Below are 54933 nucleotides of genomic sequence, written 5' to 3'. Positions count from 1 at the left end.
GGCCTACGGGGGATTGGGGAGGTTTGCAATTGGCAATAGCCGAAGATCACGCAGAGTATATCATCGCGCCTGCGCCGCAGAACGCGCGGCTGACCCGCGCGGTGATGGGCGTCGATCACACCGGCGCCCAAAGCGAGATTTCCGTGGTCGAGGAACGTCCGCTGACCATCTATCTCAACCGGCAGGAGATCGTCACCGCAATGACCATCGGGGATTATCCCGAGTACCTGGCGCTTGGCTTTTTGCGCAATCAGGGCATGCTGCGCGACGATGATGTGATCACCGGCGTCGACTACGACGAAGAGCTGGAAACCGCTGTGGTGCGCACCGAGGTCGAGACTTCGTACGAAGAAAAGCTGCAAAAAAAGACCCGCACCTCGGGCTGCGCCGTGGGCACCGTCTTTGGCGACATGATGGAGGGGCTGGAGGATGTCCGCCTGCCCGCAACGCCGGTGCGCACCTCCTGGCTCTATGCGCTGGCGCATAAGATCAACCGCACGCCGTCCCTATACCTTGAGGCGGGCGCGATCCACGGCACGGTGCTGTGCCACCGGGACCGTCCGCTGGTCTATATGGAGGATGTCGGTCGCCACAACGCGGTGGACAAGATCGCGGGCTGGATGCTGTCCACGGGCAGCGATCCGGCGGACAAGATCCTTTACACCACCGGGCGGCTGACCTCTGAGATGGTGATCAAGACGGCGATGATGGGTATCCCGGTGCTGGTCTCCCGCTCGGGCTTTACGGCTTGGGGGGTAGAGATCGCCCGCGAGGTTGGCCTGACCCTGATTGGCCGTATGCGCGGGCAGCGGTTCATTTGCCTATCAGGCGAGGACCGGCTGGAGCGCGATGTGGACCCTGCATCTATGCCGCAGGAAGACAAGAAACATCGCAGGAAGAGCGCGGGATGACGACAACGATAGGGCAGGAACCGTCCGAGGGCGGAAGCGAAGCGCCCGCCCATGGGGGGCGGACGGGCGCTGCCCGGCCTTTCGGCCGAGCAAGATGGAAGAGAACACTGGCATGAGCAAACCCTTGGGCGTGATCTTGGCGGGCGGTCTGGCCACCCGCATGGGCGGTGGCGACAAGGGGCTGCTGAACATCGGCGGGCAAAGCCTTCTGTCCCGCGTGATCGATCGGCTGTCGCCGCAGGTGGTAGGTCTCGCGCTTAATGCCAATGGGGATGCTGCGCGCTTTGCCGACCTCGGCCTGCCGGTGGTGGCCGACAGTATCGAAGGTTTTGCCGGGCCACTGGCGGGTGTGCTGGCGGGGCTCGACTGGGCCGCCGAGCAAGGCGCAGAAGCAATCGTGACGGCGGCTGCCGACACGCCCTTTTTCCCGACCGATCTGGCGGCGCGGCTGATGGCAGCCTCCGAAGGGCAGTCCCATCCCCTGGTACTCGCCACAACCCCGCGCACCGGGGAGGAGCTGAAATCCGGCGGGCGCAGCAAGGTGAACCGCCACCCCACATTCGGCCTCTGGCCCGTGGCCCTGCGCGATGATCTGCGCGCGGCCCTTAATGATGGCCTGCGCAAGGTGGTCCTGTGGACCGACGCCCATGGCGGGCGTGAAGCGCTGTTTGAGGCCGACCCCTTTGATCCATTTTTTAACGTCAACACGCCCGAAGATCTGGCGCGTGCGGAGAGATTACTGGTATGAAAATTTACGGAGTGACCGGCTGGAAAAACGCCGGCAAGACAGGCCTGATGGAGCGGCTGGTGGCTGAGTTCTGTGCTCGTGGCCTGAGCGTTTCGACCCTGAAACACGCCCATCACAGCACCGATGTCGATCAACCCGGCACCGACAGCCACCGCCATCGCAGCGCGGGCGCCTCAGAGGTTCTTCTGGCCTCGCCCAACCGGGTGGCGATCATGCAGGAATTGCGCGATGCAGAAGAGCCGTCCTTTGTCGATCTGCTGTCGCGGCTCAATCCGGTAGATCTGGTTCTGGTCGAGGGCTTCAAACGCGAGCCGCATCCCAAGATTGAGGCCTATCGCACCGATGCGGGCAATCCGCTGATCGCGCCGGGGGATCAATCGATCCGGGCCGTGGCCAGCGATATTTCCCTCAATCTGGATCGGCCCGTGTTCGATCTGGACGATACCGTGGCGATTGCCGATTTCATCGCGGGTGAACTGGGCTTGTGAGGCCGTTTGACACCTTCGTGATGGTGGATTGGTCCGGCGGCAACGATGCCGGACCGCGTCCACGCCGCGATGCGATTTGGGCCTGCCTGGCGGGCCGGGACGGCGCAGAAGACCCGCTTTATTTCCGCAACCGGCAACTAGTCGAAGGCTGGCTCTGCGATCAGGTGGAATTGGCGCTGAGCCGGGATCAACTGCTTTGCATCGGATTTGATTTTCCCTTTGGCTATCCCGCAGGCTTTGGCCCGGCGCTGACCGGGCAGAGCGATCCTCTGGCGCTCTGGGATTGGTTCGAGGCGCGGATCGAAGACAGCCCCAGGGCAAACAACCGTTTTGATCTGGCGGGCGAGATCAACCGCCGCTTTGGCGGGCAGGGGCCTTTCTGGGCCAATGCGCTGAAGCGCAATATCGACGGGCTGCCGCGCACCAAGCGTAGCTATCAGAACCCTTTTCCGGATCGGCGCGCGGTCGAACATCTGGCGCCGGGCGCCTTCACCTGCTGGCAGATGGCTGGCGCAGGATCCGTGGGCGGTCAGGTGATGATGGGATTGCCGGTGCTGTCCCGGTTGCGCCGCCGCTTTGCGCCGCATGTGGCCGCGTGGCCGTTTGAGGCGCTGGACAGGCCGGTGGCACTGGTCGAGATCTGGCCCTCTCTCACCGTTCCTACGCCGCCTGCTGGTATGATCAAGGATGCCTGGCAGGTGCAGCAGGTGGCTCTGGAACTTGCCCGCCGCCCTGTGGCAGAACTGGAGAAGATGCTGGATATCACCGCCCCCGAAGAGGGCTGGATCCTTGGAGTGGAGCCCAAATGACCCTGAAGCCGCCGCCCCTGCGCGATGATTGCTTTGCCTTGCCGGCGGGCGTGAACTGGACCCCGGTCGAGGATGCGCTGGCGCTGCTGCGGCAGCGGCTGGGGCCGGTGACTGGCGTGGAGAGCCTGCCGCTGGATCAGGCCGTGGGGCGGGTGCTGGCCGCAGATGTGGTGGCGCAACGATCGAACCCGCCGCAGCCCAATACCGCGGTGGATGGCTATGGCTTTGCCGGTCCCATAGCCGAAGGGGCACAGGTCATGGATCTGGTCGCCGGGCGTGCGGCGGCGGGGGTGCCTTTTGACGGCGTGGTGCCTGCGGGGCAGGCCATTCGTATCCTCACCGGGGCCGCTCTGCCCGAAGGCGTTGATACGGTGATCCTGGAAGAAGACGTGACCACGGATGGCAGTCAGATCGCCTTTCACGGGCCGCTGAAACAGGGCGCCAATACCCGCCGCGCCGGTGAGGATGTGGCAGCCGGAGATGTGATTCTGAGTGCGGGGCGCGTGGTGACACCTGCCGATCTGGCGCTCGCCGCGGCGACGGGAAACGACACATTGCCACTTCGGCAGCCCCTGCGCGTTGGAGTGCTTTCCACCGGCGATGAACTGCGCGATCCGGGTGCGCCTGCCGGGCCGGGGCAGATCTATGATGCCAACCGGCCGATGCTGCTGGCGTTGCTGCGGCAGTTGGGCGTGATTGCCGTGGATCTGGGGCGCGTCGGTGATGATCGCGCTGCGCTGCGGGCGCGGCTGGACGGCGCGGCGTCGCAGGCGGATGTGATCCTGACCAGCGGCGGTGCTTCGGCGGGGGATGAAGATCATGTCTCGGCCCTCTTGCGGGAGGCAGGCGCCATGCAGGAATGGCGCATTGCCCTGAAACCCGGCCGTCCGCTAGCGCTGGGGATGTGGCAGGGAATGCCGGTCTTTGGCCTGCCGGGCAATCCGGTGGCGGCGCTGGTCTGTACGCTGATCTTTGCGCGCCCTGCCATCGGGGTGATGGCGGGGGCCGGGTGGCAGGAACCGCAGGGGTTCGATGTGCCTGCCGGGTTTGAGAAGCGCAAGAAACCGGGACGGCGAGAATACCTGCGCGCCCGTATCCGGCAGGGGCGCGCCGAGGTGTTCAAATCCGAAGGCTCTGGCCGGATCAGTGGGTTGAGCTGGGCCGAGGGTCTGGTCGAGATTGGCGAGGATGCGGCGCATATTCAGCCGGGTGATCCGGTGCGTTTCCTGCCCTTTGGCAGTTTTTCCCTTTAGGCAGGTGTCTGTGGGGCGGGGAGCTCCCGCCCATTCAGTATCATTGCAGGCAATGACTATCGCGGTTGGGCCGGGCGCCCTGCGGTGCAGGGCGCTGGATGGTGGCAACCGCGCCGCGCCTAGCGTGGCGCCGGACCCAACGGGAGAGCGGTGATCTGTGATCGCCGGAATCCGGACGGGAGCGCTCTGGCGGGCGAAACGGGGGGTGTTGGCTCAGGATCAGTCGAAGGTGCCCGCGACGCGGCCCACCAGCATGAAGGCGCGCGCGGTGCGGGTGTCGCCAAGAGCGGAGATTTCGCTGTCGTTGGCTTCGGTCTCAAATTCGGTGAACATCTGGTCGAACCGGCGCAGGAAGTGATGCGCGGCATCGCGGAAGATCGGATCCTGTTTCATCCGCGCGGCGGTCAGGGCCAGCGATGTCCGGTCCCGCACCCCGCCAAGCGCCGCCACGGCGCGGCCACGGGCGCCCTGGGCGAACTGGCGCCAGATTTCGGGGCGCGCCATGTCCGGGCGCAGATCGTCCATATAGATGCCGTCTTGGCTGAGCAGGGTCAGAACGTCCTGCGCCGCCTGGATCACCTGCGAGGCCTTGCGGTCCTTGAGCGCGGCGCGCAGGGCCGAGAAGCCTTCTTCGTCCTCTGCGGTTTCCGGGAAATTGAGCGCGCGGATGAACTGGTCCACCGGCAGCGGCGGCGACATGTCTTCCGAGGAGGTGCCAAGGGCCAGCGTACCCTGATCCGCTGCGGCCATCTGGGCGGCTTCGGCGGGGATCGCCGGGCGGGGCGGGTTGCGGCGGCTGCTCTGGAAAGTGGCCAATGCGCTTTCGGTCTTGCGCGTCGCCTCGGCGATTTCCTCGAGCTTCTTGGTGACCGAAGGCTCCGCCACCGCCGTGGCCTGCTGGGCGTGGGTCAGGTAGCTGTGCCGCAGCCCGTCGATGGCCGATTGCAGGCGCAGGGTTTCCTCGCGCATGATCCGGATCGACCGCAGCACCATGGCGCCGCCCCAGAGCAGGATCACCGGCAGGCAGACGGCCAGCGCCGTCTGCACCCAGCCGGTCCAGCCATTGGCACCGTCCGTTTCAGCAGGAGCCAGAAGGTAGGCCGCCAGAACCGCCAAAAGCCAGATGCAGCCCAGCACGATCGCCCCCATCTCGGCGCCGCCCAATCCCGTGGCCGAGGGGCGCTCGAACGTGCCGAGCGGCTGGTTATGGGCGGTCTTTGAGGCGGGATCCGGTGCGGTCATGGCGGATGGGTTCTGTCTTGTCAGGAATAAACGATTTGCAAAATCTCATAGGCGCGCTCCCCGCCGGGGGTGCGTACCTCCACACTGTCGCCTTCTTCCTTGCCGATCAAGGCCCGGGCAATCGGTGATTTGATGTTCAGCAGGCCCGCTTCGATATTGGCCTCGTGTTCGCCGACGATCTGCCAGGTCTTTTCCTCGTCGGTGTCTTCATCCACCACGGTAACCTTGGCGCCGAATTTCACAGACCCCGAAAGTTTCGCCGGATCGATCACATCGGCGAGGCTCAGAATGCCTTCGAGTTCCTTGATGCGGCCTTCGATGAAGGACTGTTTTTCGCGCGCCGAATGGTATTCGGCATTCTCCGACAAATCGCCAAGCTCGCGGGCTTCGGCGATGGCCTGGATGATGGCCGGGCGCTCGACGGATTTCAGGTTTTTGAGTTCCGCTTCGAGGGCCTGAAAGCCCGTCGGCGTCATCGGGATCTTTTCCATGGTCTGCTCCGCTTTCGTCTGGTCGTGCCGTGCATGTGCTACGGGTCTTTTGAACGTGACAGCCCCGCCGCAGGTGCGACGGGGCATTTATTCGTGTTGGCATTTACCTGACCCAATCGCGGGGCCAAATGCAAGGGGGACCTGCGGCCACGGGCAGAGTTTTGCTGCAGGGACCGGGACTTGCTGCGGGATTTATCGCCGCTTGATATGTCGCGGTGGCAGCGGGTCCGGCACCGGCAGATGCGCTTCGATGCGCCAGAACTGTGCCTCGGCCTGATCGCCGTGGAACCGCGTGGTGTGCCTGCCCCGGGGCCGCCTGTGTGCGTCGATCCCCAACAGCTCAATCATATTGAACAAGCTCATATTCCACCCCCTCTCCATCCAAGAAATAGAACCGTCGTCCGGGTTCGTAATCGGCGTGGTTCATCGGCGTAAAGCCGACCTCCCGAACCGCCTCCTCGGTGCGGTCCAGATCCTCGACGATCAGCGCCAGATGGTTGAGCGTTCCCTTGTTGGCATAGCGGGGCAGCGGATCACCCAGGTCTTCCGGTGGCGTATAAAGCGCAAGATAGCTGTCCTTGCTGCCGACGTGGACCGAAAGGCCGCCGTGAATTGCCGGACCCTGCCAGCGGATGCGCCAGCCAAAGACCTTTTCCATCCAGGCGGCGGTGGCATGGGGATCGCTGACGCAGAGGTTCGCGTGTTCAAGAATGGCGGTCATTTCGAATCTCCTTTGATAATCTCTGCATCCTGTGTAATTTCTAAACCTAACTTTAGATCAAGGTATTTTTCATCACGTCAGGGAAGGGATCCGACATGGCAAAATCCGCAGGTGTTTCGATTGGCTATCTGGCAGAGCGCACCGGGCTGGCCGTCTCTGCCATCCGGTATTACGAGGCGCAGGGTCTGGTAGAGCCCTGGCGCAATGCGGGCGGGCAGCGGCGGTTCCTGCGCTCGGATCTCAGGCGGCTCAGCTTCATCATGATCGCGCAGCAGTTCGGGTTTTCCCTGCCGGAGATCCGTGAGTACCTGAAAAAACTGCCGGGCGGGCGCACCCCGACGCAAGAGGATTGGGCGGCGATTTCCTCGGACTTCCGCGATCATCTGGATCAGCGAATCGAGACGCTTATGAAGCTGCGTGATAACCTTGATGGCTGTATCGGATGCGGCTGCCTGTCCTTGCCGAGATGCGCGCTATATAATCCGCAGGACAAGGCGGGAGAGAAGGGCACCGGCCCGCGCTATCTGATGGGGGACAGCCCAGAGGTTGAAAATGACGGATGAGCGTCGGAAATGAGTATGTTTTATACGGAAAAGCCCGTTCTGCTGGAACGTAACGCAGAGTATGGATTGACCTTTGTAATCCCCAAACGCTAAGCAACCGCGAAAGAAAATTGCGCCCAGGACCATCTGTCCGATGGGGACAGAAACGAACGATAGCCAAGGAGCACATCATCTATGGCCGAGATTGAACGCGAAGCGATGGAATATGACGTTGTGATCGTCGGGGCCGGCCCTGCGGGTCTGTCGGCGGCGATCCGTCTGAAGCAGCTGGACAGCGACCTTGAGGTCGTGGTGCTGGAAAAAGGCTCCGAAGTGGGCGCGCATATCCTGTCGGGCGCGGTTCTGGATCCCTGCGGTCTTGATGCGCTGATCCCCGACTGGAAGGAAAAGGGCGCGCCGCTCAACACGCCGGTCAAGGAAGACAACTTCTACATGATGGGCGAGTCGGGCGAGGTGCGGATCCCCAACTTCCCGATGCCGCCGCTGATGAACAACCACGGCAACTACATCGTCTCCATGGGCAATGTCTGCCGCTGGATGGCTGAACAGGCCGAGGAACTGGGCGTCGAGATTTTCCCGGGCATGGCCTGCTCCGAGCTGATCTACGGCGACAACGGCGAAGTCAAAGGCGTGGTCGCAGGTGTCTTCGGTCTGGAGGCCGACGGCTCTTACGGTCCCAACACTGAGCCGGGCATGGAGCTGCACGGCAAATATGTCTTCCTCGGCGAAGGCGTACGTGGCTCGCTGTCCAAGGAAGTGATCGCCAAATACGGCCTGTCCGATGGCAAGGAGCCGCAGAAATACGGCGTCGGCATGAAAGAGATCTGGGAGATCGACCCGGCCAAGCACAAGGAAGGCACCGTCACCCACACCATGGGCTGGCCGCTGAATTCCAACGCTGGCGGTGGCTCCTTTATCTATCACCTGGAAAACAACCAGGTTTACGTGGGCTTCGTGGTGCACCTGAACTACAAGAACCCCTACCTGTTCCCCTACATGGAATTCCAGCGGTTCAAGCACCACCCGATGGTCGCCGAGCTGCTGGAAGGCGGCAAGCGCGTTGCCTATGGCGCCCGCGCCATCACCGAAGGCGGCTGGCAGTCGATGCCGAAGCTTGTGGCACCCGGTGTGGCGCTGCTGGGTTGCGCCGCAGGCATGGTCAACGTGCCGCGCATCAAGGGCAACCACAACGCCATGCTGTCGGGCAAGGCCGCAGCCGAAGCCGCATATGACGCCATCAAGGCCGAGCGTTCCGGTGACGAGCTGTCCGCCTATGAGACAGACGTGCGCGAAGGCGCTATCGGCAAGGACCTCAAGATGGTCCGCAACGTCAAACCGATGTGGTCGAAGTGGGGTCTCACTGCCTCGCTGATGCTGGGTGGTCTGGATATGTGGACCAACAACATCCTTGGCCTGTCCTTCTTTGGCACCCTTGGTCACGGCAAGAACGACGCCGAAGCCACCGAAGAAGCCAGCAAGCACAAGCCGATTGATTACCCGAAACCCGATGGCACCCTGTCCTTTGACCGGCTGACCAACGTCTCCTTCGCGATGACCAATCACGAGGAAAGCCAGCCTTGCCACCTGCACCTTGGCAATGCGGATACGCCGATCTCGGTCAACCTGCCGAAATACGACGAACCGGCGCAGCGCTATTGCCCGGCGGGCGTCTACGAGGTGGTCGAAAAGGACGGCAAGCCGGAGTTCGTGGTGAACTTCCAGAACTGCGTCCACTGCAAGACCTGCGACATCAAGGACCCGAGCCAGAACATCACCTGGACCACGCCGCAGGGCGGTGACGGGCCGAACTATCCCAATATGTGATCCGGTTTGGGCAGATCTGCCCGCAGCCGGGCGGATTTCCTCCGGTTTTGCCGGAAATAACGCAAAAGTGGGGCGCCTTCCGAGGCGCCCCATTGCGTGTTGTCAGCGCCCGGATTACCCTTTTTCACAATCACGAATACATACCCTTGGGGGAGGTCCCGGTGCCGGTTCAAAATCTTCGCAACCTGTCATCCGCGGCGCTGGTTGCGCTGTCTGTTTCGGTCACATCCACGCTGGGCCTTGCGGCGCCAGCTGCAGCCAACGGATTGGCGGGGGCTTACCTCGCTGGTCGGGCCGCCACCTATGAGAGTGATTTCTCGGCAGCTGCCGAATATTACACCCGCGCTCTGGTCCGCGATCCGAAGAACCCCGTGTTGATGGAAAATGTGGTCTTTGCCCAGCTGGCGCAGGGCGATCTGGATCGCGCACTGCCGGTCGCACAGCGCCTGTGGGAGATGGAGCTGCGCAGCCAGGCGACGAATATGGTCATGGTAGGCGATTTCGCCCGCCGCGGCGCCTTTGTCGACATTCTGGCGCGGGATCTGGCGATCCGCGATATTCACCCGCTGGTGGATGGGTTGCTGACAGCCTGGGCGCATATGGGCGAAGGGGCTGTCTCCGCCGCGATGCAGAGTTTCGAAGCCCTTGCCGAAGACCAGAACCTGCGCCCCTACGCGCAGTTTCATCAGGCGTTGGCGCTGGCCTCGGTCGGGGACTACGAGGGCGCAGAGGCGATGTTCGCGGCCGAGGATGGCAAGCTGACCCGCCTGTCGCGCCAATCGGTGTTGGCGCGGATGCAGATCCTGTCGCAGCTGGGGCAGAACGAAAAGGCGCTTGAGGTGCTGAGCGGGGCCTTCAGCAGCGGCTTTGATCCGGCGCTTGCGGATTTGCGGGGCCGACTTGAGGCAGGCGAGGCGCTTGGCTTTACCATGGCGCCCGGCCCGGTCGAAGGGATCGCCGAAGTCTTTTTCACCATGGGATCGGCGCTGAATGGGCAGCAGGCGGATGACTATGTGCTGATGTATGCCCGCATGGCCTCGGTCCTGAACCCGGATCACGTCGATGCGGTTCTGCTAAGCGCGGAGCTCTTGGACAAGCTGGGCCGCTTCCCGCTGTCGATCGCCACCTATAAACAGGTGCCGCGCAGCCATCCCGATTATTATGCCGCTGAAATGGGCCGCGCCGAGGCGCTGCGCCGCTCGGCCAAACCGGACGCCGCAGCCGAGGTATTGGCGCAACTGGCAGAGATCTATCCTGAATTGCCGCAGGTTCAGGTCAGCCTGGGCGACCTGCTGCGACAGCAGGAAGACTACACTGGCGCCGTGACCGCCTATGACAAGGCGCTGACCTACACGCCCGAGCAATCGCCGAGCCGCTGGTTCCTCTATTATGCCCGCGGCATCTGCCACGAACGACTGGATAACTGGGCCGAGGCCGAGGCCGATTTCCGCGCCTCTCTGGCGCTGGAGCCGAACCGCCCGCAGGTGCTGAACTACCTTGGCTACTCGCTGGTGGAAAAGCAGAAGAACCTGGATGAGGCGCTCGACATGATCGAGCGCGCCGTCGCAGCACGTCCCGAGTCGGGCTATATCGTCGATTCGCTGGGCTGGGTGCTGTATCGTCTTGGCCGCTATAGCGAGGCGGTGGGCCACATGGAGCGCGCGGTGGAATTGATGCCGGTGGATCCGGTGGTGAATGACCATCTTGGCGATGTTTTCTGGGCAGTAGGCCGCCAACGCGAGGCGGAATTCCAGTGGAAACGAGCGCTGTCCTTCATCCACTCTGGCGAAGGCGATGGTGAAGCCGATCCCGAACGGATCCGCCGTAAGATCGAGGTCGGTCTGGATGTGGTGCTGGAAGAAGAAGGCGCGGATCCCCTGAAGGTTGCCAATGGCGGTTGAGGCTTTCGCCCCGGCCAAGATCAACCTGACCCTGCATGTGACCGGCCAGCGCGCCGATGGTTATCACCTGCTGGATTCGCTGGTGGCGTTTTGCGATGTCGGGGATCAGGTGCGGGTGCGCCCGGCAAAGGATCTGTTCCTGCATGTGACTGGGCCACGGGCCGCTGGCGTGCCGACGGACGGCTCCAATCTTGTGCTGCGGGCGGCAGAGATTTTGAAACCTGCCGGGCCGGGTGCCGAGATCACTCTTGAGAAACACCTGCCTGCAGCGGCTGGCATTGGTGGCGGCTCTTCGGATGCTGCGGCAACGCTGCGGGCGTTGTCGCAGCTTTGGGATGTGGAGCTACCCGGCGAAGCGGATTTGCTAAGCCTCGGCGCAGATGTGCCTGTCTGCATGGCGCCGGGAGCCTGGCGCATGGCCGGGATTGGCGAGGACCTGACGCCGCTGCCGCCCTTGCCGTCCTGCGATATCCTGCTGGTGAATCCGGGAGTGGCGGTCTCGACCCCGGTGGTGTTTCGCGGGTTGGCCTCGCGCGAGAACCCGGCCATGCCGCAGGACCTGCCGGTCTGGGGCGATGCGGTGGAGCTGTCGGCATGGCTGGCGGGTCAGCGTAACGATCTGCAGGCCCCGGCCGTGGCCGCTGCGCCAGTGATCGGAGAGGTTCTGGACGCGCTGCGAGGCTCGGGGGCGCTGTTTTCGGCCATGTCCGGCTCTGGCGCCACCTGTTTTGCGCTGTTCGAACCTGACGAGGAGCAGGCGCAACGCGCGGCAGAGGATATTCGTGCGAAACACCCTGACTGGTGGGTGGCTTCGGGGCGCTTGCTCTAGGCGCGGGGGGGGGGCTCCCGCGCCTGTATCGCCGCATCAAAGATGCAACGAACCGCCTTGGGCCCGGCAGCGCGCCTGCGGCGCGCTGTTTTCCAGATCTGCTGAGAGGCGCCTGAAGCGCAGGTCTGCGCTGCAGGCGCCACATCGAGTGTGGAGTTCCAAAACCCGCCTCAAGGGCAAGCCGCGCGAGGCGCGGAGGCTAACGCCTCCCTTGACGCGGACTTTGGAAGAAAGGAGCTGATATGCCGACTTTGGCGGGTTGCTCCGGCGGTTAGTGCAGCCGTGCCACCACGTAATCGGCGAGATCATGCAGCATCTGGCGGATCGGGTGCTCCGGCAGGCTTTGCAGCGCGGTCTTGGCCTTTTCGGCCCAGGCCATGGCGTCGTCGCGGGTGGCCTCCAGCGTCTTGTACTTGCCCATCAGCGCCAGAGCGTGGTCGAGATCGCCCTCTTCCTGGCGGCCCTTTTCGATGGTGCGGGTCCAGAAGGCGCGTTCCTCATCGGTGGCCTGCGCCACTGCCTTGATCACCGGCAGGGTCAGCTTGCGTTCGCGGAAATCGTCGCCGACGTTCTTGCCAGTTGCCTTGCTATCGCCCTGATAATCCAGAAGGTCATCGGCGATTTGGAAAGCGATGCCCAGGGCATCACCGTAGTCGAACAGCGCCTTGATCTGCGCTTCCTCCACCCCGGCGATGACGCCACCGACCTCGGTTGCGGCGGAGAACAGCGCTGCCGTCTTGCCGCGCACCACCTGCAGGTAGATCGCTTCGTCGGTTTTGAGGTTGGTTGCCGCGGTCATCTGCAGCACCTCGCCCTCGGCGATGGTGGCGGCAGCATTGGCGAGGATGTCCAGCACCCGCAAAGAGCCGGTTTCCACCATCAGCTGGAAGCTGCGGGCAAAGAGGTAATCGCCGACCAGAACCGAGCTTTTGTTGTCCCACAAGAGGTTGGCGGTGGGACGGCCGCGGCGCTGGCCGCTTTCGTCGACCACATCGTCATGCAGCAGGGTAGCGGTGTGGATGAACTCCACAGTGGCCGCCAGTTTGACGTGATTGTCGCCCTCGTAGCCACACATGCGCGCCGCCGCCAGGGTTAGCATCGGGCGCAGGCGCTTGCCGCCGGCCTCGACCAGATGGGCGGTTACCTCGGGGATCCGGGGCGCGTGCTCGGAGGCCATCCGCGTGCGGATCAGCGTGTTTACCGCCGCCATCTCGTCGCTGAGGGTGGCTGCCAGCATTTCATGCGGCTTTTGCGTCATGACTTGGTCCATTGCTTTCCCGGCTTTCAGGCTCGACAAGGTATTGCCCTTGCTCTTAGATCCATCCCCATGAAGGAACTTCTGCGCAGCACCGATCCAACCGTCCTGGCCTTTGCCTCAGCCCTTCTTGAGGGAGAGGATATAGACTGCTTTCAGTTGGACGTAAATATGAGCATCCTCGAGGGCGGCATCGGAATTTTTCCGCGCCGCCTTATGGTGCATCCGGATGATTATGACCCGGCTTTGCGGGTGATGCGCGACAATGACATCCCGCTGGGCCAATGAGCATTTTTGCCGACGCGGATCTGACCTGTAACGATTTCCTGGGCGGCCGGGTTCGGCTGTATCAGCCCGTCAAAGGCTACCGGGCCGGGGTTGATCCGGTGCTGCTGGCGGCCGCTGTTCCGGCGCGGGCGGGGGAGCATGTGCTGGAGCTTGGCTGTGGTGCGGGGCAGGCGCTGCTGTGCCTTGCGGCAAGGGTGTCGGGGCTGCGCCTTACGGGCGTGGAGTTGCAGGCCGCCTATGCCGACCTGGCGCGGCGCAATGGCGCGCTGAACGGGCAGGATGTCGATGTGATCGAGGCGGATCTGGCGCAGCTGCCGGTGTCTTTGCGCCAGACGCAGTTCGCCCATGTGATTGCCAACCCGCCTTACTACCGGGCAGGGGGGCACAGCCCGGCGCAGGATGCCGGGCGGCGGGTTGCCCTCGGAGAAGAGACACCGCTGCAGGACTGGATCGCCGTTGCCGCCAAACGGCTGGCGCCGCGTGGATACCTGCACATGATCCAGCGCGCGGACCGGTTGCCGGATATGCTGGTGGCCTGTGCCGGGAGGCTGGGGTCGCTGGAGGTGCTGCCGCTGGCGCCGCGACAGGGGCGGGCGGCAGAGCTGGTGATCCTGCGCGCGCGCAAGGAGGGGCGGGCGGAGTTCCGGCTGCACGCGCCGCTGATCCTGCACAAGGGCGCGCGGCACGAGCGGGACGGCGAAAGCTATCAGGAAGAGGTGGCCGATGTGCTGCGGCAGGGTGCGGCCCTGCCCTGGCCCGGGGAAAAGCGGCCCGCCTGAGCAGCCAATCCTCTATCGCGGCGAGTCGATCGTCAAGGCGGTGACGTGGTATCGGGGACTGCCATCAGAGCGTCGCCGGCGCCTGTCTGACCGGATGCCCATATGGGTAGGACCCTTGCGTCTTTCAAGCGTTACATAGTCGTTTTACCGTGGCTTTGCGCCTTTATTGCAAGGCCGAGCGGCGGTTTTTGGCAGTCTTCAGCCGATGCAACAAATTGATGACAAAACTGTGCGCCTGCAGCGTGACAGAAGCATTTTCTTATGCTCCACTTGAGGTGTCCTGCTGACGCAGGGCGTATTTTGCTCAAAAAGGAGGAACGGCATGAGCCTCAGCTCGCATCTCACGGAACTGAAGAAGAAGCACGAGCACCTCAGCATGGAAGTCGAACAGGCCCAACGTGCACCCAGTACCGACGGTCTGGAAGTCGCTGCCATGAAAAAGCAGAAACTGAAGCTCAAGGAAGAGATTGAGCGATTGTCCGCAAGCGAACTGGCGCACTGACGCGCGAGCAACTCGGGCGCAGCCGCAAACCGGAGCAAAACCGGCACGGGCGGCGCGCCCACGATATGTCTGATGAAATTGGGCTGCCAGATCTGGTGGCCCTTTTGCTTTTGAAAGGGGCTGTCCGGGCGAACCGCGTGCGAGTGGTCAGGAATGCTGCATTCAGGGCTGGGCGATATCGGTGACCGGGATGATATCGAAACGCTCAGACACATAGGATGTCTTGTCGATCTCACCCATGAACCAGTCGCGGAACGCCTTGATCTGGGGGCGATCCTCGGTGCCCTTGGCGCAGACAAAGCGAAACCGGCCTTCGGTTTCAATCGCAGTCGCGAAAGGGGCCACCAGACGCCCGGCGTGCAGATCGGTCACCACCATGGCGCGGCGGCCAAGCACGACGCCCGCCCCGGTCAGGGCGGCATCCACCGCATGGTCGGCCTGCGAGAAATGCGCGCCATGCGTGGGGGCAAAATCGATTCCGACAGCCGCGAACCATGCTGGCCAGTCGCAGGGCGGCTGCAGGAAGTTCAGGGATTCGTCGAACAGAAGCGGCGCCTCGGTCAGGCTTTCGGGGGTTTTGTATTTCTCTGCCAGTTCCGGCGTCATCACCGGTGTCATCCATTCCTTGCGCAGGGGCAGGGACCAAAGGCCCTCGTCCGGGCCGACGCCAAACCGGATTGCCACATCGACCTCGTCGCGCTGGAAATCCATCTGTCTGAGCGTCGCGGAAAACCGCAGGTCGATTTCGGGATGGGCGCGCGCAAATTCATAAAGACGCGGCGCCAGCCATTTCGCGGTAAAGCCTGGGCCAGCGGTCACCGTCAGTGTGCTGTTGTCCTGCAGCCGCCGGGTGGCGCGCCAGGCATCGCCCAGAACCTCGAACCCCTCGGCGGCGCCTGGGGCCAGCGTGCGTCCGGCCTCGGTCAGCTCCACCGCACGGTTGAGGCGGCGGAACAGCTGCGCGCCGAGGTGCTCCTCAAGCGATTTGATCTGAAAGGACAGAGCCGCCGGGGTCACGTTCAGCTCCTCTGCCGCCTTGGCAAAGGACATGTGGCGGGCGGCGGCATCAAAGGCGCGCAGGGCGGTCAGGGGGGGCAGGCGTTCTGGCATAGTCACATAAGTAATACTTAACTGAATGACTGAAAAGTCTCGTTTGTAAGTTTTTTCACCCGCAATCATATTGGTGTCAGATTAATGATTCTGATCCGAAACGGAGGTTTGCGAGATGGAATATACAGTCAATGCCGATATCAAACTGGCCATGCAGCGTGCACATGAAGAACGCAGCCAGGTGCTGAAATCCTTCTGGGCGCGCCTGTTCCGCCGTGGCAAGCCTTCGCTGGTCAGCACAAGAGTTTCCCGCTGGGCATAGTGCACATGTCCTTACGGGATTGAAAAAGGGCCGGTCCATCAGGACCGGCCCTTGTTGTTTTTACCATTGCGCACTCGGATCAGACGAAGAACTGACCGCCGTTGGCGGAAATGGTCGACCCGTTGATGAAGCCTGCGTCATCAGAGGCCAGGAAGGTCACGCAGCGGGCGATTTCCTCGGGCTCGCCCAGGCGGCCGGTCGGGATCTGTGCGATGATCGAATCACGCACCTTTTCCGGCACGGCCATCACCATTTCAGTGGCGATATAGCCGGGGCAGATCGCGTTGGCGGTGATGCCTGCGCGGGCGCCTTCCTGCGCCAGGGATTTGACGATGCCCAGATCGCCTGCCTTGGTGGCAGCATAGTTTACCTGAGCGAACTGACCTTTCTGACCGTTGATCGAGGAGATCACGATGATACGGCCGAACTTGCGCTCGCGCATGCCGGGCCAGATCGGGTGAATGGTGTTGAAGACGCCGGTCAGGTTGGTGTCGATCACCTGATGCCACTGCTCGGGCGTCATCTTGTGGAAGGGGGCATCGCGGGTGATCCCAGCATTTGCCACCACGACGTCAATGGGACCCAGATCGGCTTCGACCTTTTCGATACCGGCCTTGCTTTCCTCGTAGTCGCCCACGTTCCACTTGTAGGTCTTGATGCCGGTTTCCTCGGTGAATTTGGCCGCGGCTTCGTCATTGCCGGCATAGGTGGCTGCGACGTCATAGCCTTCGGCCTTCAGAGCCTTGGAAATTGCTGCGCCGATGCCGCGGGAGCCGCCTGTGACGAGTGCAGTTCGTGCCATTGAGTTGTCCTCCAGTGATTCATTTACTTGGCAATCTTGCTACATGCAGAGGTTAGTTTGAGCAACAATATTGCGCAACGGATTTTGCTGCGCCGCCGCATAAATTGTCGCACCCCTGACAAACCTTTGAAGCCTAAAAGAAAAGGGCGCCAACATGGCGCCCTTAGATATGTCCGGTTACGAGGCCACGTTACGGGCGCTCCACGCACATGGCGACGCCCATACCGCCACCGATGCAAAGCGTGGCGAGGCCTTTCTTGGCACCGCGCCGCTTCATTTCAAACAGCAGCGTGTTCAGAACCCGGCAGCCCGAGGCGCCGATGGGGTGGCCGATGGCGATGGCGCCACCGTTGACGTTGACGATGCTGGGATCCCAGCCCATTTCCTTGTTCACGGCGCAGGCCTGCGCGGCAAAGGCTTCGTTGGCCTCAACCAGATCCAGATCCGAGGCGCTCCAGCCTGCCTTCTCCAGCGCCTTGCGGGAGGCGTGGATCGGGCCGACGCCCATGATCGAGGGATCGACGCCAGCGGTGGCATAAGAGGCGATGCGGGCCAGCGGCTCGATACCGCGTTTCTCGGCTTCATCGGCGCTCATCAGCAGGGTGGCCGCAGCACCGTCGTTCAGCCCGGAGGCGTTGGCAGCGGTGACCGATCCGTCCTTGGTGAAGGCGGGGCGCAGTTTCTGCATGGCTTCGATGGTGGCGCCGTGACGGATGTATTCGTCGCTGTCCACCACGATGTCGCCCTTGCGGGTTTTCACGGTGAAGGGGGTGATTTCATCAACGAACTTGCCCGCCTTCTGGGCGGCTTCGGCCTTGTTCTGGCTGCCGACGGCGAATTCGTCCTGCTGATCGCGGGAGATCTGCCACTGTTCGGCGACGTTTTCAGCGGTCTGGCCCATGTGGTAGCCGTTGAAGGCATCCCACAGACCGTCACGGATCATGGTGTCGATATACTTCATGTCGCCCATCTTGTGACCGGCGCGCAGATTTGCGGCGTGGGGCGACAGGGTCATGCTTTCCTGGCCACCGGCGCAAACGATGGCGGCATCGCCCAGCTGGATGTGCTGTGCGCCGAGGGCCACGGCGCGCAGACCGGAGCCGCAGACCTGGTTGATGCCCCAGGCGGCGCTTTCGATGGGCAGGCCGGCATTGATATGTGCCTGACGGGCCGGGTTCTGGCCCTGAGCGGCGGTCAGAACCTGACCGAGAATGGTTTCAGAGATCTCGCTTTTGTCGACGCCGGCGCGGGCAACAACGGCCTCCAGAACAGCGGCACCCAGATCATGGGCGGGCGTATTGGCGAACGAGCCGCCAAAACTGCCGACGGCGGTCCGTGCGGCGGATGCGATTACAACATTGGTCATTGATATGGGTCCTCTGCCATCAATTAACTCCGGAGATGTTGCACCCGCGCGGTCGGTGGTGAAATCAAAACCCCGCGATGGCAAACACGTCCTCCCGTACTCCGGGGCAGGCATAGCGTATTGCTGCACCTGCAGCAATCGACAGGGTGTCCCAGCGGCTGACGGGAAGTCAACCGGCATAAGCGCAAAAAACCACCGGTGACGGTGGCTCTTTTTTTGGGGTCATGCGGTCAGATGCACAGAAGACCCTGAAACAAGGAGGCTATTCCCGAACGCTGCAGTGCAGCGGATTAGGCGCGGCTGCGTTCCTTCAGTTCCTCCAGCCAGGGCGGGCTGACCGTCGGGGCGCCGAACAGGAAGCCCTGCATGCAGTCGACGCCGATGGAAACAAGGTATTGCGCATCGGCTTCGGATTCCACCGACTCGGCCACCACCAGCATGTCGAACTGCTTGGCAATGCCGACCAGAGCGCAGGTCACGGCCTGATTGTCCGGATTGCCGCTGATGCCGCGGATGAACTGACCGTCGATCTTGACCGCGTCAAAGAAGAATTCGCGAAAGTGAGCGATGGCCGTGGTACCGGCCCCGAAGTTATCCAGCGCAAAGGCGATGCCGTGTTTCTGCAGCCGCTCCATGAAGTCGATGACCAGCTCTGGCGCGGCCATGGCCGAGGCTTCGGTGATTTCCAGAACCAGACGTTCGCCAATGGTGGAGTCTTTCTTCAGGAAGCGGTTCAGCACGTCCATCCAGCGGCCGTAGCCGATGGAGCGCGCCGACATGTTCACGGACAGGCGGATCTGGGGCGATTTCATCAGCGCCCGCAGCCCGTGCTGCAGCGCCAGACAGTCCAGTGCGCGGCCGATTTCCTTTTCCTCGACCACATGCATGAAGTCACGGGCAGGAATCACCCGGCCGGTGGCATCCAGAACCCGGATGTAACCCTCATAAAAGGCGGTCTGATGCGGGGGCATGGCCTGCATGACCGGCTGGAAGGCCAGCATCGTCTGGTCATGCTTCACCGCCTCGGCAACCATATCCAATGTGGACCGGTCGCGGGATACTACCGCTGCGTTCAATGGGTTTTCTGAGCCTTCTGGCAGGTCCGCTTTTTTCCAGCGACTGTGTTTCACTGTTTTGCCCCCTGGCTATACCTGTGCCTGATCATGTGCATGGAAACTATGCGTTGCTTTGCACTCTCGGACAAAAGGGTGAACCATGGATTAAAGTTAAAACTTTAGGAAAAGTCGCATCTGATGTCGCGGCCCGGTCTGTCAGGTCGGGTCGGCTGGTTGTTCAAATCCCGGCGTGCCGCGGTCCTGCGGGTTGCGGGCCAGGTATTTCGCCTTGATGGTTTCGCTGGTGTCGCGGCTACCATCGTGGCTGTAGCCGGGCGGCGCCAGCGCATAAAGCAGCCGTTGTTTCAGGGTCAGGCCAGGCTGGGTCATGTCGCGGAAGATGCCGACCCATTCGTGAAAGGCAACGCGCAGCGGGTTGAAGGTGCCAATGTTGTGGACAAGGCCGTAATCGACCCGGTCGTTCTCCTGTTCAGGGACGAAGGTGCCGAATATCCGGTCCCAGATGATGAAGACGCCGGCATAATTACAGTCCAGATAGCGCGGGTTGCGGCCATGGTGGGCGCGGTGGTGGCTGGGGGTGTTCATCACCGCCTCGAACCAGCGGGGCATCTTGCCAATCGCTTCGGTGTGAATCCAGAACTGGTAGATCAGGTTGAGGCCACCGACGAACAGCACCAGCGCCGGGTGGAATCCCAGCAGCACCAGCGGCGCGCGGACAACCATCATGAAGGTGAAGGTGCCGGTCCAGGTCTGCCGTAGCGCGGTGGTTAGGTTGTAATGCTGGCTGGAGTGATGGTTCACATGGCTGGCCCAGACCCAGCGCACCCGGTGGCCGAAGCGGTGCACCCAGTAATAGCGCAGATCGTCCAGCACGAAACAGACCAGAACCGCCCAGATCGACGTCCCCATATCAAGCGGCGTGAGCTGCCACAGAACCATGAAGAACGCCCAGGCGATGAAACCCAGCAGGATCCCTGCTGCGACGCTGCCCGCCCCCATGATCAGCGAGGTCAGCGCATCGCGGGTTTCATACCGCCCGCCGCGCCCTTTGATCGCGATCCACAGGAACTCGGCCAGGATCGCCGCGATGAAAAACGGCACCGCATATTGAGTCACATCGGGGTAAGAGATTGGATCGCTCATCGGCGGGGTTCCTTCAGGACGGGATCATCATCTGTTGCCAGTCTGCGCGTTCATGCGGCGCAAGGGAGAGCGAAACGCCCGGCGTGCCAAAATCGTGGAACTCCAGCCTGAGGCCGGTTCCGGTTTCAAAGACATCAAAATCAATAAGATGGCGCGCCACGGTGTCGGCGCCAAAGGCCCAGAGAAGGCCGGTTCCGCCTTCGGTCTGAACCAGCGCGGCGTGGCCGTTTTCGGCGATCAGCACTTGGAGGATCACATCATCGGGGAAATGGCGATGCCACTCGGCGCGGGCGTCCTCTACCGACAGCACCGTCTGCTCCGAGCGGCCCGACAGATGCAGGATCGCGGCGACCGCGCTGACGCCGCCGATAACCATGATCAGCAGGATCTCTAGTGGCATATGCTCCTCCCTGATCCCTACATTGGCGGACCGGGAAGGAGCCTGTCAAAGGTCGCGTAAGGTCAAGCCGTGATCGGGGCGCGGCCGGACCCGTTGCGGGATGCGCAGATCAATGCGTTGCAATCATCTCTTTGATGATCGCCTTGGCGCTGTCGCTGTTCCATTCCGCATCGCCCAGAAGGCGGGCCACCTCTTCGCCTTCGCGGTTGATCAGAACGGTAATGGGCAGGCCGATTACTGCCATGTTGCGGGCCAGCGCCTGTTTCGGATCGGTGTGGCGGGGCAGGCCGGTGATGCCGTTTTCCTCGAAGAACTTGACGATCCCGGCGGGGGAATTGCGCCCGGTGGCGATGGTCAGGACCTCGAAGTCCTCACCGCCGAATTCTTCCTGCAACTCGGCGATTTGCGGCATTTCCTTGCGGCAGGGCGCGCACCAGGTCGCCCAGAAGTTCAGCAGCACGATCTTGCCCTGATAATCGGTCAGCGTGGCGGTGCCGCCATCGTTTTCCAGAAAGAACTCCGCGTCAGAGACGGGGCGCGGCTCGGAATGGACGACCAGCCGTTTCAGACTGTCGGCGCGCAGCGCCTCCAGTGGCGCGACATCTGCGGCGAAGGCGGCATTTGCACCCAAGGCAAGGGCCATATAAAGGGTGAGGTGACGAAACAGACGCATGTTATCTCCGGGGTTCAGCCATGACAGATCAATCCTCAAACCAGATGTGGGGCGGCCGCTTTGCCGCTGGCCCTGACGCGATCATGGAGGCAATTAATGCCTCGATCGGGTTTGACAAGCGTATGGCAGCCCAGGACATCGCAGGCTCAAGAGCCCATGCCGCCATGCTGGCCGCGACAGGCGTCATTACGGATAACGACGCCGAGGCCATTCGGGAAGGGCTACTCACGGTCTTGTCAGAGATCGAAAGCGGCAGCTTCCAGTTCTCTACCGCGCTGGAAGACATCCATATGAACGTCGAAGCGCGCCTGAAAGAGGTGATCGGAGAGCCCGCCGGGCGTCTGCACACCGGCCGGTCGCGCAATGATCAGGTGGCGACCGATTTCAAACTCTGGGTGCGCGATCAGTTCGACGCTGCCGAAAAAGGCCTGCTGGCGCTGATCAAGGCGCTGGTAGATCAGGCCGAGGCAGGCGCCGACTGGGTGATGCCCGGCTTTACCCACCTGCAGACCGCGCAGCCGGTGACCTGGGGCCATCACATGATGGCCTATGTGGAAATGTTCGGCCGCGATCTGTCCCGCGTGCGTGATGCCCGCGCCCGGATGAACGAATCGCCCCTGGGTGCGGCGGCGCTGGCTGGCACCTCCTTCCCCATCGACCGTGACATGACCGCATCGGCGCTGGGCTTTGACCGGCCTGCAGCAAACTCGCTTGATGCCGTGTCGGATCGTGACTTTGCCTTGGAGTTCCTGAGCACCGCATCGATCTGCGCCGTGCACCTCAGCCGTTTTGCCGAAGAGCTGGTGATCTGGTCCTCGGCTCAGTTCCGCTTCGTGACCCTTTCGGATCGCTTCTCCACCGGCTCCTCGATCATGCCGCAGAAGAAGAACCCGGATGCGGCCGAACTGATCCGCGCCAAGGTGGGCCGGATCTTTGGCGCCAACACCGCACTGATGATGGTGATGAAGGGGCTGCCGCTCGCCTATTCCAAGGACATGCAGGAAGACAAGGAACAGGTCTTTGATGCAGCCGACAACTGGATGCTGGCGCTGGCTGCGATGGAAGGCATGGTCAAGGATATGACTGGCAACCGCGAGTCGCTGGCTGCCGCCGCAGGTTCGGGTTTCTCCACCGCCACCGATCTGGCCGACTGGATGGTGCGGGTGCTGAAGGTGCCCTTCCGCGATGCCCACCACGTGACTGGCGCCTTGGTCGCGATGGCCGAGGGCCGTGGTTGCGATCTGCCTGACCTCAGCCTTGAGGACATGCAGGGCGTGCACGAAGGCATCACCGAGGATATCTTCAACGTTCTGGGAGTCGAAAACTCGGTCAACTCGCGCATGTCCTATGGTGGCACCGCGCCCGCGCAGGTGCGCGCGCAGGTGCAACGCTGGAAAGAGATCCTGGCGGGCTAAGCAGGCCTTTGCCGAGATCCTGCGGTGGGGGCGCTTGTGATTGGCCAGCGCCCCGCCCATATTGAATGAATACCCACCCGAGCCGAGGGCTTCTCTCCGATGCGCGTTCTTGTTTTTCTTTTCGTTGCAGCCACAACACTCGCGGCCTGTGGCGTGGATGGAGAACCGGTGCGCCCCACACTCAATGCCGGGGTCGGGGTCTCTACCAGCGGTGTCCATGCCGGGGGCAGTGTGGGTGTGCAGCAGGGACCGTTCAGCCTTCTTCTGGGCTTCTGATGCTCTCGCGTCCTGCGTGCGCCGTCTTCTGGCTGCCGGTCGTGATCGCTTTGGCGGGATGTGAGCCGCCCGCCTCTGAACGCACTGCGGGTCCCGCAAGCGGTAGCTCTGCGTCTCAGACACCCGGGTCGGGTGTGACAGTTTCGGGGTACGCCCGGGTTGGCGTTTCTATCGGGAACTGAACGCCGAAACCTTTGTCCCGGCACGATTTGAACAAATCCCAGCATAGTGATCGCCCAGCGACCGGCTGCCATATTGCGGTCCGATTGCGTCCTGCTGGCAGGAGGTCAGGAAAAACTCGAACGGCCCCCAGACATGACGCGGGGTGCAACGTTTCATCACTGATAGGGCCGCATGGCCCAGCCACAGTGGCAGGTGGGTGATCCGGGCGGGTTTACCGAGGGCGTCAAAGGCCAGTTCTGCGATCTGATCGAGGCTCAGCACTTCGGGGCCGCCGATCTCCACATCCGCCTCCCCGGCTTCGATGGCATCAAGAATGGCACAGGACAGATCGCGGGCATGAATCGGATTGATCCGCACCGATCCGTCACCGATCAGCCAGACCCGGCCCTTTTTCGCCATCGACAGGATCTCTTCCATATCGGCAAAGAACCCGTTGGGGCGGATAACGCACGCCTGCAGCGGGGCGGTTTGCAGCACGCCGACGAACCGCGATTTGGCCGCCACCAGATCAGAGGTGGAGGTGCCCCGGGTCAGCACATGCACATAGGCAAACTGACCGACCCCGGCGTTCACCGCCTCTTTCAGCAGGTTGAGGTTGGCCTGATAATCCACATCCAGATAGGTCACACGGTCGGTCTGCCGGGTCAGCCCCAAGGCCGAGACAACGAGTTCCACCCCATCCATAAGTCCGCTGAGGCTGGCCGGGTCGGTGGCCTCTGCGGTGACGATTTCAACACCTCGGGGAAACCCGGACGTATCCGAGCCGGACCGGACCAGTGCCCGCACGGAGTAGCCCCGGGCCGACAGTTGCGCCACCAGATGGCGCCCCAGATGGCCAGTTGCACCGGCGACAAATGCAATCTTCTGATTTTCACTCATTGACACTAATCCATTTGTGACCAATTGGTCAGATATAGCGCGCTATCTAGGGGCCGCATGACTGACCCGCAAGTCATTTATATGCCGGGACAGGTCAACCCCGCTATGCATTCCGTGCAATCAGGCCCAAAAGGAACGGCAATGCCGAAGATCGTCGACAAGGATAAAATGAGGGCTGAGATCCTCGAGGCGGCGATGATGTGTTTTGCGCGCACGGGCTATCAGGCCACCAAAATGACCGATATTGCCAGGGCCGCGGGCGTGGCCAAGGGCACGCTCTATCTTTATTGCGACGGCAAGGATGACCTCATCCTGAGCTTGATCGGGCAATATTTCGACGGGCTGAGGGGCCAGATCACCCTGCTGCCCGCCCCGCAGACGCTTGAGCTTTATCTGGATGGCCTGCGCCAGACGGTGATCCTGGCGCAGCGTGATATGACATCGCTGATCTTTGAAGTGTTGGGACCGGGGTTCAAGGATCCTCGGGCAGTAGAGATCATTGACGGGTTTTTCGATTGGCTGGCCCGGCACTGGGCAGAACATTTCGCAGATCTTGCCGAAGCGCAGGAAATCCGCGCTGACTGCGATCCGATGGCGCTGGCGCGGGCGGTGATCGCGATGCTGGACGGGGTTTTCCTGCATCTGAGCCTGTTCGATGCGGGGTCCAAGATCGCCACCCTGCGGCGTGAGACCGCCTTTACCATGATCGCATCGGGGCTGCGGGGATAAACGCGCAGTGGAGAGCGCTGTAGCAGGACAAATTCCATTGATCCGGCGGCCTCTTTTGGTCTAATCGCCAAGACATGGATCATTTTCTTTACCGCGATGGCGCGCTCTGCGCCGAGGACGTTCCGGTGGCTGAAATCGCCGCCGCCGTAGGCACGCCGTTCTATGTCTATTCCACCGCGACGCTGCTCAGGCATTTCCGCCTGTTCGACGAGGCGCTGGAAGGCACCGAGCATCTGGTCTGTTTTGCGATGAAGGCGGCCAGCAATCAGGCCATCCTGCAGACGCTGGCGCAGGCGGGCGCGGGCATGGATGTGGTCAGTCAGGGCGAATACCTGCGGGCCAAGGCGGCTGGTGTGCCGGGCGACAAGATCGTCTTTTCCGGCGTTGGCAAAACGGCCGAGGAAATCCGCTGCGCCCTGTCCGGTGGCATCCGCCAGTTCAACGTGGAATCCGAGCCCGAGATGGAGGTGATCAACGCGGTCGCTCTGGAACTGGGCAGCCGGGCGCCGATCACCATCCGCATCAACCCGGATGTCGATGCGAAGACCCACGCCAAGATCGCCACCGGAAAATCCGAGAACAAATTCGGCATCCCGATTTCCCGCGCCAGCGAGGTCTATGCCCATGCCGCCAGCCTGCCGGGGCTGGAGGTGATCGGGATCGACGTGCATATCGGCTCGCAACTGACCGAGCTGGCCCCGTTCGAGGCCGCCTATCAGAAGGTTGCGGAGCTGACCGAGACCCTGCGCGCCGAAGGTCATGACATCCGCCGCCTCGATATGGGGGGTGGGCTTGGCATTCCCTATACCCGCTCGAACGAGGCGCCGCCGCTGCCGGTGGAGTATGGCGCCCTGATCAAGCGTACGCTGGGCCACCTCGGCTGCGAGATCGAGATCGAACCGGGTCGCCTGATCGCGGGCAATGCAGGGCTGATGGTCAGCAAGGTAATTTATGTGAAATCCGGCGAGGGCCGTGATTTCCTGATCATCGATGGGGCCATGAACGATCTGATCCGCCCCGCCATGTACGAGGCGCATCACGATATCGTGCCGGTGATCGAACCGGAGCCGGGCGTCGAAAGCCAGCCTTATGATATCGTCGGGCCGGTCTGCGAATCCGGCGATACCTTTGCCAAGCAGCGCGATATGCCGCCGCTGGCTGCCGGGGATCTGATCGCCTTCCGCAGCGCCGGAGCCTATGGCGCGGTGATGTCGAGCGAATACAACTCGCGCCCCCTGATCCCCGAGGTACTGGTGCATGGGGATCAATTCGCGGTTATTCGCCGACGTCCGACCTTTGACGAAATGATAAACCGCGATACCATTCCGGAATGGCTCTGATCGCGGCTGCGGATTTTTCGCGGTCGCGGCACCCCCGCAACCGCGCCCGCACCCGCGCAGAGAGGCATCGCCGAAATGGCCGCATCCGACGCTGCATTCCCCAAGGCTGACCCGCGTCTGAAACCGCTGCGCTGGCCCCTGCGCCTAACGCGGGCGGGCATGATCGCGGAGCAGCTGCTGCGCGCCCTTTGGCCTGCGGCATCGGTGCTGATGCTGGCGCTGGCGGCGGTGATGCTGGGGCTGCACGATGAATTACCGGTCGAACTGGTCTGGTCTGGTGCCGTGCTCAGCGCGCTAGCGCTGGGGCTGGCGCTCTTCTGGGGCATCAAACGGTTTTCCTGGCCAAGCCATGCGTCGGCGCTGGCGCGGCTGGACGCAACCCTGCCGGGGCGACCAGTCAGCGCGCTTCTGGATAGTCAGGCGATTGGCGCCACAGACCCGGCCTCGGCGGCCCTATGGCAGGCGCATCAGCGGCGCATGGCGACAGCGGCGCGGCAGGCCCGCGCGCCCTCTCCAAATCTGAAAATCGCAGCGGCGGATCCCTTTGCCCTCCGGTATATGGCGCTGCTGGCGCTGGTCGTGGCGCTGGTCTTCGGCTCGTTCTGGCGGGTCAGCAGCCTCAGTGGCATGACACCGGGCGCGGCCTCAGCGATGAACGGGCCGACCTGGGAAGGCTGGATCGCACCGCCGCGTTACACGGGCCTGCCGGTTCTTTACCTCAACGATCAGCCTGCCGGGGAGCTGACCCTGCCCGAGGGCAGCCAGATCACCCTGCGGTTCTATGGTGAGATCGGCGCGTTGACGCTGGATGAAACCGTTTCCGCCCGCACTGGCGAACTACCCCCGGCGACCGATCCGCAGCAGGAATTCGAGGTCCGTCAGGAAGGTCAGCTGGCCATCGCCGGGCAGGGTGGGCGCGATTGGCTGGTCTCGGTGACGCCGGATGCACCGCCTGCAGTTGCGGTGGCGGGCGCGCCGGATCTAGGCCCTGAAGGCGCGCTGAACCTACCCTTCGCGGCGCAGGATGATTACGGCGTCGTCGGCGGAACCGTGCGGATTTCTCTGGACCTTGCGGCCCTGGATCGGCGGCACGGGCTGCAGATCGCCCCGGACCCGCGCGAGGATATCGTACTGGACCTGCCGCTGCCTCTCACCGGCGGGCGCAGCGATTTTACCGAACGCCTGATCGAGGACTTCTCGCAGCATCCCTGGGCCAATTTGCCGGTCACTTATACCTTCACCGCGCAGGACGCGGCGGGGCAGAGCGGCACAGCGGCTCCATTTGGCGCGCCGCTGACAGCGCGGCGCTTTTTTGATCCGCTGGCCGCCTCGGTAGCCGAGCAGCGCCGTGATATCCTTTGGGCGCGTGCCAATGCGCCCCGGGTGGCGCAGATCCTGCGGGCGGTGTCGCATCGCCCCGATGGGATTTTCCGCGATGCGGGCAGCTATCTGCGCCTGCGCGGCATTCTGCGGCGGCTGGAAAGCCATCTGGCCGAGGGTGCGCTCACGGCTCCTGCGCAGGAAGACATCGCGGCGGCGCTGTGGGATCTGGCCATTGCGCTCGAGGAAGGCGATGTGGGCGACGCGCTGGAGCGGATGAAACGCGCTCAGGAGCGGCTGAGCCAGGCCATGCGCGAAGGCGCCAGCGATCAGGAGATCGCCCGCTTGATGCAGGAGCTGCGCGAAGCAACCGATGATTACCTGCGCCAGCTGCAACGGCAGGCCGAACAGAACGGCGAGATGATGGAACCGGGTGAGATGCCCGAGGACATGATGCAGCTCAGCCAGGACGACCTGCAGGCGATGATGGACCGCATTCAGGAACTGATGGAGCAGGGTCGCATGGCCGAGGCAGAGCAGGCCCTGCGCGAATTCCAGCAGATGATGGAAAACATGCGCATGACCCGCGGCCAGCAAGGCCAGCAGGGCGGTGATCAGGGACGGCAGGCCATGGAGGGTCTGGCCGAGACCCTGCGCGAACAGCAGGGCCTCTCCGATCAGGCCTTCCGCGATTTGCAGGAACAATTCAACAGCGACGCGCAGCGCGGTCAAAGCCAGGGCAACGAGGGCCGCAACGGCGGTCAGGGCCGTGGACAGAGCCACGATGGAACCGGCGGTACCGGTGAGGGTGGCGAACAATCCGGCCAGCAGCAGGGTGGCGGCGGCGATCCGGGACAAAGCCAGCCGGGGCAGGGTGGCTCTGGCGCGGATGGCAATCCCAGCGCGGGGGATCTGGCTCAGCGTCAGCAGGCCCTGCGGAACGAGCTGGAACGTCAGCGTGACGGCCTGCCCTTTGGGGGCGAGGAAGGGCGCAATGCCCGCGATGCGCTGGATCGGGCAGGCCGCGCCATGGAGGGTGCCGAAGAGTCGTTGCGGAACGGCGATCTGGCCGAGGCCATCGACCAGCAATCCGATGCGATGGAGGCCCTTCGCGAGGGCATGCGCTCGCTTGGCGAAGCCATGGCACAGCGCCAGCAGCCGGGACAGAACCAGGGACAGCAGGGACAGGCCCAGCCCAATGGCTCGGCCGAGGGGCTGGATCCGCTGGGACGCGCCAGCGGCATGGACAATGGCGACAGAGGTGCGGTTCCGGACCAGGGTTCGGCGCATGGCCGGGCCTGGGATCTGTTGGAGGAAATCCGTCGCCGGTCGCAGGATCGCAGCCGTAGCGAGGAAGAGCGCAACTATCTGCAGCGGCTGTTCGACCGGTTCTGAAGCGGCTAGGGCTGAATTGAGACCCTATGCACGGCATTCTCTAAGGAAATGATGCTCTCAAAGGCAATCGATCAATGCGCCTGCCGGACCGGCAGCGGTGATCAGGGCTGCGGTGTTTGCAGCGCCTTGACCTGCGCATCCAGCCACAGCCGCGCCTGATCGACCCAGGTGACATAGCTGCTGAGGTAAGGATCGGCCTGCGGTACCGCCTCGGCGATCTTGGCGGCGTTGGTGTAGATCATCATCAGGATCAGCGCGAGCAGGATGGTCAGCGCAAAACCGCGTGCAAAGCCGCTTTTGCGTGGCACTAGCGTGTCCTCGGCAGCGGCCTGAACGGCGGCGGCATCCCCGGCGCGCAGGGTCGAGTTGATCTCTTCGATATCCGGCAGCACGCCCCGGCGTTGTCCGCTGGCTTCGGCTGCCAGTTGACGCGGGTCCTGCCCCTTGATCCGGGCCATCCGGTCCTTGGCCTGACGGGCGCGCAGGGCCTGTTCGTTTTCGGGCAGATCATCCAGACCCAGATTGGGCTGGCTCTCCAGCCCCTGTGCAGGCGCAGAGGCCGCGCGCAGGGAGGCTTCGCGCTCCGCTTCCTCGCGCAGGATGTCCGACAGTGCCGGGTCAAGGCCACGCTGCCGCCGAGCGACTGTCTCCTCGTCGTCCATGTCAGGGGCGGGGGCAGGCTCTTCCGGCTCGTCCTCTTCCTCGGCTGGCAGCTCCTCGGAGGTTGTCAGATCCTCTGCCGCCTCGGGTATCTGCTCTTCTTCAACATGGGGAGCGTGTTCTGGGGGAGGTGTTTCCTCGGCTGCGGCCTCTGATGTGATGGCTTCTTCTTTGACGACCTGTTCGGATACCTCTGGTGTGCCCTCAGGCTCTGGGGCTGTGTCCTCGGCCACAGGGGGCTCTGCGCTGGCACCTGCAGCGGGCTGGAACCAGGTGGTGCCGCAGCTGGAGCACTGGACATCGCGTCCTTCTTCCGGGATAACGTCATCCGGCACTTCGTACTGGGCAGCGCAATTCGGGCATGTCAGGCGCATTCTCGGTCTCCTTGGACCCGGAGTCTTCCGGGTGCAATTCAGCGGTATTTTCAAATGACCATAGGGAGTTCGGGGCCATCAAGGAAGGGGCAATTGCGCGGGGCGCCGCGCACGCGGGCGTGACCGGCGGCGCCCGCACGGCTGCGGGCCATTGAAACTGGCGGTGCTCTGGGGCAAAACGAGCAAGCAGCACCAGGGGGACGCCGTGATCGAGCTGGACAACGTAGGCTACAATTATGGCGGCGGAGAGCTGCTGAGCAATCTGTCGATGCAGCTGGCGCCGGGATCCTTCCATTTCCTGACTGGTCCTTCGGGCACCGGCAAGACGACCCTGCTGAAGCTTTGCTATGGCGCGCTGACCCCGACCTCGGGGCGGGTGCGCGTCTTCAACATGGATGTCAAAGGGCTGGACCGCGACCAGATGGCCTTTCTGCGCCGCAGGGTTGGTGTCGTGCATCAGGATTGCCGGTTTCTGGACCACTTGCCGGTAATCGAGAATATCGCCCTGCCGCTGACCGTCTCGGGGCGGGATCTGGGGCAGGAGCAGGCGAACCTGCGCGAATTGCTGAACTGGGTCGGGCTTGCGGAGCGCTCGGATGCGCTGCCGCCGGAACTGTCCGGCGGCGAACGCCAGCGTGCGGCGTTGGCGCGGTCGGTGATCCTGTCGCCGGATGTGATCATCGCGGATGAACCCACCGGCAACGTCGATTGGGAAATGTCGCAGCGGCTGCTGCAATTGCTGGTCGAGCTGAACCGCATGGGCAAGACCATTCTGGTGGCGACCCACGATCTGTCGCTGATCCGGGCGGCCAAGAACCAGGTTCAGGCCCGGGTGCTGAGGATTTACGACAAACAGCTGCATCTTGCGGGAGCGGATCTATGAGCAGGGACGGCTTTGGCGGGCGCCTGCGGGCGCTGATCAGCGGCGATGCACAGGCCGACCGGGTGGTGCCCCCCAGTGGCTTCACGGCGCAGCTGACCCTGTTTGCTGCCGGGGCGATGGCGTTCCTGGCGGTCTTTGCGCTGGCGCTGTCGCTGGCCTCGGGGCGGCTGGCGGACCGTTGGGCGGATGAATTGGCCCGCGCCGCGACCCTGCGCATCAATGCTCCCGCCGAACAGCGTGCCGCCCAGACCGAGGCGGCCCTGACCATTTTGCGGCAGACGCCGGGCGTGGCCTCGGCACGCGCCTTTACCCCCGAGGAACAGGCGGCGCTGTTGGCGCCCTGGTTCGGCGCCTCGGTGCCGATTGATGCGCTACCGGTGCCGCAGCTGATCGAGGTGATCGAGGATGATCCCGGCTATGATGCCACCGGCCTGCGCCTGCGCCTGCAGGCCGAGGTGCCCGGTGCGGTGCTGGACGATCATACCCGCTGGCGGGCGCCGCTGGTGGATGCGGCGCAATCGCTGCGGCGTCTGGCGGTGGTGTCGATCCTGTTGATCGGTGGCGCCATGGGGGCGATGATCTCGCTTGCGGCCAATGCGGCGCTTGCGGCCAATGCCCAGGTGATCGAAGTGCTGCGCCTTGTCGGCGCGCAGGACAGCTATATCGCGCAGGCCTTTATCCGCCGCTTTACCCTGCGGGCCTTCAGCGGCGCGGTTGTGGGGATGGGATTTGGCATGTTGGGTGTCTGGCTGATGCCTGCCGCCTCGGACGAGGGCGGCTTTCTGACCGGGCTTGGCTTTCAGGGCTGGGGCTGGCTGCTGCCGCTGGTCATTCCGGTGCTGGGGGCGCTGGTGGCCTATGTGGCGACGACCCGCGCGGCCAACAAACGTCTGGGAGAATTGACGTGAAGGATGCAATTCAATGGCTGCGCTCGCTGCTGTTCGTGGGCCAGATCTATCTGATGATGCCGGTGATTGGCCTTGCCTTTGCGCCCTGGGCCATCTTCAGCAAGCGCGGTGCGCGCGTCTGCTGCAAGACCTATTCGCGCTGGGTGTTCTGGAGCGCCCGCTGGATGGTCGGTATCCGCTGCGAGGTGCGCGGCACCCCGCCCTCGGGTGAAGCGCTGATCGCGGCCAAGCATCAGTCGTTCCTTGATATCATGATGATCTTCACGGCGCTGCCGACGGCCAAGTTCATCATGAAAAAGGAAATCCTGCGCACCCCTGTGATCGGCCAGTATGCCAAGCTGTTGGACTGTGTGGCGGTGGATCGGGGCAAGCGCGGCGCCGCCATCCAGAAGATGGTTGCCGACGTGCATGCCGGGCGGCAGGAGGCGGGCCAGCTGGTGATCTACTCGCAAGGCACCCGCGTGGCCCCGGGCGTGAAGGCCGAGTATAAGGTCGGCACCGGCGTGCTCTACGAACAGCTGCAGCAAACCTGCGTGCCGGTGGCCACCAACGTTGGTGTGCTATGGCCGCGCAAGGGTATCATGCGCCGCCCCGGCGTTGCAGTGGTGGAGTTCCTGGACCCGATCGAACCGGGGCTGGAGCGGCAGGAATTCATGAAGATATTGGAAGAACGGGTCGAAGAGCGATCCGATGCATTGATGCGCGAAGCGGGGTTTGAACCGGATGGATTACATCGAAACACTTGAAGATCTTGAGGCGCTTTACGGGGAACCGGGAGCGCCTTCTTTACGTAAGGTGGCGCGTCGGATGACGCCGCTCTATCGCAAATGGATCATGGCCTCGCGGCTGTGCGTTCTCTCGACGGTCGGTCCCGAAGGCACCGATGCCAGCCCGCGCGGCGACGATGGCCCCTGCGTGCTGGAGCTGGACCCCGGCACCCTGGCGCTGCCCGATTGGCGCGGCAACAACCGGATCGACTCGCTTCGTAATATCGTGCGCGATCCGCGGGTATCGCTGATGTTCTTCGTGCCCGGTTCAAACAACGTGGTGCGTCTCAATGGTCAGGCACGGATCACCGCGGATGCGGACCTGCGCGCCCGGTTCGAACGGCAGGGTAAACAGCCCGCCACCGTGCTGGTGATCGCCATCGACGAAATCTACAGCCAATGCGCCCGCGCCCTGATGCGGGCGGGCACATGGACCGCAGGCGACGAGAGTGAGGGCCTGCCTAGCTTGGGAGAGATCCTCGCCGAGCAGACGAATGGCGAGGAAGGCGGCAAACCCTATGACGACGCCTGGGGTGCCCGCGCCGCAAAGACCATGTGGTGAGAGGGCAGGAGCCAGCGCGGCCTGCGTATTCTGCACCGGCCTGCTAAATGAAAACGCCCCCGCAGCATGTTGCGGGGGCGTTTGTTTTTGGTCAAAGGGCAGGCTGCCCTTATATGCCTGATGTCAGGCGTGGATAGCACCGTCGCCGCAGGCCAGGGCAGCTTCGCGCACGGCCTCGGAGTAGGTCGGGTGCGCGTGGCAGGTCAGGGCCAGGTCCTCGGCAGAGGCGCCGAATTCCATGGCAACGCAGATCTCGTGAATCAGATCACCGGCGCCGGGGCCGATGATGGCTGCGCCCAGAATGCGGTCGGTTTCCTTGTCCGCGATCAGTTTGACGAAGCCTTCGCCCTGGTGCACGGCCTTGGCGCGGCCATTGCCCATGAAGTTGAACTTGCCGATCTTCAGCTTGCGGCCCTCGGCCTTGAGCGCGTCTTCGGTGGCGCCGACGGTGGCAACCTCGGGGGTGGTGTAGACGACACCGGGGATCACGCCGTAGTTCACGTGGCCATGCTTGCCCGCGATCACCTCGGCGACGGCCATGCCTTCGTCCTCGGCCTTGTGCGCCAGCATCGGACCTTCGATCACGTCGCCGATGGCGTAGATGCCTTTGACGTTGGTGGCCCAGTGGGCATCCGTTGCGATCTGGCCGCGTTCGGTCAGCTTCACCCCCAGCGCATCAAGGCCCAGCCCCTCGGCATAGGGTTTGCGGCCGGTTGCGACCAGCACCACATCGGCGTCCAGCACCTCGGCATCGCCGCCTTTCTTGGGCTGGTAGGTCACCTTGCCCTTGGTCTTGGTGGTCTCGACACCTTGCACGGCGGCGCCCATGATGAAGTTGAGGCCCTGCTTTTCAAGGATCCGCTTGAAGGTGCGCTGCACGTCCTTGTCCATGCCGGGGCAGACCGCGTCCATGTACTCGACGACGGTCACCTCCGAGCCAAGGCGGGCATAGACCGAGCCAAGCTCCAGCCCGATGACGCCCGCACCGATGACGACCATCTTTTTCGGCACCTTCGGAAGCTCCAGCGCGCCGGTGCTGTCCACCACGATGCCCTTGTCGTTGTCGACCTCGACGCCGGGGAGGGAGGAGGGAACCGAGCCTGAGGCGATCACGATGTTCTTGGCCTCGTGCACATCGTCGCCTACCTTGACCTGACCGGCAGCGGGGATCGACGCCCAGCCTTTCAGCCAGTCGATCTTGTTCTTCTTCATCAGGAATTCGACACCGCCGGTGTTCTGGCCGATGACATCGTCCTTGTAGGCCTTCATCTGGTTCCAGTCGACGGAGGGGCTTTTGCCCTTCAGACCCATCTTGGCAAAGTTGTGCTCCGCCTCGTGCAGGGAGTGGGTCGCGTGCAGCAGCGCCTTGGACGGGATACAGCCCACGTTGAGGCAGGTGCCGCCAAGGGTTTCACGCCCTTCGACGATAGCGGTCTTCAGACCCAGCTGGGCGCAGCGGATGGCGCTGACATAGCCGCCGGGGCCGGCGCCGATGATGATCACGTCATAGGAAGCCATGGGAGGTCCTTTCGTTGGAACTAAGGAGAGGGCAGGGGCAATGGTCACGCATCGCCAGCGGCCCGTATTCGGGAATATGAGGAGGAGCGCCGCGCATCAGATCAGCGCCGCGATCAGCATGAGGGTGGTGGCCAGGAAGCCGACCGACCAGACGACCGACCGCCAGGGCGTGAGGCCGAATGCATAGGCGGGCACGTACAGAACCCGGCTCAGCACATAGACCCAGCCGCAGGCGGCAGTGAATTCGGTGGACTGGCCGCCAAGGGTCACCACCACACATGCGATGGTGAAGAGGATCAGCCCTTCGAAGTGATTGTTCAGCGCCCGTTGTAGGCGGCCTGCCGTGCCGGTCAGTTGCACCGGCGTGTCACGCGGCCCCATTGCTACCTTAGGGCCGACCTGCCGGTTGGCGGTGATGGAATAGGCGAAGAACTGCAGAACCTGCAGCAGGGCGGCAAGTGTGAGGGCGGTGAGTTCAGCGGTCATTCCTAGCCTCTTCGTTTGCCCGGCAGTGCCGGGCAGCGCCCGACCCTCCCAACGGGAGGGCGCTTTCGCACCCACCCAGGGTCAGGCGCTGCCCTATGTTCTTTACAGATCCATCAGCAGGCGGCGGGGATCTTCCAGGGCTTCCTTGACGCGCACCAGGAAGGTCACGGCGCCTTTGCCGTCGACGATGCGGTGGTCATAGGACAGCGCCAGATACATCATCGGGCGGATCACCACCTCACCATTGATGGCCATCGGACGGTCCTGGATCTTGTGCATGCCAAGGATACCCGACTGCGGCGGGTTCAGGATCGGCGAGGACATCAAGGAGCCATAGACACCACCGTTGGACAGGGTGAAGGTGCCGCCCTGCATTTCCGCCATCGACAGCTTGCCGTCACGGGCGCGCTTGCCTTTCTCGGCGATTGCCTTTTCGATCTCGGCAAAGGACATGCTGTCCGCATCGCGAATGACCGGAACCACGAGGCCGGTGGGGGTGCCGGCAGCAACGCCCATGTGCACGAAGTTCTTGTAGACGATGTCGGTTCCGTCGATTTCGGCGTTGACCTCGGGAACTTCCTTCAGCGCGTGGCAGCAGGCCTTGGTGAAGAAGGACATGAAGCCGAGACGCACGCCGTGCTTCTTCTCGAACTGGTCCTTGTACTGATTGCGCAGGGCCATCACCTCGGTCATGTCCACCTCGTTATAGGTGGTCAGCATGGCGGCGGTGTTCTGGCTGTCCTTCAGACGCTTGGCGATGGTCTGGCGCAGGCGGGTCATCTTCACCCGCTCTTCGCGTGCGGCATCATCGGCAGCAACCGGCGCGCGCGGTGCGGCCGGGGCAGCAGCAGGCGCGGGGGCCGAGGCTGCGGCGGCGACGGCGCGGGCAACGTCATCCTTCATGATGCGGCCATCGCGGCCGGTGCCTTCGACATTGGCGGCGGAGATCCCGGCTTCGGCCATGGCCTTTTCCGCCGAGGGCGCATTGGCGACGTCCTTGGCCGCGGCGGCAGGTGCCGCAGCTGCAGCGGGCGCAGCAGCCGGGGCCGCCGCCACCGCAGCACCGGAGCCCGAGATCACGCCGAGTTTCGCCGAGGCATCCACGGTGGTGCCTTCGGGCGCGGTGATTTCGGCCAGAACACCAGCGGCGGGCGCGGGCACTTCGACAGAGACCTTGTCGGTTTCCAGCTCACACAGCATTTCATCCTGCGCGACAGTGTCGCCGACCTTCTTGAACCAGGTGGAGACGGTTGCCTCGGTCACGGATTCGCCAAGGGTCGGCACCATCACGTCGGTGGAGGCACCGTCGGCCGCGGCGGTGTCATCCCCGCCTGCGGGGGCCGCTTCGGCCTGGGCTGCGGCCTTGGGCTGCGGCGTCTCGGAGCCGGCGCTGCCTGCTTCGGAGATATTCGCCAGCAGCGCATCAACGCCCACTGTGTCGCCTTCGGCGGCAACGATCTCGGCCAGCACCCCAGCGGCGGGGGCGGGCACTTCGACGGTGACCTTGTCGGTCTCCAGCTCGCAGAGCATTTCATCGGCAGCAACCGCATCACCGGGTTTCTTGAACCAGGTGGCCACGGTTGCCTCGGTCACGGATTCACCCAGGGTGGGTACGCGCACTTCGGTGGTCATATCTCTTTTCCTCAGATGCTCAGCGCTTCATTCACAAGCGCGGCTTGTTGGGCTTTGTGTTGGCTGGCCAGGCCCGTCGCGGGCGAAGCCGATGTGGCGCGGCCGACGTATTGGGGCCGGGTGTGCTTGGAGCCGATGCGGGTCAACACCCATTCGATGTTGGGCTCGATAAAGGTCCAGGCGCCCTGGTTCTTGGGCTCTTCCTGGCACCAGACCACTTCGGCATCCTTGAACCGCTCCAGCTCCTTCACCAAGCTGATCGCCGGGAAGGGGTAATACTGTTCGATCCGCATCAGGTAGATGTCGTCGATGCCGCGGGCGTCGCGCTCTTCCAAAAGGTCGTAATAGACCTTGCCCGAGCACAGCACGACGCGCTTGATCTTGTCGTCGGCAGCCAGTTTGGTTTCCGAATTGCCGTGCTGGGCGTCATCCCACAGCACCCGGTGGAAGCTGGAACCGGTGGTGAATGCCTCGGTCTTGCTGACCGCCAGCTTATGGCGCAGCAGCGACTTCGGTGTCATCAGCACCAGCGGCTTGCGGAAGGTGCGGTGCAACTGACGGCGCAGGATGTGGAAGTAGTTCGCCGGTGTGGTGCAGTTGGCGACGATCCAGTTGTCCTGTCCGCACATCTGCAGGAAGCGTTCCAGACGCGCCGAGGAGTGCTCGGGGCCCTGACCTTCGAAACCATGCGGCAGAAGGCAGACAAGGCCGGACATCCGCAGCCATTTGCTTTCACCGGAGGAGATGAACTGGTCGAACATGATCTGGGCGCCGTTGGCGAAATCGCCGAACTGGGCTTCCCACAGGGTCAGCGCGTTGGGCTCGGCCAGCGAATAGCCGTACTCAAAGCCCAGAACCGCGTATTCCGACAGGGCGGAATCGATCACCTCGTATTGCGACTGGCCCGCCCGGATGTTGTTGACCGGGTAGTAGCGTTCTTCGGTGTCCTGGTTCACGATGCCGGAATGGCGCTGCGAGAAGGTGCCACGGGTGGAGTCCTGCCCGGCCAGACGTACCGGGTAGCCTTCGGTCAGGAGCGAGCCAAAGGCCAGTGCCTCGCCGGTGGCCCAGTCGATGCCAGCACCGTTTTCGAACATCTTGGCGCGTGCATCGAGGAAGCGACCGATGGTCTTGTGCACCGGGAAACCGTCGGGCAGGCGGGTCAGGGCACCGGCAACCTCGTTGAAGGTCTCTTCGCTGATCGAGGTCTGACCGCGCTGATAGTCGTCCTTCTGCTTGTCCAGATGCGACCAGCGGCCATCCAGCCAGTCGGCCTTGTTGGGCTTGAAGTCCTTACCGGCTTCGAATTCCTCGTTCAGCTTGGCTTGGAAGGCGGCCTTCATGTCCTCGATTTCGCCCTCGGGGATCAGACCGTCCTTGACCAGACGCTCGGTATAGAGGCTGAGCGTGGTCTTATGGCTCTTGATGTTCTTGTACATCAGCGGGTTGGTGAACATGGGCTCGTCGCCCTCGTTGTGACCGAACCGGCGGTAGCAGAACATGTCGATGACCACGTCTTTGCCGAACTTCTGACGGAACTCGGTCGCGACCTTGGCGGCGTGCACCACGGCTTCGGGATCGTCGCCGTTGACATGGAAGATCGGCGCCTCGACCACCAGCGCGTTGTCGGTGGGGTAGGGCGAGGAGCGCGAGAAATGCGGCGCGGTGGTGAAACCGATCTGGTTGTTCACCACGATATGGATGGTGCCGCCGGTCTTGTGTCCGCGCAGGCCCGACAGGGCAAAACATTCCGCCACAACGCCTTGACCGGCAAAGGCCGCATCGCCGTGCAGCAGGATCGGCAGAACCTTGGTGCGGGTGGCGTCACTCTTCTGGTCCTGCTTCGCGCGGACCTTGCCCAGAACCACCGGATTCACCGCCTCAAGGTGCGAGGGGTTGGCGGTCAGGGACAGGTGAACGGTGTTGTTGTCGAACTCGCGGTCCGAGGAGGCGCCGAGGTGATATTTCACGTCGCCCGAGCCATCCACGTCTTCGGGCTTGAAGCTGCCGCCCTGGAATTCGTTGAAGATGGCGCGATAGGGTTTCTGCATCACGTTGGCCAGAACCGACAGGCGGCCACGGTGCGGCATGCCGATGACGATTTCCTCGATGCCAAGGTTACCGCCACGCTTGATGATCTGCTCCATCGCCGGGATCAGGCTCTCGCCGCCATCCAGGCCAAAGCGCTTGGTGCCCATGTATTTGACGTGCAGGAACTTCTCGAAACCTTCGGCCTCGACCATCTTGTTGAGGATCGCCTTGCGGCCCTCGCGGGTGAACTGGATTTCCTTGCCGAAACCTTCGATCCGCTCTTTCAGCCAGGAGGACTGCTCGGGATCGGAGATATGCATGTATTGCAGCGCAAAGGTGCCGCAATAGGTGCGCTTCACGATGTCGATGATCTGCCGCATCGAGGCGACCTGAAGCCCCAGCACGTTGTCGATGAAGATTGGCCGGTCCATGTCCGCATCGGTGAAGCCATAGGTCTTGGGGTCCAGCTCCGGGTGCGGGGTCTGGCCGCGCATGCCCAGCGGGTCCAGATCGGCGGCCAGGTGGCCCCGGATCCGGTAGGCGCGGATCAGCATCAGGGCGCGGATCGAATCCAGCACCGCGCGTTGGATCTGTTCGTCCGAGACCTCAACCCCGGCCTTTGCGGCCTTCTCTGCGATCTTCTTGCCTGCGGCCTTGGCCTCCACCGGAGCGGGCCATTCGCCGGTCAGCGCACCGGTCAGATCGTCATTGGGCGCGGGCGGCCAGTCGCTGCGGGCCCAGGACGGGCCTGCGGCCTCGGCTTTCACGTCAAGCTCGGCATCGCCCATCTGGCGGAAGAACTCGGCCCAGGCGGCATCTACCGCACTCGGGTCATTGGCATACTGGGCATAAAGCTGCTCCAGATATTCCGCATTGTGTCCTTGCATGAACGAGGACGCATGGAAAATGTCATTTGGGCTTTGGTCGGTCATCTATAACTCCCGAAGAGTCGGTATGCGGTTGTGGGGTCAGATCAGGGTTCGCACTGGAACGTGACTTGTTCCTTGGTCGGGTCAAGCGCCGGTTCCGGGCCGGAGGTAATTGTTATGGAACTGGCGCCTTTGCAGATTTCGTTTGCGAGGCGGGCTTTGATGTCCTCGATGGGGGTGCCGGGTTCGAAATTCAGAACACCCTGCATCGGGGCGGTGATGGCCGCAGCGGAGGTTGCGGTCAGCACGGAAAGACACAGCGCGCCTGCAGTGGTGTGCAGCCGCGTGCGGAATGAGGACGCAGGGAAGACATCATCTGGGTTGTGTTCAGTCATTTGGGCGCCTCTTGCAGGGTGGAACCGTGTGCGACTTGGCCTGTGGTCATTCGGAGCAGACTGGCCGACCCGGGTTTCCGAAAGGTGAAGCCGCAACGGGACGCTGCTGCAAAAGATGCCGGGATGGCCTCTTCAGCAACAGGGTCCGGGTGAATGTGATTTGTCAAAACTGAAGACACCGCCCGGCAGCAACGCCGGGCAGCGCCCAACCCACTCCATGGGAGGGCGCTTTCGCACCCCCCCAGGGTCGGGCGCTGCCCGTGGCTGATATGGTCAGCCGCAGACACGTCAGCCCAGCTCGATCGCTTTCAGCACCGCTTCGCCCAGGCCCGCGGGGCTGTCGGCGACCACGATACCGGCCGATTTCATGGCTTCGATCTTGTCTTCGGCGCCGCCCTTGCCGCCGGCGACAATCGCGCCCGCGTGGCCCATGCGGCGGCCCGGAGGGGCGGTACGGCCGGCGATGAAGCCAGCAACCGGCTTCCAGCGGCCTTTCTTCTTCTGCTCGGCGAGGAAGGCTGCGGCTTCCTCTTCGGCGGAGCCGCCGATTTCACCGATCATGATGATCGACTGGGTTTCGTCGTCATCGAGGAACATGTCCAGCACGTCGATGTGTTCGGTGCCCTTGATGGGGTCACCGCCGATGCCAACCGCAGAGGACTGGCCGAGGCCGATATCAGACGTCTGTTTCACGGCTTCGTAAGTTAGGGTGCCGGAACGGCTCACAACACCCACGCTCCCGCGTTTGTGAATGTGACCGGGCATGATGCCGATCTTGCAGGCGTCGGGCGTGATGACACCGGGGCAGTTCGGGCCGATGAGGCGCGATTTGGAGCCCTCCAGCGCGCGCTGCACCTTCATCATGTCCAGAACCGGGATGCCTTCGGTGATGCAGACGATCAGCTCCATCTCGGCGTCGATGGCTTCGAGGATGGAATCCGCCGCGAAGGGGGGCGGCACGTAGATGACGGATGCATTGGCTTCGGTCACGTGCTTGGCCTCGTGGACCGAGTTGAAGACCGGCAGGTCAAGGTGGGTCTGACCACCTTTGCCGGGGGTCACGCCGCCGACCATCTTGGTGCCATAGGCGATGGCCTGTTCAGAGTGGAAGGTGCCCTGCGAGCCGGTGAAGCCCTGACAGATGACCTTGGTGTTTTCGTCGATGAGGACTGCCATTTTTAGGAGTCTCCTATTGGAATATGTTGCGCGCTTTTTTGAGAAAAAACGCAGGCTTATTGACGAAGAATTGCGACACTCGAAGAGGCGCCATACGAAGACTCCGTCACGGTTCCGGTCAATTTTACTTTTTTGCTGCCAGCCGCCCATGTGTCTGAGCTGGATTTAGAATAACCCAACTCCATCAATGCTGCTGTCGCCCCCTGGAAGAACTCCCTCCCAGAGATGCTGTTAAATCTGAAGACGCAAGGCGAGGTGTGCTTCATCACGATAGGCGAGTAGATGAACGAAGGAGCTTTCATTTTCAGCCCTGGGCCCATCATTGTGTCGCCGTCAGTGTAGCCCAGCTTTAGAAGTTCGCTTTTGACGGCGCTATTTGTGCCCTCGTACTGTGCGCAAACTTTGGCTGCTTTGCGGCCTTGGGATCGATAAAACGACGCAGTTTCGTACACATTTTCAGGGTTGCTGTCAGAAACCTGGACAGATCCGTCAGCTGATTTAACGAAGCTTGCCTCGTTGGACATGCATGCGCCCAATGAAGCAACCAACCCCGAAAGTGCGATCACCTTGAACATGGTGTGCGGCTTCATGGCAGCTCAGCCCTTCACCGCTTTCACGATCTTCTCGGCGCCGTCGGACAGGTTGTCTGCCGCGATCACATCGAGGCCGGAGGTGTTGATGATCTCCTTGCCCGCTTCGACGTTGGTGCCTTCGAGACGCACGACCAGCGGAACCTTGAGACCGACTTCCTTCACCGCGGCGACCACGCCCTCGGCGATGACGTCGCAGCGCATGATGCCGCCGAAGATGTTGACCAGGATGCCTTTGACGTTGGGGTCAGAGGTGATGATCTTGAACGCCTCGGTCACTTTCTCCTTGGTGGCGCCGCCGCCCACGTCGAGGAAGTTCGCAGGCTCAGCGCCGTAGAGTTTGATGATGTCCATTGTGGCCATCGCCAGACCCGCACCGTTCACCATGCAGCCGATCTCACCGTCCAGCGCGATGTAGTTCAGGTCATACTTGGAGGCTTCGAGTTCCTTGGGGTCTTCTTCGGTCTCGTCGCGCAGGGCGGCCACATCGGGGTGGCGGTAAACGGCGTTGCCGTCAAAGCCCAGCTTGGCGTCAAGCACCTTCAGATCGCCGCCATCGGTCACGATCAGCGGGTTGATCTCCAGCATCTCCATGTCTTTTTCGACGAAGGCCTTGTAGAGCTGACCCATCAGCTGCACGCACTGCTTGACCTGCGCGCCCTGGAGACCGAGCGAGAAGGCGATGCGGCGGCCGTGGAACGGCTGGTAACCGGTGGCCGGATCGACCGAGAAGGAGAGGATTTTTTCCGGGGTCTCTGCCGCGACTTCCTCGATGTCCATGCCGCCTTCGGTGGAGCAGACAAAGGAGATGCGCGAGGTCTGGCGGTCTACCAGCAGCGCCAGGTACAGTTCGGTCTCGATGCCGGAGCCGGCTTCGATGTAGATGCGGTTGACCTGTTTGCCCGCCGGGCCGGTCTGGTGGGTCACAAGGGTGCGTCCCAGCATCTTCTTGGCTTCTTCGGCGGCTTCCTCGACCGACTTGGTCAGGCGCACGCCGCCTTTTTCACCGGCATCGGCTTCCTTGAAGGAGCCCTTGCCGCGGCCGCCTGCGTGGATCTGCGCTTTGACAACCCAGAGCGGGCCGTCCAGCTCGCCGGCTGCGGTTTTTGCTTCATCGGCTTTCAGCACCACGCGCCCGTCGGACACCGGAGCGCCGTAGCTGCGGAGAAGGGCCTTGGCCTGATATTCGTGGATGTTCATAGAAAACTGTCCCGTCTGGCTAAATTGGTCGTCACTATAACGCCGTCATAGAGCAAAGGTTTAAAGGGTTTTCTGACGGCAGTCCGAGAAATGATGAAGTTTTTTCGCATTTGTGATCACACGTTTGAGGGCTGTGATCACAAATTTGACGACGCGGCGCTTGATTCGTCTGGCGCTGAAAATTTATTCAAAATGCCGAATGTCGTCACCCTCGCACGGGCAGCTCTGGCAAAGCCTGTCGCCATGATCCCCTCCGGATCAACGCATCGGTCAGATCGTCAGCGCAATCCCGGACCGCAAAACGGGTCTCATCCACCTTATAAATTATGATGGGATGAGACCCGCAAGACCCGGTTCTGGAGGTGGGTGGGTTAGTGCGCAGCCATTGGCTGGGCAGTGTCGGCGGATTGTCGGCGCCGCAGCAGAATCAGCGCGCCAAGGACAAACGCCCATTCGGTCACCGTCACGATGATCAGTGCGGCATCTGGGGTACCGTCAAATCCGATGCTGACGATGCGGCCCAGCCCGTAGCCTGCATAGATCAGCAGGGACAGCAGCAGGGCAGGTTGCATATCCCGTCCGCGCAGCGCCGCGCCCAGCACGAAAAGGCCGGAAATCAGTACCACCACCCCGCCTGCGCGCAGGTCCGATCGGATCATGGTGCTGTCCGGCAGGATATGGGCAGAGCTGGCATAAAGCGCTTCGGGCGCAAAGCTGAGCATCACCCCGACGAAGAGCAGGACTGCAGCGGACAGAAACAGATAGGGTTTCACGAATTTCGACATGAGAGTGCCTCCTTTGACATGGTGTAAGATTTGTGATCTTGTGGCGCATAATATTACATCGTGTCAAGCTGGAATCTTACATCGTGTCAAATAAACGCGTGCAAACCCGCAATCTACTCCTTGAAACCGTCCTGTCGTTGCTGCTGGCTTCCGGGGGATCACCCCTGCGGATGGTGGATGTGGCCAAGGCTGCCGGGGTGACCCGGCAAACGGTCTATGCCCATTTTTCTAACCGTTCGGAGATGCTGATCTCGGCGATCCTGCATTTCGGCGATCAGCTCGATATAGAGGCGCGGCTGGCGCCCAGCCGCACGGCGCCGGACGGGCGCAGCCGCCTGGAGGCTTACACTCGGGCGATGCTGGAGTTCTTTCCGGAGATCTACCCGCTGAAACAGTCGTTGATGCGGATGGGCGCGAGTGATGAAGAGGCGAAATCCGCTTGGCAGGACAGGATCCGCGCCATGAAGGAAGGCTGCGCCGAGGCGGTGAAGGCGCTGAAATCCGATGGCGACCTGCTGGATCATCTAAGCGAAGCACAGGCGACGGATCTCTATTTCACTCTGCTCAGCATGGATGGCTGGGCGCATTGCGTGCTGGAAAACGGCTGGTCCGATGCGGATTACCTAGCCGAGATGCAGCGGGTGATCACCCTGGCGCTGGTCAAGCAGTGAGCCGCTGATCCGCAACGAAAAAGGGCCCGGAAAACCGGACCCTTTTCCAAATCGCTTGATGCTGGTCTTAGGCCAGCGAGGCGTCGATGCCTTTGCAGGCGTCGACCAGACCTTTGACTGCGTTGACCGAGTTGTCGAACATGGCTTGCTCGTCTTTGGTCATCTTGATGTCGATGACGCGCTCGACGCCGCCGGCGCCGATCACGGTGGGCACGCCCACGTACATGCCGTTAAGGCCCAAGGCACCGTCCACATAGGCGGCGCAGGGCAGAACGCGCTTCTGGTCTTTCAGGTAGGCTTCGGCCATTTCGATTGCCGAGGTCGCCGGTGCGTAGAAGGCGGAGCCAGTTTTCAGCAGGCCAACGATTTCGGCGCCGCCATCACGGGTACGCTGCACGATGGCGTCCATCTTCTCTTGTGTGGTCCAGCCCATCTGCACCAGGTCGGGCAGCGGGATACCGGCAACGGTGGAGTAGCGGGTCAGCGGAACCATGGTGTCGCCGTGGCCGCCCAGAACGAAGGCGGTGACGTCTTTCATGGAGACCTTGAATTCTTCGGCCAGGAAGTGGCGGAAGCGGGCGGAGTCCAGAACGCCGGCCATGCCGCAGACTTTCTCGTGGGGCAGGCCCGAGAATTCGCGCAGAGCCCAGACCATTGCGTCCAGCGGGTTGGTGATGCAGATCACGAAAGCGTCGGGCGCGTTGTCGCGGATGCCTTCGCCAACGGATTTCATGACTTTCAGGTTGATGCCCAGCAGGTCATCGCGGCTCATGCCCGGCTTGCGCGGCACGCCGGCGGTGACGATGCAGACGTCTGCGCCCGCGATATCGGCATAGCTCTGGGTGCCCTTCAGCGAGGCGTCAAAGCCTTCGGAGGGACCGGATTCTGCGATATCCAGCGCTTTGCCTTCCGGGGTGCCTTCGGCAATATCGAAAAGAACGACGTCGCCGAGTTCTTTCAGAGCTGCGAGATGGGCAAGGGTGCCACCGATCTGACCTGCGCCGATAAGGGCGATTTTGGGTCGTGCCATGGGGATGTCTCTCCGGTCCGGTTGAATTTGCAGCGATGCCTAAGCCCTAACGCGCCGCCACGCAAGCCTTCTGCGCTGCGGCGTGGGGTTTGCGCGGCTTGCGGGCCAGTGGATAGGCGGGCTAAATGATTTTGAAATAAAGGAGTTCTGCTGCGTGCCGATGGTGGATGTCAGCCCGATGTTTTTCGCCGTTGCGGTGCCTGCCGTGGTCTTTGCCGGGGTGTCCAAGGGCGGCTTTGGCTCGGGCGCGGCCTTTGCCGGAGCTTCGATTCTTGCACTGATTGTCGAGCCGGGTCAGGCGCTTGCGCTGATGCTGCCGCTGTTGATGCTGATCGATGTGGCGTCTCTCAGACCCTATTGGCGGCGCTGGAATGGGCGCGATGTTCTGTTGCTGATCGCGGGCGGGTTGCCGGGGGTGGCGCTGGGGGCCTGGCTGTTCTCCGCAATCGAGGCCGATACCATGCGGCTGTTGATCGGGGGGCTGTCGATTGCCTTTGTGATCTGGCAATTGCGCGGCCGCATCGGGTTGGCCATGCGGGCGCAGCGCGATCTGCCGGGCTGGAGCGGGGTTCTGGCCGGGGGCGTTGCGGGCTTCACCAGCTTCGTCAGCCACGCGGGCGGGCCGCCCGCCGCGGTCTATCTGCTGAGCCGCCGCCCTACGAAAACCGAATATCAGGCAACCACTGTGCTGGTCTTCTGGGTGCTGAACATCGCCAAGGCCGTGCCCTATGCCGGGCTGGGCCTGTTCAGCGCCGAGACGCTGAAACTGGATCTGATGCTGGCGCCCTTTGCCCTATTCGGGACATGGGCGGGGGTGCGGCTGCACCACAGCATTCCCGAAAGGGTATTCTTTGCCTTGGCCTATGTCCTGCTGACGGTGACGGGCGTCAAACTGATCTGGGACGGGCTGACCTGAGGGCTAGGCCCTGCGCATCCCGGCCCGTGTCAGCAGGCCGTATCAGGCGTCGTTGTCTGCGTTGGGCAGGGCTTCGGCCAGCGCCTCGTAGGATTGGCCCGAGGCCATCAGGCAGGTCATGCCATTGGGCATCGTCACGGTGATGGTCCAGGTGCCGGATTCGGTCGAGGCAAAGGTCTCCATCACCACGCCCTGACCGCCAATGCCGATGCTTTGGCGGCTTTCGCCGTATTTTTCGGCCAGTCGTCCGACGACGACCTCGCGCGGGGCGCAGTTGCGGCCCTGGGCGAAGGATTGCGTTGCGGTCAGCACCAGGATGGCCAGACCTGCGGTTGTTTTGAACATCGTCTTCTTCATGGGTTTTACCCTTTCCCGAACGGCCTGACAGGGAAAGAGACAGCAACCTGCGCTCTTCCGAAGTCCCATGTGTGGGCCGGTGTGTGAGTGACGTAATCGTTATGCGGGCCTTTGGCCCAGGGGAGTGCTGCGGACCGCCGGGTCAGCAGGTTCAATGCAGGCCATTCCGGCCCCGTGCGGGCGGATCACAGTCGGACTGAAATGGGCTGGCCGTGATCACCTGCGCGATAGGTAAACTGTGCCAAGAAGGTGCTGATAACAGGTTAACCCTGTGCGCACCCACGATTCGGTTGGAAATTCAAGGGCTTTGTTGCGCGGATTTTGTGCTTTCTGCACTGCGGCAGGATTTTTCTTGAAAGTATCTGGCCGAATCTATACCGGTTTGCGCAACAAAATAACTTGGAGAGATCAGATGGACCCGCGCACCCGCCCTTATCGTTCGGTTCTGTATATCCCCGGCTCAAAGCCGCGCGCGCTGGACAAGGCCCGCAACCTGCCGGTTGATGCGGTGATCTTTGACCTTGAGGACGCGGTTTCGGTCGAGGAAAAGGAAAACGCCCGCGACACGCTGGCCACGGCGCTGGCCGAAGGGGGCTATGGCGCCCGGGTGCGGATCGTGCGGATCAATGGGCTGGACACCCAGTGGGGCCGCGCCGATGCCGAGGCAGCGGCAAAGATGGATTGCGATGCGATCCTGCTGCCGAAGGTTTCCTCGTCGGCTGATCTGGACGCGCTGGCCGAAATCACCGGTGACAAGCCGCTCTGGGCAATGATGGAAACCCCGCGCGGCATGCTGAATGCGGCGGAGATCGCAGCGCATCCCAAATTGCAGGGCATGGTGATGGGCACCAACGATCTGGCCAAGGAGTTGCAGACCCGGTTCCGCGCCGACCGCCTGCCGATGATGGCCGGGCTGGGCCTGTGCCTGCTCGCGGCCAAGGCCGAAGGTAAGATCATCGTCGATGGCGTCTACAATGCCTTCAAGGATGATGAGGGGCTGAAAGTTGAATGCGATCAGGGCCGCGACATGGGCTTTGACGGCAAGACGCTGATCCACCCCGCGCAGGTTGATGTGACCAACACCGCCTTTGCCCCGTCTGAGGCCGAGATTGATCTGGCCCGCCGCCAGATTGCCGCCTTTGAAGAGGTCGAAGCCTCGGGGCAGGGCGTAGCCGTGGTTGATGGCAAAATCGTCGAGAACCTGCACGTCGCGACAGCGCGGGAGATTCTTGCAAAAGCGGATGCAATCGCAGCCATTTCGGCCTAGGTGTGAATCAGTTTAACACCTAAATCGGAGACTGATATGGCACTTCTGGTCCTGGGCATCCTGCTTTGGTGGGGCGGGCATATGTTTAAACGCCTCGCCCCCGACGCGCGCGCCTCCCTTGGCGACAAAGGCAAGGGGATCACCGCATTGGCCATCGTGGCGGGCATTGTCCTGATGGTCATCGGCTATCGCGCTACAGATTTCATCTACGTCTGGGCGCCGCCGTCCTTCATGGTGCATATCAATAACCTGCTGGTGCTGATCGCCATCTATATGATGTCGCCGGCCCCGAAAAAGGGCGCGCTGCTGTCCGGTATGCGGCATCCGATGCTGACGGGTTTCGCGCTTTGGGCGATTGCGCACCTTCTGGTCAATGGCGATCTCGCCTCGATCGTGCTGTTTGGCGGTATGCTGCTTTATGTTCCGGTGCAGATGATGCTGATCAACCGTGCAGAGCCGCAATGGACGCCCGGGCCCAAGGGCAGCATCGCCAAGGATGGCATGTTCTTTGTCGCCTCGATCGTGCTGCTCGCGGTGATCGGCTATATTCACGGGCTGATCGGCCCCACACCATTTCCGGGGTAACTGAGCCATGAAACTTTACCGCTTTCTGAGCGAAGACGACACTTCTGCCTTTTGTCACAAGGTGACCGATGCGCTGAACAAGGGATGGGAGCTGTATGGCAGTCCCACCCAGACCTTTGACCCGGTCAAGGGCATCATGCGTTGCGGCCAATCCGTGGTGAAAGAGGTGGAAGGCACTTACACACCTGACACAAAACTAGGAGAGCACTGATGGCCAAGACCACAGCTGCGAAAACCAATCCGGGGCGCTTTTTCGAAGACTACAAGGTGGGGGATGTGATCGCCCACGCGGTGCCGCGCACCGTTTCGGGGGGCGAAAGGGCGCTGTATCACGCGCTCTATCCGGCGCGTCATGCGCTCTATTCCTCGGATGAATTTGCGCGCGGCTGTGGTCTGCCTGCAGCGCCGCTGGATGATCTGGCGGCCTTCCACATCGTATTCGGCAAGACGGTACCGGATATCTCGCTCAATGCCGTGGCGAACCTGGGCTATGCCGAGGGCCGCTGGCTCTTGCCGGTCTATGAGGGCGACACGCTGCGCTCGGAATCCGAGGTGATCGGGGTCAAGCAGAACTCCAACGGCAAATCGGGCGTGGTCTACGTGCGGACCCGCGGGCTGAACCAGAACGACGATGTCGTGATGGAATACGTGCGCTGGGTGATGGTGCGTAAGAAGGACCTTGATGCGCCCGCGCCCGAAACCGTGATCCCCGAGTTGAGCAAGGTGATCCCGGCCTCGGATCTGAAGATCCCGGGTGGCCTTGATTTCAGCGGTTATGATTTCACCCTCGCCGGGGAGGCACATCGCTGGGGTGATTACGAGGTGGGCGAAACCATCGACCACGTCGATGGTGTGACGGTTGAAGAGGCCGAGCATATGCTAGCCACCCGTCTGTGGCAGAACACCGCCAAGGTCCATTTCGACGCCACCGCGCGGCCCGATGGTACCCGGCTGATCTATGGCGGTCATGTCATCTCCATGGCGCGGGCGCTGTCCTTCAACGGGTTGGCCAATGCGCAGATGATCGTCGGGCTCAACGGCGGTGCGCATGCGAACCCCTGCCTGTCCGGCACCACCATCCGCGCTTGGTCCGAGGTACTGGACAAGGCCGATACCGAAGCCCCCGGCGTCGGTGCCATCCGCCTGCGCCTGGTCGCCACCAGCGGCGGCGCCCCCTTCGCGCTGAAGGGCGAAGACGGCAAATACCTGCCCGAGGTCCTGCTGGATCTCGACTACTGGGCGCTGATGCCCAAGTAAGCTCAAAAGGCACGCCCCCGCTTGCGACCCGGCTGTTGCCCGGGACGGTGCGGGGGCACTACACTTCTGACATCGAAATACGGATATATCGTCGGCCAGGCGGAGCCGAAGCGCCGCAGCCGTGATTCTGCGCAATTTTTGGGAAACCAAGATTTGTGATCACTTATCTGACCCGCGTGATCACAAAATCCGGCTTTTCTGCGATGCAGTACAAATATGACCCGATTTTTACCACTCGTTTGCGTGACAGCGCGCAAAAATCCGCTAAAACGTGAGCAGCTAACCGGAAAGGAGCCAACATGGCCGATGTAAATCGGGGCAATCGCCCGCTTTCGCCGCATCTGTCGATTTACCGCCCGCAGATCACCTCTGTCACCTCGATCCTCACGCGGATCACAGGCAACGCCCTGATCGTGACCGCATTGCTGGTTGTCTGGTGGTTCCTCGCTGCGGCGACCTCTGCTGAATATTTCGCAATCGCCAACGGAGTGCTGACCAGCTGGTTCGGCGATCTGGTCCTCAGCCTGTCGGTCCTGGGCATGTGGTATCACCTGCTGGCCGGTGTGCGTCACCTGCTCTGGGACAACGGCAAGATGATGGATCTGGAACCCGCGCAGAAACTGGGCTGGGTTGTCGTCATCGGGTCGGTCGTCCTGACCGCCATCACCCTGATCATCGTCTGACGCCAAGGGAGAGAGAAAGCTATGCGATATCTTACAGACCGCAAGCGCGCCATTGGCATGGGCGCCGCGAAATCCGGAACCGAGCATCATTGGTCGATGCAGGTCAGCTCGGTCGCGCTGCTGATCCTGGTGCCGCTGTTCATCTTCACCTTCGGCTGCGCGCTGGGCGGATCCTACGAAGAGATCACCGCCTATTACGCGCGTCCTTTCCCGGCGATCATCGCCGCGCTGACCATCTGGGTCGGCATGATGCACTTTAAATCGGGTGCGCAGATCATGCTTGAGGATTACGTCCACGGCTTCAAGGGCCGTCTGGCGATCATCCTGATGACCTGCCTGTCCTACGCCGTCGCCGTGACCGGGGTTTACGCCCTCGTCCGTCTGGCCCTTTAATCCCCGAGGTTCCCAATGGCTGCTTACGAATACGAAACACATGACTATGACGTGGTCGTGGTGGGGGCCGGCGGCGCCGGTCTGCGCGCGACTCTCGGCATGGCCGAGCAGGGGCTGCGCACGGCCTGTGTGACCAAGGTTTTCCCGACCCGCTCCCACACGGTTGCGGCGCAGGGCGGTATCGCCGCCTCGCTGTCGAACATGGGCCCGGACCACTGGCAGTGGCACATGTATGACACCGTCAAAGGCTCGGACTGGCTGGGTGACACCGACGCGATGGAATACCTCGCCCGCGAAGCGCCCAAGGCGGTTTACGAGCTGGAACACTATGGCGTGCCCTTCTCGCGTACCGAAGAAGGCAAGATCTACCAGCGTCCGTTCGGTGGTCACACCACCGAATTCGGCGAAGGCCCCGCCGTGCAGCGGACCTGTGCCGCGGCTGACCGGACCGGTCACGCCATCCTGCACACGCTTTATGGCCAAAGCCTCAAGAACAACGCCGAGTTCTACATCGAGTATTTCGCCATCGACCTGATCATGTCCGAAGATGGGCAGTGCCAGGGCGTTGTTTGCTGGAAACTCGACGACGGCACAATGCATGTCTTCAATGCCAAGATGGTCGTTCTGGCCACTGGTGGTTATGGTCGTGCCTATTTCAGCGCCACCTCGGCCCACACCTGCACCGGCGACGGTGGCGGCATGGTGGCGCGTGCGGGTCTGCCGCTGCAGGACATGGAATTCGTGCAGTTCCACCCGACCGGCATCTATGGCTCCGGCTGCCTGATTACCGAAGGTGCGCGCGGCGAAGGTGGCTATCTCACCAACTCCGAAGGCGAACGGTTCATGGAGCGTTACGCGCCCCAGTACAAGGACCTTGCCCCGCGTGACTATGTCTCCCGCTCCATGACGATGGAGATCCGCGAAGGCCGCGGTGTGGGCGAACATGGTGATCACATTCACCTGAACCTGTCGCACCTGCCGCCCGAAGCCCTGGCCGAACGTCTGCCGGGCATCTCGGAAAGCGCCAAGATCTTTGCCGGTGTCGATGTCACCAAGGAGCCGATCCCGGTTCTGCCGACTGTACACTACAACATGGGCGGCATTCCGACCAACTACTGGGGCGAAGTGCTGAACCCCACTGCCGAAGACCCCACCGCCGTGGTGCCGGGCCTGATGGCCGTGGGCGAAGCGGGCTGCGCCTCGGTACACGGTGCCAACCGTCTGGGTTCGAACTCGCTCATTGACCTCGTGGTGTTTGGCCGCGCCGCTGCGATCCGCGCCGGTAAGGTGGTGGATGCAGACGCGCCGAACCCGGTGCTGAACCAGTCCCAGATCGACAAGGCCTTTGACCGGTTCGACGGGCTGCGCAACGCAAATGGCGGCATCCCGACCGCGGATCTGCGTCTGGAAATGCAGCGCACCATGCAATCCGATGCGGCCGTGTTCCGTACCTCGGAAACCATGGCCGAAGGCGTCGAGAAGATGACCGCCATCGCGGCGAAACTGGGCGACCTCAAGGTTACCGACCGCTCGCTGGTCTGGAACTCTGACCTGATGGAGACGCTGGAGCTGACCAACCTGATGCCGAACGCGCTGGCCACCATTGTTGGCGCAGAGGCCCGCAAGGAAAGCCGCGGCGCCCACGCGCATGAGGATTTCACCACCCGTGACGACGAAAACTGGCGCGTCCACTCGGTTGCCCGCGTCGAAGGCAACTCGGTCGATCTCAGCTATCGTCCGGTGGTCGTGGATCCGCTCAGCACCGAAGCCGAGGGCGGCATCAGCCTCAAGCGGATCGCGCCCAAAGCGCGGACCTTTTGAGGCAGTACACCCATGCGTCTGGCCGCATATCCCTTGCATCATGCAGCGCGTCCCCTTCCGGGGGGGCGCCTGACTGCATGCGGGGCTGTGCGGGCCTGTGATATTGCCTGTGACGGGAGGGGCATCTGATGGCCTCTGTCGCATCGCAACCGGTCTTTGCATGGCAGCAACTGGGGATTATCCCCGGCGTTGCCCTGCGCCTGTTCGGCATGCGCCGCTCGGGCAACCACGCCATCGTGGGGTGGATGCAACGCAATGCGCCGGGCGGACGGTCGGTGTTCCTCAACAATTGCAAGCCGGGCAGCGATCCGTTCCGGTCCTTTCGCGGGATCGAAGTGGACGGTGCCCATGCGCCGCAGCACAAGGCGCTGCGTGACATGGCTTCGGTTGCAGGCACGGCAGGCAATGGCGCGCTTCTGGTGATGTCCTACGAGGATACCTCTCCGGCAGAATTCACTGGTGAGCGGCAGGTCTCTGGTCCCTTTGATGAGGGGCTCTTGACCCGCAACGTGGTGATCTATCGCAGTTTCCTCAACTGGTCTGCCTCGCTTCTGAAAAAGATGCAGGGCAATTCCGGTTACAGCCTGGTGCGGCGCAACGCGATCCTGCTGCGCGCCATGGACACCTATACCCGGCTGCTGGGACTGGTCGAACAGGCCCGCGATCTGGCGATCAGCTGTATCTCTTATGATCGCTGGTGCGGTGAGGACGCCTATCGCGCCGCGTTGCTGGCGGAACTGGGCCTTGAGACCCGCGACAATACCCTTGGCACCGTGCAGCGCTATGGCGGTGGCTCCTCTTTCCAGAAAGAGGCGCAGAGCGCCGAAGACCTGCAGACCGATCAACGCTGGCGCCAGATGGCCGGGGATGCGGAATATCAGGCGGTGCTGCACCTTGCGGCGCGCGATACCGCGCTCACCGACCGGCTGTCGCGCCTGTTCCCCGCAGATGCTGCCGTGCTGTCCGGCATCGCGGCCAAGGCACCGATGGCAAACGGAGGGCTGGCATGATGGCCCCCGCAGATAACAACGCTGACGCCCTTTTGGGCGCAACACTCGCTTTCCGGCAGGGTCGCCCCGCGCCGGTTCATCCGATCTCCTGTCTGCAGGCACCGCTTTGGTCCCTGACGATGGGCGGCTAAGCAAGGAGACAGATCTATGGTCGAATTCGCACTTCCGAAAAACTCCAAGATCACCACGGGTAAGACGTGGCCCAAGCCTGAAGGCGCAACCAATGTCCGCAAGTTCCAGATCTATCGCTGGAACCCGGATGACGGCAAGAACCCGCAGGTGGATACCTATTTCCTGGACATGGACAAATGCGGTCCCATGGTTCTGGACGCGCTGATCAAGATCAAGAACGAGATCGATCCGACGCTGACCTTCCGCCGCTCCTGCCGCGAAGGCATCTGTGGCTCCTGCGCGATGAACATCGACGGGATCAACACCCTGGCCTGTATCTATGGCCTGGATGAGGTGAAGGGCGACGTGAAGATCTACCCGCTGCCGCATATGCCGGTGGTGAAGGACCTGATCCCCGACCTGACGCATTTCTACGCGCAGCATGCCTCGATCATGCCGTGGCTGGAGACCAAGACCAACCGTCCCGCGAAAGAATGGAAACAGTCCATCGAGGACCGCAAGAAGCTCGACGGTCTTTATGAATGCGTGATGTGCGCCAGCTGCTCGACCTCCTGCCCGAGCTACTGGTGGAACGGCGATCGCTACCTCGGCCCGGCCGCGCTGCTGCACGCCTACCGCTGGATCATCGACAGCCGCGATGAAGCCACCGGCGAGCGTCTGGATCAGCTGGAAGATCCGTTCAAGCTTTATCGCTGCCACAGCATCATGAACTGCGCCAAGACCTGCCCGAAGGGCCTGAACCCCGCCAAGGCGATTGCTCATATCAAGCAGATGATGGTCGAACGCGCCGTCTGATCCCAATAACGGTTTTGAAATCTGATCCGCCGCGACGAGTCCCTCGTCGCGGCGGTTTCTTTTGGGCTGGGGGCGCCGCCCCTCCTTGTGACTTTTCACGGTAAGTGGCACTGATTTTTGCACGTTAATTGGCCGCTCCGATGACGAGGGTTGAGGCGGCGGCCTGGATGACGTCATCGGTGATTTCGCGCAGCTCGTTGATGTGGA

58 protein-coding genes are annotated in these 54933 nt (G+C 62.6%); 33 read left to right on the top strand and 25 right to left on the bottom strand.

All coding sequences use genetic code 11. The features are described 5' to 3' along the window. Positions 1–23: 23 nt before the first annotated feature. From SM763_RS17475 to SM763_RS17455, 5 genes are all read left to right on the top strand, one after another. Positions 24–911, top strand: coding sequence for a formate dehydrogenase accessory sulfurtransferase FdhD (locus SM763_RS17475; RefSeq protein WP_368999317.1), 888 nt, complete (start codon positions 24–26; stop codon positions 909–911). Between the two features lie 112 nt (positions 912–1023). Continuing rightward, positions 1024–1659 carry a molybdenum cofactor guanylyltransferase MobA gene (gene mobA, locus SM763_RS17470; protein WP_368999316.1) on the top strand — a complete coding sequence of 212 codons (636 nt, stop codon included), beginning with the start codon at positions 1024–1026 and terminating at the stop codon, positions 1657–1659. Then, positions 1656–2147 (top strand): molybdopterin-guanine dinucleotide biosynthesis protein B, encoded by a 492-nt coding sequence (gene mobB, locus SM763_RS17465; protein WP_065272474.1) that lies wholly within the window; start codon positions 1656–1658, stop codon positions 2145–2147. The genes mobA and mobB overlap by 4 nt, the downstream gene beginning before the upstream one ends. After that, complete coding sequence (locus SM763_RS17460) at positions 2144–2956, top strand: molybdopterin guanine dinucleotide synthesis (RefSeq protein ID WP_368999315.1); 813 nt, start codon at positions 2144–2146, stop codon at positions 2954–2956. The genes mobB and SM763_RS17460 overlap by 4 nt, the downstream gene beginning before the upstream one ends. Then, positions 2953–4209: a molybdopterin-binding protein gene (locus SM763_RS17455; protein WP_368999314.1), complete on the top strand. Its 1257-nt coding sequence runs from the start codon at positions 2953–2955 to the stop codon at positions 4207–4209. The genes SM763_RS17460 and SM763_RS17455 overlap by 4 nt, the downstream gene beginning before the upstream one ends. A gap of 219 nt (positions 4210–4428) precedes the next feature. Here SM763_RS17455 and SM763_RS17450 read toward each other — a convergent pair whose 3' ends face one another. The 4 genes from SM763_RS17450 to SM763_RS17435 form a co-directional block, all read right to left on the bottom strand. After that, positions 4429–5451, bottom strand: coding sequence for a hypothetical protein (locus SM763_RS17450; RefSeq protein WP_065272477.1), 1023 nt, complete (start codon positions 5449–5451; stop codon positions 4429–4431). A 20-nt stretch (positions 5452–5471) separates the two neighbouring features. Then, entirely contained in the window at positions 5472–5942 is a 471-nt protein-coding gene (gene greA, locus SM763_RS17445; protein ID WP_065272478.1) for a transcription elongation factor GreA, read from the bottom strand. 192 nt (positions 5943–6134) lie between these two features. Beyond that, on the bottom strand, positions 6135–6305 hold the full coding sequence (locus SM763_RS17440; protein ID WP_274837541.1) for a hypothetical protein: 171 nt from the start codon (positions 6303–6305) through the stop codon (positions 6135–6137). Then, positions 6283–6663: a VOC family protein gene (locus tag SM763_RS17435; protein ID WP_274837542.1), complete on the bottom strand. Its 381-nt coding sequence runs from the start codon at positions 6661–6663 to the stop codon at positions 6283–6285. Before SM763_RS17435 ends, SM763_RS17440 begins: the two co-directional genes overlap by 23 nt. A gap of 95 nt (positions 6664–6758) precedes the next feature. Between SM763_RS17435 and soxR the strand changes: the two genes are divergently transcribed. The 4 genes from soxR to SM763_RS17415 all read left to right on the top strand — a co-directional run bounded on the left by soxR (position 6759) and on the right by SM763_RS17415 (position 11780). Further along, positions 6759–7226 (top strand): redox-sensitive transcriptional activator SoxR, encoded by a 468-nt coding sequence (gene soxR / locus SM763_RS17430; RefSeq protein WP_065272480.1) that lies wholly within the window; start codon positions 6759–6761, stop codon positions 7224–7226. A gap of 174 nt (positions 7227–7400) precedes the next feature. Further along, complete coding sequence (locus SM763_RS17425) at positions 7401–9050, top strand: electron transfer flavoprotein-ubiquinone oxidoreductase (RefSeq protein WP_274827582.1); 1650 nt, start codon at positions 7401–7403, stop codon at positions 9048–9050. Between the two features lie 161 nt (positions 9051–9211). Further along, positions 9212–10951, top strand: coding sequence for a tetratricopeptide repeat protein (locus SM763_RS17420; RefSeq protein ID WP_368999313.1), 1740 nt, complete (start codon positions 9212–9214; stop codon positions 10949–10951). Beyond that, positions 10941–11780, top strand: coding sequence for a 4-(cytidine 5'-diphospho)-2-C-methyl-D-erythritol kinase (locus SM763_RS17415; protein WP_274827584.1), 840 nt, complete (start codon positions 10941–10943; stop codon positions 11778–11780). Before SM763_RS17420 ends, SM763_RS17415 begins: the two co-directional genes overlap by 11 nt. A gap of 271 nt (positions 11781–12051) precedes the next feature. On the opposite strand, the gene SM763_RS17410 is transcribed toward SM763_RS17415, so the two are convergent. After that, on the bottom strand, positions 12052–13050 hold the full coding sequence (locus SM763_RS17410) for a polyprenyl synthetase family protein (protein WP_368999312.1): 999 nt from the start codon (positions 13048–13050) through the stop codon (positions 12052–12054). A gap of 57 nt (positions 13051–13107) precedes the next feature. On the opposite strand from SM763_RS17410, the gene SM763_RS17405 reads away from it, so the two are divergent. From SM763_RS17405 to SM763_RS17395, 3 genes are all read left to right on the top strand, one after another. Next, positions 13108–13323 (top strand): putative signal transducing protein, encoded by a 216-nt coding sequence (locus SM763_RS17405; RefSeq protein WP_065272484.1) that lies wholly within the window; start codon positions 13108–13110, stop codon positions 13321–13323. After that, positions 13320–14102 carry a tRNA1(Val) (adenine(37)-N6)-methyltransferase gene (locus SM763_RS17400; RefSeq protein WP_368999311.1) on the top strand — a complete coding sequence of 261 codons (783 nt, stop codon included), beginning with the start codon at positions 13320–13322 and terminating at the stop codon, positions 14100–14102. The genes SM763_RS17405 and SM763_RS17400 overlap by 4 nt, the downstream gene beginning before the upstream one ends. Before the next feature lie 322 nt (positions 14103–14424). Next, entirely contained in the window at positions 14425–14604 is a 180-nt protein-coding gene (locus tag SM763_RS17395) for a YdcH family protein (protein WP_065272486.1), read from the top strand. Positions 14605–14766: 162 nt separating this feature from the next. Here the strand turns inward: SM763_RS17395 and SM763_RS17390 are convergent, their stop codons facing one another. Further along, positions 14767–15714: a transcriptional regulator GcvA gene (locus SM763_RS17390; protein WP_274831429.1), complete on the bottom strand. Its 948-nt coding sequence runs from the start codon at positions 15712–15714 to the stop codon at positions 14767–14769. Between the two features lie 115 nt (positions 15715–15829). Here SM763_RS17390 and SM763_RS17385 point away from each other — a divergent pair, with 115 nt between their 5' ends. Continuing rightward, positions 15830–15976 carry a hypothetical protein gene (locus SM763_RS17385; RefSeq protein ID WP_368999310.1) on the top strand — a complete coding sequence of 49 codons (147 nt, stop codon included), beginning with the start codon at positions 15830–15832 and terminating at the stop codon, positions 15974–15976. Positions 15977–16055: 79 nt separating this feature from the next. Here the strand turns inward: SM763_RS17385 and phbB are convergent, their stop codons facing one another. The 6 genes from phbB to SM763_RS17355 form a co-directional block, all read right to left on the bottom strand. After that, positions 16056–16778 (bottom strand): acetoacetyl-CoA reductase, encoded by a 723-nt coding sequence (gene phbB, locus SM763_RS17380; RefSeq protein ID WP_274827588.1) that lies wholly within the window; start codon positions 16776–16778, stop codon positions 16056–16058. A 190-nt stretch (positions 16779–16968) separates the two neighbouring features. Beyond that, a complete protein-coding gene (locus SM763_RS17375; RefSeq protein ID WP_065272489.1) occupies positions 16969–18144 on the bottom strand; it encodes an acetyl-CoA C-acetyltransferase in 1176 nt (391 codons plus the stop codon). 290 nt (positions 18145–18434) lie between these two features. Beyond that, a complete protein-coding gene (locus SM763_RS17370; protein WP_065272490.1) occupies positions 18435–19274 on the bottom strand; it encodes an EAL domain-containing protein in 840 nt (279 codons plus the stop codon). 141 nt (positions 19275–19415) lie between these two features. Beyond that, complete coding sequence (locus SM763_RS17365) at positions 19416–20363, bottom strand: sterol desaturase family protein (RefSeq protein ID WP_368999308.1); 948 nt, start codon at positions 20361–20363, stop codon at positions 19416–19418. Positions 20364–20376: 13 nt separating this feature from the next. Then, complete coding sequence (locus SM763_RS17360) at positions 20377–20763, bottom strand: hypothetical protein (RefSeq protein WP_368999307.1); 387 nt, start codon at positions 20761–20763, stop codon at positions 20377–20379. Positions 20764–20872: 109 nt separating this feature from the next. Continuing rightward, a complete protein-coding gene (locus SM763_RS17355) occupies positions 20873–21436 on the bottom strand; it encodes a TlpA disulfide reductase family protein (RefSeq protein WP_368999306.1) in 564 nt (187 codons plus the stop codon). Between the two features lie 20 nt (positions 21437–21456). On the opposite strand from SM763_RS17355, the gene argH reads away from it, so the two are divergent. Beyond that, positions 21457–22851: an argininosuccinate lyase gene (gene argH, locus SM763_RS17350; protein ID WP_368999305.1), complete on the top strand. Its 1395-nt coding sequence runs from the start codon at positions 21457–21459 to the stop codon at positions 22849–22851. Positions 22852–22950: 99 nt separating this feature from the next. After that, positions 22951–23127, top strand: coding sequence for a hypothetical protein (locus tag SM763_RS17345; RefSeq protein ID WP_165832669.1), 177 nt, complete (start codon positions 22951–22953; stop codon positions 23125–23127). A gap of 168 nt (positions 23128–23295) precedes the next feature. On the opposite strand, the gene SM763_RS17340 is transcribed toward SM763_RS17345, so the two are convergent. Then, a complete protein-coding gene (locus tag SM763_RS17340) occupies positions 23296–24189 on the bottom strand; it encodes an SDR family oxidoreductase (protein WP_368999304.1) in 894 nt (297 codons plus the stop codon). Between the two features lie 141 nt (positions 24190–24330). Between SM763_RS17340 and SM763_RS17335 the strand changes: the two genes are divergently transcribed. The 3 genes from SM763_RS17335 (at position 24331) to SM763_RS17325 (ending at position 28973) form a co-directional block, all read left to right on the top strand. Then, entirely contained in the window at positions 24331–24918 is a 588-nt protein-coding gene (locus SM763_RS17335) for a TetR/AcrR family transcriptional regulator (protein ID WP_065272495.1), read from the top strand. Positions 24919–24992: 74 nt separating this feature from the next. Continuing rightward, positions 24993–26258: a diaminopimelate decarboxylase gene (gene lysA / locus SM763_RS17330; RefSeq protein ID WP_368999303.1), complete on the top strand. Its 1266-nt coding sequence runs from the start codon at positions 24993–24995 to the stop codon at positions 26256–26258. Between the two features lie 75 nt (positions 26259–26333). Then, positions 26334–28973 (top strand): TIGR02302 family protein, encoded by a 2640-nt coding sequence (locus SM763_RS17325; RefSeq protein ID WP_368999302.1) that lies wholly within the window; start codon positions 26334–26336, stop codon positions 28971–28973. 101 nt (positions 28974–29074) lie between these two features. On the opposite strand, the gene SM763_RS17320 is transcribed toward SM763_RS17325, so the two are convergent. Beyond that, positions 29075–30007 (bottom strand): zinc-ribbon domain-containing protein, encoded by a 933-nt coding sequence (locus tag SM763_RS17320; RefSeq protein ID WP_368999301.1) that lies wholly within the window; start codon positions 30005–30007, stop codon positions 29075–29077. A gap of 205 nt (positions 30008–30212) precedes the next feature. Here SM763_RS17320 and SM763_RS17315 point away from each other — a divergent pair, with 205 nt between their 5' ends. From SM763_RS17315 to SM763_RS17300, 4 genes are read left to right on the top strand one after another with little or no spacing between them, the layout of a single operon-like run. Then, on the top strand, positions 30213–30890 hold the full coding sequence (locus SM763_RS17315; protein ID WP_065273706.1) for a cell division ATP-binding protein FtsE: 678 nt from the start codon (positions 30213–30215) through the stop codon (positions 30888–30890). Then, positions 30887–31798: a cell division protein FtsX gene (locus SM763_RS17310; protein WP_274831423.1), complete on the top strand. Its 912-nt coding sequence runs from the start codon at positions 30887–30889 to the stop codon at positions 31796–31798. Before SM763_RS17315 ends, SM763_RS17310 begins: the two co-directional genes overlap by 4 nt. After that, positions 31795–32544 (top strand): lysophospholipid acyltransferase family protein, encoded by a 750-nt coding sequence (locus SM763_RS17305; protein WP_065272500.1) that lies wholly within the window; start codon positions 31795–31797, stop codon positions 32542–32544. Before SM763_RS17310 ends, SM763_RS17305 begins: the two co-directional genes overlap by 4 nt. Then, the gene (locus SM763_RS17300) at positions 32522–33127 is read left to right on the top strand and encodes a pyridoxamine 5'-phosphate oxidase family protein (protein ID WP_368999300.1); all 606 of its coding nucleotides are present in this window, start codon (positions 32522–32524) and stop codon (positions 33125–33127) included. The genes SM763_RS17305 and SM763_RS17300 overlap by 23 nt, the downstream gene beginning before the upstream one ends. Before the next feature lie 123 nt (positions 33128–33250). Here SM763_RS17300 and lpdA read toward each other — a convergent pair whose 3' ends face one another. From lpdA to SM763_RS17255, 9 genes are all read right to left on the bottom strand, one after another. Then, positions 33251–34645 (bottom strand): dihydrolipoyl dehydrogenase, encoded by a 1395-nt coding sequence (gene lpdA / locus SM763_RS17295; protein ID WP_368999299.1) that lies wholly within the window; start codon positions 34643–34645, stop codon positions 33251–33253. Positions 34646–34741: 96 nt separating this feature from the next. Then, the gene (locus SM763_RS17290) at positions 34742–35131 is read right to left on the bottom strand and encodes an MAPEG family protein (protein WP_274831420.1); all 390 of its coding nucleotides are present in this window, start codon (positions 35129–35131) and stop codon (positions 34742–34744) included. Positions 35132–35233: 102 nt separating this feature from the next. Next, positions 35234–36763 carry a 2-oxoglutarate dehydrogenase complex dihydrolipoyllysine-residue succinyltransferase gene (gene odhB, locus SM763_RS17285; protein WP_065272506.1) on the bottom strand — a complete coding sequence of 510 codons (1530 nt, stop codon included), beginning with the start codon at positions 36761–36763 and terminating at the stop codon, positions 35234–35236. An 11-nt stretch (positions 36764–36774) separates the two neighbouring features. Next, positions 36775–39726, bottom strand: a complete 2952-nt coding sequence (locus SM763_RS17280) for a 2-oxoglutarate dehydrogenase E1 component (RefSeq protein ID WP_368999298.1) — start codon at positions 39724–39726, stop codon at positions 36775–36777. Positions 39727–39767: 41 nt separating this feature from the next. Next, positions 39768–40058 carry a hypothetical protein gene (locus tag SM763_RS17275; protein WP_065272508.1) on the bottom strand — a complete coding sequence of 97 codons (291 nt, stop codon included), beginning with the start codon at positions 40056–40058 and terminating at the stop codon, positions 39768–39770. A 288-nt stretch (positions 40059–40346) separates the two neighbouring features. Continuing rightward, a complete protein-coding gene (gene sucD / locus SM763_RS17270) occupies positions 40347–41234 on the bottom strand; it encodes a succinate--CoA ligase subunit alpha (RefSeq protein WP_065272509.1) in 888 nt (295 codons plus the stop codon). A gap of 56 nt (positions 41235–41290) precedes the next feature. Beyond that, positions 41291–41824, bottom strand: coding sequence for a hypothetical protein (locus SM763_RS17265; protein WP_368999297.1), 534 nt, complete (start codon positions 41822–41824; stop codon positions 41291–41293). A 6-nt stretch (positions 41825–41830) separates the two neighbouring features. Then, positions 41831–43024, bottom strand: coding sequence for an ADP-forming succinate--CoA ligase subunit beta (gene sucC / locus SM763_RS17260; protein ID WP_368999296.1), 1194 nt, complete (start codon positions 43022–43024; stop codon positions 41831–41833). Between the two features lie 371 nt (positions 43025–43395). Continuing rightward, positions 43396–43809 (bottom strand): DUF4345 domain-containing protein, encoded by a 414-nt coding sequence (locus SM763_RS17255; RefSeq protein WP_368999295.1) that lies wholly within the window; start codon positions 43807–43809, stop codon positions 43396–43398. A gap of 83 nt (positions 43810–43892) precedes the next feature. Between SM763_RS17255 and SM763_RS17250 the strand changes: the two genes are divergently transcribed. Continuing rightward, positions 43893–44480, top strand: a complete 588-nt coding sequence (locus tag SM763_RS17250) for a TetR/AcrR family transcriptional regulator (RefSeq protein WP_368999294.1) — start codon at positions 43893–43895, stop codon at positions 44478–44480. A 67-nt stretch (positions 44481–44547) separates the two neighbouring features. Here SM763_RS17250 and mdh read toward each other — a convergent pair whose 3' ends face one another. After that, positions 44548–45510 (bottom strand): malate dehydrogenase, encoded by a 963-nt coding sequence (gene mdh, locus SM763_RS17245; protein WP_065272512.1) that lies wholly within the window; start codon positions 45508–45510, stop codon positions 44548–44550. Positions 45511–45670: 160 nt separating this feature from the next. Here mdh and SM763_RS17240 point away from each other — a divergent pair, with 160 nt between their 5' ends. Continuing rightward, a complete protein-coding gene (locus tag SM763_RS17240) occupies positions 45671–46426 on the top strand; it encodes a sulfite exporter TauE/SafE family protein (protein WP_368999362.1) in 756 nt (251 codons plus the stop codon). Between the two features lie 42 nt (positions 46427–46468). On the opposite strand, the gene SM763_RS17235 is transcribed toward SM763_RS17240, so the two are convergent. Continuing rightward, complete coding sequence (locus SM763_RS17235) at positions 46469–46783, bottom strand: hypothetical protein (protein WP_065272514.1); 315 nt, start codon at positions 46781–46783, stop codon at positions 46469–46471. Between the two features lie 412 nt (positions 46784–47195). Here SM763_RS17235 and SM763_RS17230 point away from each other — a divergent pair, with 412 nt between their 5' ends. The 9 genes from SM763_RS17230 to SM763_RS17190 all read left to right on the top strand — a co-directional run bounded on the left by SM763_RS17230 (position 47196) and on the right by SM763_RS17190 (position 54726). Further along, a complete protein-coding gene (locus SM763_RS17230; protein WP_368999293.1) occupies positions 47196–48050 on the top strand; it encodes an HpcH/HpaI aldolase/citrate lyase family protein in 855 nt (284 codons plus the stop codon). A 36-nt stretch (positions 48051–48086) separates the two neighbouring features. Beyond that, positions 48087–48635: an NnrU family protein gene (locus tag SM763_RS17225; protein ID WP_065272516.1), complete on the top strand. Its 549-nt coding sequence runs from the start codon at positions 48087–48089 to the stop codon at positions 48633–48635. A gap of 7 nt (positions 48636–48642) precedes the next feature. Continuing rightward, positions 48643–48846, top strand: a complete 204-nt coding sequence (locus SM763_RS17220) for a DUF1737 domain-containing protein (RefSeq protein WP_065272517.1) — start codon at positions 48643–48645, stop codon at positions 48844–48846. After that, complete coding sequence (locus SM763_RS17215) at positions 48846–49892, top strand: MaoC family dehydratase (protein ID WP_274834617.1); 1047 nt, start codon at positions 48846–48848, stop codon at positions 49890–49892. The genes SM763_RS17220 and SM763_RS17215 overlap by 1 nt, the downstream gene beginning before the upstream one ends. Positions 49893–50191: 299 nt before the next feature. Further along, entirely contained in the window at positions 50192–50575 is a 384-nt protein-coding gene (gene sdhC, locus SM763_RS17210) for a succinate dehydrogenase, cytochrome b556 subunit (protein ID WP_065272519.1), read from the top strand. A gap of 21 nt (positions 50576–50596) precedes the next feature. After that, the gene (gene sdhD, locus SM763_RS17205; RefSeq protein ID WP_065272520.1) at positions 50597–50968 is read left to right on the top strand and encodes a succinate dehydrogenase, hydrophobic membrane anchor protein; all 372 of its coding nucleotides are present in this window, start codon (positions 50597–50599) and stop codon (positions 50966–50968) included. Positions 50969–50983: 15 nt separating this feature from the next. Then, positions 50984–52789 carry a succinate dehydrogenase flavoprotein subunit gene (sdhA, locus tag SM763_RS17200; RefSeq protein WP_274827605.1) on the top strand — a complete coding sequence of 602 codons (1806 nt, stop codon included), beginning with the start codon at positions 50984–50986 and terminating at the stop codon, positions 52787–52789. Between the two features lie 128 nt (positions 52790–52917). Next, complete coding sequence (locus SM763_RS17195) at positions 52918–53799, top strand: hypothetical protein (protein WP_368999292.1); 882 nt, start codon at positions 52918–52920, stop codon at positions 53797–53799. A 147-nt stretch (positions 53800–53946) separates the two neighbouring features. Further along, the gene (locus tag SM763_RS17190; protein WP_065272523.1) at positions 53947–54726 is read left to right on the top strand and encodes a succinate dehydrogenase iron-sulfur subunit; all 780 of its coding nucleotides are present in this window, start codon (positions 53947–53949) and stop codon (positions 54724–54726) included. Positions 54727–54933: the final 207 nt, after the last annotated feature.

This window comes from Pseudophaeobacter sp. C1-32P7 (assembly GCF_041008775.1).
GTDB classification, from domain to species: domain Bacteria; phylum Pseudomonadota; class Alphaproteobacteria; order Rhodobacterales; family Rhodobacteraceae; genus Phycobacter; species Phycobacter gallaeciensis_A.
The sequence above is the reverse complement of the archived record's forward strand: the minus strand, read 5'-3'. Positions and strand labels throughout refer to the sequence as shown.

Coding starts and splice junctions, on each gene's coding strand:
- SM763_RS17230 (WP_368999293.1), top strand. CDS start 47,196: ATGGACCCGCGCACCCGCCCTTATCGTTCGGTTCTGTATATCCCCGGC.
- argH (WP_368999305.1), top strand. CDS start 21,457: ATGACAGATCAATCCTCAAACCAGATGTGGGGCGGCCGCTTTGCCGCT.
- SM763_RS17235 (WP_065272514.1), bottom strand. CDS start 46,783: ATGAAGAAGACGATGTTCAAAACAACCGCAGGTCTGGCCATCCTGGTG.
- SM763_RS17300 (WP_368999300.1), top strand. CDS start 32,522: ATGGATTACATCGAAACACTTGAAGATCTTGAGGCGCTTTACGGGGAA.
- sucC (WP_368999296.1), bottom strand. CDS start 43,024: ATGAACATCCACGAATATCAGGCCAAGGCCCTTCTCCGCAGCTACGGC.
- greA (WP_065272478.1), bottom strand. CDS start 5,942: ATGGAAAAGATCCCGATGACGCCGACGGGCTTTCAGGCCCTCGAAGCG.
- SM763_RS17455 (WP_368999314.1), top strand. CDS start 2,953: ATGACCCTGAAGCCGCCGCCCCTGCGCGATGATTGCTTTGCCTTGCCG.
- SM763_RS17410 (WP_368999312.1), bottom strand. CDS start 13,050: ATGGACCAAGTCATGACGCAAAAGCCGCATGAAATGCTGGCAGCCACC.
- sucD (WP_065272509.1), bottom strand. CDS start 41,234: ATGGCAGTCCTCATCGACGAAAACACCAAGGTCATCTGTCAGGGCTTC.
- mdh (WP_065272512.1), bottom strand. CDS start 45,510: ATGGCACGACCCAAAATCGCCCTTATCGGCGCAGGTCAGATCGGTGGC.
- SM763_RS17450 (WP_065272477.1), bottom strand. CDS start 5,451: ATGACCGCACCGGATCCCGCCTCAAAGACCGCCCATAACCAGCCGCTC.
- SM763_RS17325 (WP_368999302.1), top strand. CDS start 26,334: ATGGCCGCATCCGACGCTGCATTCCCCAAGGCTGACCCGCGTCTGAAA.
- SM763_RS17390 (WP_274831429.1), bottom strand. CDS start 15,714: ATGCCAGAACGCCTGCCCCCCCTGACCGCCCTGCGCGCCTTTGATGCC.
- SM763_RS17320 (WP_368999301.1), bottom strand. CDS start 30,007: ATGCGCCTGACATGCCCGAATTGCGCTGCCCAGTACGAAGTGCCGGAT.
- SM763_RS17425 (WP_274827582.1), top strand. CDS start 7,401: ATGGCCGAGATTGAACGCGAAGCGATGGAATATGACGTTGTGATCGTC.
- SM763_RS17440 (WP_274837541.1), bottom strand. CDS start 6,305: ATGAGCTTGTTCAATATGATTGAGCTGTTGGGGATCGACGCACACAGG.
- SM763_RS17280 (WP_368999298.1), bottom strand. CDS start 39,726: ATGACCGACCAAAGCCCAAATGACATTTTCCATGCGTCCTCGTTCATG.
- SM763_RS17275 (WP_065272508.1), bottom strand. CDS start 40,058: ATGACTGAACACAACCCAGATGATGTCTTCCCTGCGTCCTCATTCCGC.
- SM763_RS17405 (WP_065272484.1), top strand. CDS start 13,108: ATGAAGGAACTTCTGCGCAGCACCGATCCAACCGTCCTGGCCTTTGCC.
- SM763_RS17265 (WP_368999297.1), bottom strand. CDS start 41,824: ATGAAGCCGCACACCATGTTCAAGGTGATCGCACTTTCGGGGTTGGTT.
- SM763_RS17255 (WP_368999295.1), bottom strand. CDS start 43,809: ATGTCGAAATTCGTGAAACCCTATCTGTTTCTGTCCGCTGCAGTCCTG.
- SM763_RS17355 (WP_368999306.1), bottom strand. CDS start 21,436: ATGCGTCTGTTTCGTCACCTCACCCTTTATATGGCCCTTGCCTTGGGT.
- sdhD (WP_065272520.1), top strand. CDS start 50,597: ATGCGATATCTTACAGACCGCAAGCGCGCCATTGGCATGGGCGCCGCG.
- lpdA (WP_368999299.1), bottom strand. CDS start 34,645: ATGGCTTCCTATGACGTGATCATCATCGGCGCCGGCCCCGGCGGCTAT.
- SM763_RS17435 (WP_274837542.1), bottom strand. CDS start 6,663: ATGACCGCCATTCTTGAACACGCGAACCTCTGCGTCAGCGATCCCCAT.
- SM763_RS17395 (WP_065272486.1), top strand. CDS start 14,425: ATGAGCCTCAGCTCGCATCTCACGGAACTGAAGAAGAAGCACGAGCAC.
- SM763_RS17290 (WP_274831420.1), bottom strand. CDS start 35,131: ATGACCGCTGAACTCACCGCCCTCACACTTGCCGCCCTGCTGCAGGTT.
- SM763_RS17225 (WP_065272516.1), top strand. CDS start 48,087: ATGGCACTTCTGGTCCTGGGCATCCTGCTTTGGTGGGGCGGGCATATG.
- SM763_RS17190 (WP_065272523.1), top strand. CDS start 53,947: ATGGTCGAATTCGCACTTCCGAAAAACTCCAAGATCACCACGGGTAAG.
- soxR (WP_065272480.1), top strand. CDS start 6,759: ATGGCAAAATCCGCAGGTGTTTCGATTGGCTATCTGGCAGAGCGCACC.
- SM763_RS17240 (WP_368999362.1), top strand. CDS start 45,671: ATGGTGGATGTCAGCCCGATGTTTTTCGCCGTTGCGGTGCCTGCCGTG.
- SM763_RS17360 (WP_368999307.1), bottom strand. CDS start 20,763: ATGCCACTAGAGATCCTGCTGATCATGGTTATCGGCGGCGTCAGCGCG.
- SM763_RS17220 (WP_065272517.1), top strand. CDS start 48,643: ATGAAACTTTACCGCTTTCTGAGCGAAGACGACACTTCTGCCTTTTGT.
- SM763_RS17215 (WP_274834617.1), top strand. CDS start 48,846: ATGGCCAAGACCACAGCTGCGAAAACCAATCCGGGGCGCTTTTTCGAA.
- SM763_RS17385 (WP_368999310.1), top strand. CDS start 15,830: ATGGAATATACAGTCAATGCCGATATCAAACTGGCCATGCAGCGTGCA.
- mobB (WP_065272474.1), top strand. CDS start 1,656: ATGAAAATTTACGGAGTGACCGGCTGGAAAAACGCCGGCAAGACAGGC.
- SM763_RS17335 (WP_065272495.1), top strand. CDS start 24,331: ATGCCGAAGATCGTCGACAAGGATAAAATGAGGGCTGAGATCCTCGAG.
- SM763_RS17400 (WP_368999311.1), top strand. CDS start 13,320: ATGAGCATTTTTGCCGACGCGGATCTGACCTGTAACGATTTCCTGGGC.
- phbB (WP_274827588.1), bottom strand. CDS start 16,778: ATGGCACGAACTGCACTCGTCACAGGCGGCTCCCGCGGCATCGGCGCA.
- odhB (WP_065272506.1), bottom strand. CDS start 36,763: ATGACCACCGAAGTGCGCGTACCCACCCTGGGTGAATCCGTGACCGAG.
- SM763_RS17345 (WP_165832669.1), top strand. CDS start 22,951: ATGCGCGTTCTTGTTTTTCTTTTCGTTGCAGCCACAACACTCGCGGCC.
- sdhA (WP_274827605.1), top strand. CDS start 50,984: ATGGCTGCTTACGAATACGAAACACATGACTATGACGTGGTCGTGGTG.
- lysA (WP_368999303.1), top strand. CDS start 24,993: ATGGATCATTTTCTTTACCGCGATGGCGCGCTCTGCGCCGAGGACGTT.
- SM763_RS17195 (WP_368999292.1), top strand. CDS start 52,918: ATGGCCTCTGTCGCATCGCAACCGGTCTTTGCATGGCAGCAACTGGGG.
- SM763_RS17310 (WP_274831423.1), top strand. CDS start 30,887: ATGAGCAGGGACGGCTTTGGCGGGCGCCTGCGGGCGCTGATCAGCGGC.
- SM763_RS17415 (WP_274827584.1), top strand. CDS start 10,941: ATGGCGGTTGAGGCTTTCGCCCCGGCCAAGATCAACCTGACCCTGCAT.
- SM763_RS17340 (WP_368999304.1), bottom strand. CDS start 24,189: ATGAGTGAAAATCAGAAGATTGCATTTGTCGCCGGTGCAACTGGCCAT.
- mobA (WP_368999316.1), top strand. CDS start 1,024: ATGAGCAAACCCTTGGGCGTGATCTTGGCGGGCGGTCTGGCCACCCGC.
- sdhC (WP_065272519.1), top strand. CDS start 50,192: ATGGCCGATGTAAATCGGGGCAATCGCCCGCTTTCGCCGCATCTGTCG.
- SM763_RS17375 (WP_065272489.1), bottom strand. CDS start 18,144: ATGACCAATGTTGTAATCGCATCCGCCGCACGGACCGCCGTCGGCAGT.
- SM763_RS17365 (WP_368999308.1), bottom strand. CDS start 20,363: ATGAGCGATCCAATCTCTTACCCCGATGTGACTCAATATGCGGTGCCG.